Source organism: Methylobacterium sp. A52T (genome assembly GCF_053346095.1).
Genome location: NZ_JBKFBI010000019.1, coordinates 1 through 56979 on the forward strand (window position 1 = coordinate 1; position 56979 = coordinate 56979).

At 71.4% G+C, this 56979-nt stretch carries 48 protein-coding genes and 1 pseudogene (1 of these 49 only partly in view); 24 read left to right on the top strand and 25 right to left on the bottom strand.

Annotation, left to right across the window (positions count from 1 at the left end; translation table 11 throughout):
* Positions 1-313 (bottom strand): annotated as a pseudogene (locus tag ACLBYE_RS07095) (flagellar hook-length control protein FliK); the annotation flags it as partial.
* Positions 314-552: 239 nt separating this feature from the next.
* Here ACLBYE_RS07095 and mnmA point away from each other — a divergent pair.
* From mnmA to ACLBYE_RS07115, 4 genes are all read left to right on the top strand, one after another.
* Complete coding sequence (mnmA, locus tag ACLBYE_RS07100) at positions 553-1707, top strand: tRNA 2-thiouridine(34) synthase MnmA (RefSeq protein ID WP_447693615.1); 1155 nt, start codon at positions 553-555, stop codon at positions 1705-1707.
* A 25-nt stretch (positions 1708-1732) separates the two neighbouring features.
* Positions 1733-2386, top strand: coding sequence for a class I SAM-dependent methyltransferase (locus ACLBYE_RS07105; RefSeq protein WP_056531444.1), 654 nt, complete (start codon positions 1733-1735; stop codon positions 2384-2386).
* On the top strand, positions 2383-3186 hold the full coding sequence (locus ACLBYE_RS07110) for a TVP38/TMEM64 family protein (RefSeq protein WP_447693616.1): 804 nt from the start codon (positions 2383-2385) through the stop codon (positions 3184-3186). Before ACLBYE_RS07105 ends, ACLBYE_RS07110 begins: the two co-directional genes overlap by 4 nt.
* A 210-nt stretch (positions 3187-3396) precedes the next feature.
* Complete coding sequence (locus ACLBYE_RS07115; RefSeq protein ID WP_447693617.1) at positions 3397-4884, top strand: ATP-binding protein; 1488 nt, start codon at positions 3397-3399, stop codon at positions 4882-4884.
* Positions 4885-4919: 35 nt separating this feature from the next.
* On the opposite strand, the gene bioB is transcribed toward ACLBYE_RS07115, so the two are convergent.
* From bioB to ACLBYE_RS07130, 3 genes are all read right to left on the bottom strand, one after another.
* A complete protein-coding gene (gene bioB, locus ACLBYE_RS07120) occupies positions 4920-5933 on the bottom strand; it encodes a biotin synthase BioB (protein ID WP_020090825.1) in 1014 nt (337 codons plus the stop codon).
* A 31-nt stretch (positions 5934-5964) separates the two neighbouring features.
* Positions 5965-7080: a methyl-accepting chemotaxis protein gene (locus ACLBYE_RS07125; protein ID WP_447693618.1), complete on the bottom strand. Its 1116-nt coding sequence runs from the start codon at positions 7078-7080 to the stop codon at positions 5965-5967.
* Between the two features lie 219 nt (positions 7081-7299).
* Positions 7300-8184, bottom strand: a complete 885-nt coding sequence (locus ACLBYE_RS07130) for a fumarylacetoacetate hydrolase family protein (RefSeq protein ID WP_056531450.1) — start codon at positions 8182-8184, stop codon at positions 7300-7302.
* A 437-nt stretch (positions 8185-8621) separates the two neighbouring features.
* Here ACLBYE_RS07130 and ACLBYE_RS07135 point away from each other — a divergent pair, with 437 nt between their 5' ends.
* The gene (locus ACLBYE_RS07135; protein ID WP_447693619.1) at positions 8622-9911 is read left to right on the top strand and encodes an OmpP1/FadL family transporter; all 1290 of its coding nucleotides are present in this window, start codon (positions 8622-8624) and stop codon (positions 9909-9911) included.
* 182 nt (positions 9912-10093) lie between these two features.
* On the opposite strand, the gene ACLBYE_RS07140 is transcribed toward ACLBYE_RS07135, so the two are convergent.
* Positions 10094-11875, bottom strand: a complete 1782-nt coding sequence (locus ACLBYE_RS07140; RefSeq protein WP_447693651.1) for a PHA/PHB synthase family protein — start codon at positions 11873-11875, stop codon at positions 10094-10096.
* A gap of 216 nt (positions 11876-12091) precedes the next feature.
* Between ACLBYE_RS07140 and ACLBYE_RS07145 the strand changes: the two genes are divergently transcribed.
* From ACLBYE_RS07145 to ACLBYE_RS07160, 4 genes are all read left to right on the top strand, one after another.
* Positions 12092-12475 carry a hypothetical protein gene (locus ACLBYE_RS07145; RefSeq protein ID WP_447693620.1) on the top strand — a complete coding sequence of 128 codons (384 nt, stop codon included), beginning with the start codon at positions 12092-12094 and terminating at the stop codon, positions 12473-12475.
* A 111-nt stretch (positions 12476-12586) separates the two neighbouring features.
* Positions 12587-13804, top strand: coding sequence for an LL-diaminopimelate aminotransferase (locus tag ACLBYE_RS07150; RefSeq protein WP_026604561.1), 1218 nt, complete (start codon positions 12587-12589; stop codon positions 13802-13804).
* A 134-nt stretch (positions 13805-13938) separates the two neighbouring features.
* Positions 13939-14151, top strand: a complete 213-nt coding sequence (locus tag ACLBYE_RS07155) for a hypothetical protein (RefSeq protein ID WP_020090818.1) — start codon at positions 13939-13941, stop codon at positions 14149-14151.
* A gap of 112 nt (positions 14152-14263) precedes the next feature.
* Entirely contained in the window at positions 14264-14623 is a 360-nt protein-coding gene (locus ACLBYE_RS07160) for a hypothetical protein (RefSeq protein ID WP_447693621.1), read from the top strand.
* A gap of 21 nt (positions 14624-14644) precedes the next feature.
* Here the strand turns inward: ACLBYE_RS07160 and ACLBYE_RS07165 are convergent, their stop codons facing one another.
* Complete coding sequence (locus ACLBYE_RS07165) at positions 14645-14980, bottom strand: DUF3140 domain-containing protein (protein ID WP_447693622.1); 336 nt, start codon at positions 14978-14980, stop codon at positions 14645-14647.
* A gap of 211 nt (positions 14981-15191) precedes the next feature.
* Between ACLBYE_RS07165 and prfB the strand changes: the two genes are divergently transcribed.
* Positions 15192-16320, top strand: a protein-coding gene (gene prfB / locus ACLBYE_RS07170) for a peptide chain release factor 2 (protein WP_447693623.1) whose coding sequence is annotated in 2 segments (ribosomal slippage) — positions 15192-15260 and positions 15262-16320 — 1128 coding nt in all. Because the reading frame shifts where the segments join, the coding sequence is not laid out codon by codon here.
* Between the two features lie 184 nt (positions 16321-16504).
* Here prfB and ACLBYE_RS07175 read toward each other — a convergent pair.
* From ACLBYE_RS07175 to ACLBYE_RS07200, 6 genes are all read right to left on the bottom strand, one after another.
* Complete coding sequence (locus ACLBYE_RS07175) at positions 16505-18106, bottom strand: gamma-glutamyltransferase family protein (RefSeq protein ID WP_447693624.1); 1602 nt, start codon at positions 18104-18106, stop codon at positions 16505-16507.
* A gap of 261 nt (positions 18107-18367) precedes the next feature.
* A complete protein-coding gene (locus tag ACLBYE_RS07180; RefSeq protein ID WP_447693625.1) occupies positions 18368-19291 on the bottom strand; it encodes an ABC transporter ATP-binding protein in 924 nt (307 codons plus the stop codon).
* Positions 19288-20316 carry an ABC transporter ATP-binding protein gene (locus ACLBYE_RS07185; RefSeq protein WP_447693626.1) on the bottom strand — a complete coding sequence of 343 codons (1029 nt, stop codon included), beginning with the start codon at positions 20314-20316 and terminating at the stop codon, positions 19288-19290. The genes ACLBYE_RS07180 and ACLBYE_RS07185 overlap by 4 nt, the downstream gene beginning before the upstream one ends.
* On the bottom strand, positions 20313-21245 hold the full coding sequence (locus tag ACLBYE_RS07190; protein ID WP_447693627.1) for an ABC transporter permease: 933 nt from the start codon (positions 21243-21245) through the stop codon (positions 20313-20315). The genes ACLBYE_RS07185 and ACLBYE_RS07190 overlap by 4 nt, the downstream gene beginning before the upstream one ends.
* Positions 21242-22186, bottom strand: coding sequence for an ABC transporter permease (locus tag ACLBYE_RS07195; RefSeq protein WP_091676321.1), 945 nt, complete (start codon positions 22184-22186; stop codon positions 21242-21244). The genes ACLBYE_RS07190 and ACLBYE_RS07195 overlap by 4 nt, the downstream gene beginning before the upstream one ends.
* A gap of 13 nt (positions 22187-22199) precedes the next feature.
* Positions 22200-23687 (bottom strand): ABC transporter substrate-binding protein, encoded by a 1488-nt coding sequence (locus ACLBYE_RS07200; RefSeq protein ID WP_447693628.1) that lies wholly within the window; start codon positions 23685-23687, stop codon positions 22200-22202.
* Between the two features lie 371 nt (positions 23688-24058).
* Here ACLBYE_RS07200 and ACLBYE_RS07205 point away from each other — a divergent pair, with 371 nt between their 5' ends.
* The 8 genes from ACLBYE_RS07205 to tcuC all read left to right on the top strand — a co-directional run bounded on the left by ACLBYE_RS07205 (position 24059) and on the right by tcuC (position 34157).
* Entirely contained in the window at positions 24059-24619 is a 561-nt protein-coding gene (locus ACLBYE_RS07205) for a pilus assembly protein PilZ (protein WP_447693629.1), read from the top strand.
* A gap of 111 nt (positions 24620-24730) precedes the next feature.
* Positions 24731-25339 carry a HupE/UreJ family protein gene (locus ACLBYE_RS07210; RefSeq protein WP_447693630.1) on the top strand — a complete coding sequence of 203 codons (609 nt, stop codon included), beginning with the start codon at positions 24731-24733 and terminating at the stop codon, positions 25337-25339.
* 62 nt (positions 25340-25401) lie between these two features.
* A complete protein-coding gene (locus ACLBYE_RS07215; RefSeq protein WP_447693652.1) occupies positions 25402-25725 on the top strand; it encodes a winged helix-turn-helix domain-containing protein in 324 nt (107 codons plus the stop codon).
* 121 nt (positions 25726-25846) lie between these two features.
* A complete protein-coding gene (locus ACLBYE_RS07220) occupies positions 25847-26536 on the top strand; it encodes a metal ABC transporter permease (RefSeq protein ID WP_447693631.1) in 690 nt (229 codons plus the stop codon).
* A gap of 472 nt (positions 26537-27008) precedes the next feature.
* Positions 27009-28658, top strand: coding sequence for a porin (locus ACLBYE_RS07225; protein ID WP_447693632.1), 1650 nt, complete (start codon positions 27009-27011; stop codon positions 28656-28658).
* A gap of 874 nt (positions 28659-29532) precedes the next feature.
* Positions 29533-31128, top strand: a complete 1596-nt coding sequence (locus tag ACLBYE_RS07230) for a porin (protein ID WP_447693633.1) — start codon at positions 29533-29535, stop codon at positions 31126-31128.
* 308 nt (positions 31129-31436) lie between these two features.
* Positions 31437-32825, top strand: coding sequence for a 2-hydroxycarboxylate transporter family protein (locus ACLBYE_RS07235; protein WP_447693634.1), 1389 nt, complete (start codon positions 31437-31439; stop codon positions 32823-32825).
* Positions 32826-32849: 24 nt separating this feature from the next.
* Complete coding sequence (tcuC, locus tag ACLBYE_RS07240; protein ID WP_091979345.1) at positions 32850-34157, top strand: MFS transporter; 1308 nt, start codon at positions 32850-32852, stop codon at positions 34155-34157.
* Between the two features lie 14 nt (positions 34158-34171).
* On the opposite strand, the gene ACLBYE_RS07245 is transcribed toward tcuC, so the two are convergent.
* The gene (locus ACLBYE_RS07245; protein WP_447693635.1) at positions 34172-34825 is read right to left on the bottom strand and encodes a GntR family transcriptional regulator; all 654 of its coding nucleotides are present in this window, start codon (positions 34823-34825) and stop codon (positions 34172-34174) included.
* A 116-nt stretch (positions 34826-34941) separates the two neighbouring features.
* On the opposite strand from ACLBYE_RS07245, the gene tcuA reads away from it, so the two are divergent.
* Together tcuA and addB are read left to right on the top strand one after the other, a co-directional pair.
* On the top strand, positions 34942-36438 hold the full coding sequence (gene tcuA / locus ACLBYE_RS07250; protein WP_447693636.1) for an FAD-dependent tricarballylate dehydrogenase TcuA: 1497 nt from the start codon (positions 34942-34944) through the stop codon (positions 36436-36438).
* Positions 36439-36559: 121 nt separating this feature from the next.
* Positions 36560-39721 (top strand): double-strand break repair protein AddB, encoded by a 3162-nt coding sequence (gene addB, locus ACLBYE_RS07255; RefSeq protein ID WP_447693637.1) that lies wholly within the window; start codon positions 36560-36562, stop codon positions 39719-39721.
* Positions 39722-39872: 151 nt separating this feature from the next.
* On the opposite strand, the gene ACLBYE_RS07260 is transcribed toward addB, so the two are convergent.
* The 4 genes from ACLBYE_RS07260 to ACLBYE_RS07275 form a co-directional block, all read right to left on the bottom strand.
* The gene (locus tag ACLBYE_RS07260) at positions 39873-41102 is read right to left on the bottom strand and encodes an acyl-CoA dehydrogenase (protein WP_447693638.1); all 1230 of its coding nucleotides are present in this window, start codon (positions 41100-41102) and stop codon (positions 39873-39875) included.
* Between the two features lie 113 nt (positions 41103-41215).
* Positions 41216-42145 (bottom strand): AEC family transporter, encoded by a 930-nt coding sequence (locus ACLBYE_RS07265; RefSeq protein ID WP_447693639.1) that lies wholly within the window; start codon positions 42143-42145, stop codon positions 41216-41218.
* Between the two features lie 269 nt (positions 42146-42414).
* Complete coding sequence (locus ACLBYE_RS07270) at positions 42415-42894, bottom strand: hypothetical protein (RefSeq protein ID WP_056531494.1); 480 nt, start codon at positions 42892-42894, stop codon at positions 42415-42417.
* 106 nt (positions 42895-43000) lie between these two features.
* Positions 43001-44203, bottom strand: a complete 1203-nt coding sequence (locus ACLBYE_RS07275; RefSeq protein ID WP_447693640.1) for a trans-sulfuration enzyme family protein — start codon at positions 44201-44203, stop codon at positions 43001-43003.
* Between the two features lie 131 nt (positions 44204-44334).
* On the opposite strand from ACLBYE_RS07275, the gene ACLBYE_RS07280 reads away from it, so the two are divergent.
* Positions 44335-44853, top strand: a complete 519-nt coding sequence (locus ACLBYE_RS07280) for a TspO/MBR family protein (protein WP_447693641.1) — start codon at positions 44335-44337, stop codon at positions 44851-44853.
* A gap of 187 nt (positions 44854-45040) precedes the next feature.
* On the opposite strand, the gene ACLBYE_RS07285 is transcribed toward ACLBYE_RS07280, so the two are convergent.
* The 4 genes from ACLBYE_RS07285 to ACLBYE_RS07300 all read right to left on the bottom strand — a co-directional run bounded on the left by ACLBYE_RS07285 (position 45041) and on the right by ACLBYE_RS07300 (position 50799).
* Positions 45041-45568, bottom strand: a complete 528-nt coding sequence (locus ACLBYE_RS07285) for a phosphate-starvation-inducible PsiE family protein (RefSeq protein WP_447693642.1) — start codon at positions 45566-45568, stop codon at positions 45041-45043.
* A gap of 123 nt (positions 45569-45691) precedes the next feature.
* Positions 45692-46249, bottom strand: a complete 558-nt coding sequence (locus tag ACLBYE_RS07290; RefSeq protein WP_020090790.1) for a DUF4337 domain-containing protein — start codon at positions 46247-46249, stop codon at positions 45692-45694.
* 107 nt (positions 46250-46356) lie between these two features.
* Positions 46357-49494, bottom strand: a complete 3138-nt coding sequence (locus ACLBYE_RS07295) for an efflux RND transporter permease subunit (RefSeq protein WP_447693643.1) — start codon at positions 49492-49494, stop codon at positions 46357-46359.
* A gap of 21 nt (positions 49495-49515) precedes the next feature.
* Positions 49516-50799, bottom strand: coding sequence for an efflux RND transporter periplasmic adaptor subunit (locus ACLBYE_RS07300; RefSeq protein ID WP_447693644.1), 1284 nt, complete (start codon positions 50797-50799; stop codon positions 49516-49518).
* Between the two features lie 177 nt (positions 50800-50976).
* Between ACLBYE_RS07300 and ACLBYE_RS07305 the strand changes: the two genes are divergently transcribed.
* Positions 50977-51159 (top strand): hypothetical protein, encoded by a 183-nt coding sequence (locus tag ACLBYE_RS07305; protein ID WP_091676367.1) that lies wholly within the window; start codon positions 50977-50979, stop codon positions 51157-51159.
* 76 nt (positions 51160-51235) lie between these two features.
* Here ACLBYE_RS07305 and ACLBYE_RS07310 read toward each other — a convergent pair whose 3' ends face one another.
* From ACLBYE_RS07310 to ACLBYE_RS07320, 3 genes are all read right to left on the bottom strand, one after another.
* The gene (locus ACLBYE_RS07310) at positions 51236-52270 is read right to left on the bottom strand and encodes a glycosyltransferase (protein WP_447693645.1); all 1035 of its coding nucleotides are present in this window, start codon (positions 52268-52270) and stop codon (positions 51236-51238) included.
* Entirely contained in the window at positions 52267-53436 is a 1170-nt protein-coding gene (locus ACLBYE_RS07315; RefSeq protein WP_447693646.1) for a glycosyltransferase family 2 protein, read from the bottom strand. Before ACLBYE_RS07315 ends, ACLBYE_RS07310 begins: the two co-directional genes overlap by 4 nt.
* A 107-nt stretch (positions 53437-53543) precedes the next feature.
* Positions 53544-54638 (bottom strand): glycosyltransferase family 4 protein, encoded by a 1095-nt coding sequence (locus ACLBYE_RS07320; protein ID WP_447693647.1) that lies wholly within the window; start codon positions 54636-54638, stop codon positions 53544-53546.
* A gap of 330 nt (positions 54639-54968) precedes the next feature.
* Between ACLBYE_RS07320 and ACLBYE_RS07325 the strand changes: the two genes are divergently transcribed.
* Complete coding sequence (locus ACLBYE_RS07325) at positions 54969-55949, top strand: SPFH domain-containing protein (protein ID WP_056531508.1); 981 nt, start codon at positions 54969-54971, stop codon at positions 55947-55949.
* 5 nt (positions 55950-55954) lie between these two features.
* Positions 55955-56410, top strand: coding sequence for an NfeD family protein (locus tag ACLBYE_RS07330; protein ID WP_447693648.1), 456 nt, complete (start codon positions 55955-55957; stop codon positions 56408-56410).
* Positions 56411-56419: 9 nt separating this feature from the next.
* Here the strand turns inward: ACLBYE_RS07330 and ACLBYE_RS07335 are convergent, their stop codons facing one another.
* Positions 56420-56979 carry the 3' end of a phosphoenolpyruvate carboxylase gene (locus ACLBYE_RS07335; protein WP_447693649.1) on the bottom strand. Its footprint extends 2320 nt past the window's final position, so only the last 560 of its 2880 coding nucleotides appear in the window; its start codon lies beyond the right edge, outside the window; the stop codon is at positions 56420-56422.

Genomic DNA, 56979 nt, shown 5'->3' on the forward strand with positions numbered 1-56979 from the left:
CCCGGGTCTGGAGCGCCGCACCCCGGGCGCGGCCGCCGGCCAGCCGCGCGGCGTCGGCCTGATCGCGCAGGTCGGCCTGACGGGCGCGGGCCGAGTCGGCGACGTCGCGCTGATCGGCGGCGCGGGCCCGCGCCGTCGCGGCGTCGTCCCGGGCCTGGGCCGCGCTCAGGGCGGCGCCGAAGCGGTCCTGCGCGGAATTGCCGGCGCGGGCCGCCACGCCCGCGGCCTCCCAGCCCGAACGCTGCGCCTGCGCGCTCCGCGCGGACGGAATCCACGTGGTGACATCCAAACGATCCGCCGCGCCGCTCGCCATTCCGGACTCCTCTGGGCCGCTCAGCAGCAAGGCGCGCGCCACCGCGCCGGCCGGCTAAGTCTCTGAGAAAGCTCGTTCTCTGCTTGCAGCGTGCGGGTCGGACCTGATCGAAGCTGCCGCCCGCCCGGCAGGATCTGCCGAGTGTCCGATCCGGTCGCCCTGGAAAGCCGGGCGAAGTCCCGCTATAGACGGCCCGTGCAGCCAGGGAGCTTCCGGGCCGGCGGCTGCGGACCCTCGCGATGAACGCCCTCGATCTTCCCAAAGCCCCCCACGAGACGCGCGTCGTCGTCGCCATGTCGGGCGGCGTCGATTCCTCCGTGGTCGCGGGCCTGCTGAAGCGGCAGGGCTTCGACGTGGTCGGCGTCACGCTCCAGCTCTACGACCACGGCGCGGCGAGCCACCGCAAGGGCGCCTGCTGCGCCGGCCAGGACATCCACGACGCCCGGGCGGCGGCGGAGCATCTCGGCATCCCGCACTACGTCCTCGACTACGAGGATCGCTTCCGCGACGAAGTCATCGAGAAGTTCGCCGAGAGCTACCTCGCGGGCGAGACGCCGATCCCCTGCGTCGAGTGCAACCGCACGGTGAAGTTCCGCGACCTACTGGGCCTCGCACGCGACCTCGACGCCGACGCGCTCGCCACCGGCCACTACGTGGCCAGCCGGGCGCTCCCGGGCGGCGGCCGCGCGCTCCACCGCGCCCTCGATCCCGCCCGCGACCAGAGCTACTTCCTCTACGCGACCACGGCGGAGCAGCTGAACTTCCTGCGCTTCCCCCTGGGCGAGATGGAGAAGACCGAGACCCGCGCGCTCGCGAAGGATCTCGGCCTGTCGCTCGCCGAGAAGCCGGACAGCCAGGACATCTGCTTCGTACCGCAGGGCCGCTACAGCGACGTGATCGCGCGTCTGCGCCCCGACGCGGCCCGGCCCGGCGAGATCGTCGACCTCGCCGGCCACGTTCTCGGCCGGCACGACGGGATCGTGCACTACACGGTGGGCCAGCGGAAGGGCCTCGGCCTGTCCGGGCCGGAGCCGCTCTACGTGGTGCGCCTGGAGCCGGACTCGGCCCGGGTGGTGGTCGGGCCGCGCACGGCGCTGGCCACGACCCGGATCCGCCTCTCGGACCTGAACTGGCTCGGCGAGGGGCCGGTGGAGGCCGTGCGCGACCTGCCCGTGGCGGTCCGCGTGCGCTCGACCCGGCCGCCGCGCCCGGCGACCCTGACGGTCGGGCCGGACGGCGCGGCCGAGGTCGTGCTCGCCGAGCCCGAGGACGGCGTGTCGCCGGGCCAGGCCTGCGCGATCTACGCGGATGACGGCCCCCGGGCACGGGTCCTGGGCGGCGGCACCATCCGGCGTGTCGACGCGTTGTCGGCCCGGCCCCGCGAGGCCGCCTGATCTCAACCTCTGGAACCTTCGAACGATGCTGAGCGAGCCGCAGATGGCCGGGCCGAGCACGGCCCTGATGCGCAAGGCCTATGCCCGCTGGGCCCCCGTCTACGACGTGGTCTACGACAAGCTCACCGAGCCCGCGGCCCGCGCCGCCGTCGAGGCGGCGGCCGAGCACGGGCCGCGGATCCTGGAGGCCGGCGTCGGCACCGGGCTGGCGCTGGGCTACTATCCGAAGGCCAGCTTCGTCTGCGGCGTCGACCTCTCCGAGGACATGCTCAAGCGCGCTCGTGCCAAGGTCCGACGCCGGAACCTGGCCCACGTGAAGGGCCTCCAGGTGATGGACGTCTGCCACCTGGGCTACGCCGACGCGAGCTTCGACGCCGTCGTGGCCCAGTTCCTGATCACCCTGGTGCCCGACCCCGAGGCCGCGATGTCGGAGTTCCTGCGGGTGGTGCGCCCGGGCGGCGGCATCGTCCTCGCCAACCATTTCGGCCAGAGCGACGGCCCCCTGGCCCGGGTCGAGGAAGTCGTGGCGCCGCTCTGCACGAAGATCGGCTGGTCGTCGGACTTCAAGGCGACGCGGATCGAGGCCTGGGCGCGGCGCAACGGCGTCGAGGTCCTGGGGTTGAAGCCGACCTTCCCGGGCGGGTTCTTCAAGATCCTGCGGATGCGCAAGCCCGGGTGAGCGAGACCGGCAACGCCCCCGTCGCCGAAGGCCGCGTCGACAGCCGCGAGGGGCGCTGGAAGCGCCTGCGGCGCTGGCTCCCGCTGGCGCTGCTCCTGACGGTGTCGGCGGTGGTCCTGGTCTCGGGAGCCGCGCAGCTCCTCAGCCTCGACCGCCTGCTCGCCTCCCGCCTCTGGCTGCGCGGCTTCGTCGAGGCCGGCTATCTCCGCGCGCTGGTCGCGGCCTACTGCCTCTATGTCGGGGCCGTCGTCGTGTCGGTGCCGGCCACGCTGATCCTCACGATGGTCTGCGGCTTCCTGTTCGGCATCGTGCCGGGGGCGCTCACCGCGGTCTGTGCGGCCACGACCGGGGCGGCCATCGTGTTCGCCATCGGCCGCGGGCCGGGCGCCGACCTGCTGCGGCGCATGGGCGGCACGCGCCTCGCCGGGCTGGCCGAGGGCTTCCGGCGCGACGCCTTCGGCTACATCGCGGTGCTCCGCCTCCTGCCACTGTTCCCGTTCTGGGTGACCAACCTCGCGCCCGCCGCCTTCGGGGTGAAGATGCGGGTCTTCGTGTTCGCGACGTTCCTGGGGCTGCTACCGGGCGCCGTCGTGTACGCCACCACGGGCGCGGGCATCGAGGACGTCGTCGCCGCCCACGAGGCCGCCAGGGCCGCCTGCCTCGCGACGGGGGCGGGCGGCTGCGACCAGGCCCTGACCCTGCGCGCCCTGGTCACGCCCAAGATGGTTGCAGGTCTCGCGATGCTTGCCGTCTTCGCCCTGGTCAGCATGTTGCTGAGCCGCCGCGCCCGACGCGGCTGAGATGCGCCGCCGAGACGCGCGATCCGCCGCCGGCTGTGTTTTTCGGTGTCTGAGGGCGGGTGCAACCGCTTGGAGGGGGATATCGTATAGTGCTCGCCGCCGAGAGCCTGTATTCCCGCCTGCGAATCTGTGGCTTGCGAACATGTATCCCGCGAAGGCCGAACCCGGCTCGAGCTTTCTCAATCCTCTCTCCGCCGATCCTCATCCGCGATGCCGGCGCGGAGCGTGACCGGCGTGTCCCTCGAGTCCCATCAGGCCGCGGCACCGGCGACGCCGGCGCCCGCACCGGCCCGCGACGTCCCCGAGCGGCGCACCGCGCGCCTCGGCCTGTCCGGGCGCCTGTTCCTCGTCACCGTCGCGTTCGTGGTGGTGGCCGAGGTGCTGACCTACGTGCCGGCGGTCGCCAATTACCGGATCGAGTGGATGTCCGACCGCCTGGCGGCCGCGCAGGTCGCCGCTCTGGTCCTCGACGGGCGGACCGGCGAGCCGGTCTCCGAGCCGCTCGAGAGCCGGCTCCTGGCCGGCGTGAACGCCCGCGCCATCGCCGTCCGCGGCGGCGGCGCCCAGCGTCTGCTCGCCATCGAGCCCATGCCCGAGCAGGTCGCCGACACCGTCGACCTGCGCGACGTCACGGCCCTGTCGGCGATCCGGGGCGCGTGGCGCACCCTCGTGGCGCCGGTCCACGAGCCGATCCGCGTGGTCGGGGAGGGCGGCATCGGCTTCGACCGGGTCGAGATCCTGCTCGACGAGGCGCCGCTGCGCACCGCCATGATCGACTACGCGCTGCGCCTGCTGGTCTCCTCGCTGATCATCGCGGCGGCCGCCGCCGGTCTCGTCTTCGTGGTTCTGCAGGTGCTTATCGTGCGCCCCGTGCGGCGGCTCGCCACCAGCATCACGGCCTTCGCGGACGATCCGGAGGATGCCGGGCGGATCATCGCACCGTCCCGCCGCAGCGACGAGATCGGCCAAGCCGAGCGGGCACTCGGGCGGATGCAGCGCAGCCTCGCCGACCAGCTCCGGCAGAAGCGGCGACTCGCCGAACTGGGCTTGGCGGTCAGCAAGATCAGCCACGAGCTGCGCAACCTGCTGACCGGCGCGCAGCTCCTGGGCGACCGCTTGGAGGGGACCGAGGATCCGACCGTGCAGCGCGTGGCTCCCCGCCTCGTCGGGACGCTGGCCCGCGCGATCCGCTTCTGCGAGGCGACCCTCGCCTACGGACGCGTCTCCGAGCGGACGCCGCTCCTGACCAGCACGCCGCTGGCACCGATCTTCGCGGAGCTTCCGGATCTCGCCGCGCTGGCGGCGCATCCGGTCAGCGTCCAGGTCGCGGCGGGCGATCTCTCCGTGCAGGCCGATCCGGAGCAGCTCGGGCGGGCGCTGGCCAACCTCGTGCGCAACGCCGTGCAGGCGCTGGACGGGGCGGCCGTGCCGGAGGCCGCCGTGAGCGTGGTCGCCGCCCGCGCGGCACCGGGCCGGGTCACGATCCTGGTCGCCGATAACGGTCCCGGTCTCCCGGCGCGCGCGCGGGAGAACCTGTTCGCGCCGTTCCAGGGATCCATGCGGTCCGGTGGCACGGGCCTCGGGCTGCCGATCGCCGCCGAGCTGATCGGGATCAACGGCGGCACCCTCACCCTCGACGATTGCGAGGCCGAGGGGCTGAGCGGCGCGCGCTTCCGGATCGTGCTGCCGGAGGGCTGACGGGACCGGACCCGCGAGACGGTGCCCCGCTGCCGCTACTCGGCCGCGGCCCGGACGGGCTCCCCGACCCGGATGCCGAGATCGGCCAGCAGCGCCGCGTCGTCGTCCTGCCCGTTATTGGCGGTGGTGAGCAGCCGCTCGCCGTAGAAGATCGAGTTGGCGCCGGCGAGGAAGCACAGCACCTGGGCCTCGCGGGTGAGGCTCTTGCGGCCGGCGCTGAGCCGCACGCGGGAGCGCGGCATCACGATCCGCGCCGTGGCGCACATGCGCACGAGATCGAACGGGTCGACCGCCGGCTGGTCCTCCAGCGGGGTGCCGGGCACCGCCACGAGGGCGTTGATCGGCACGCTTTCCGGATGGGGGGCGTGGTTGGACAGAACCTGGAGCATCGCGGCGCGGTCGGTGACACCTTCGCCCATCCCGACGATGCCGCCGCAGCACACGCCGATCCCGGCCTCGCGGACGTTCGCGAGGGTCTGCAGGCGCTCGTCGTAGGTGCGGGTGGAGATGATGTCCTCGTAGAAATCCGGGCCGGTATCGAGGTTGTGGTTGTAGGAGGTCAGCCCGGCCTCGGCGAGGCGTCCGGCCTGCGAGGGCGTGAGCATGCCGAGCGTCACGCAGGCCTCCATGCCGAGGCCGCGCACGCCGCGCACCATGGCGAGCACGGCGTCGAATTCCGGGCCGTCCTTCGGCTGGCGCCACGCGGCGCCCATGCAGAAGCGCTGGGCGCCCGCGGCCTTGGCGGCGGCCGCCTCGGCCAGCACCGTCTCCACGGGCATCAGCCGCTCGCGCGCGACGCCCGCGCCCTTGTGATGGGCCGATTGCGGGCAATAGGCGCAATCCTCCGGGCAGCCGCCGGTCTTGATCGACAGGAGCGAGGCCCGCTGGATGTCGGCGGGGTCGTTGTGCCGGCGGTGCACCTGCGCGGCCCGGAACACGAGGTCCATCAGCGGCAGGTCATGGATCGCGCGGATCTCCGCCACGCTCCAGTCGTGGCGGATGTCGCCGAGGTCGGGCTGCTGGGAACCGGGGAGAGAAGTCGCGCTCATATGGTGTTTGAGCCGGATCGGCGGACAGAAATCAAGCGGGCCTCGCGCCCGAACTCCCGGCCGAGGGGGCGGTCTGGACGATCATGCCGTACCAGCCCAGCCCGCGGTAGGTCTCGTATCCCGGTGTCCGATGGAACGCCGTGACCGTACCCGAACGCGGATCCCGCACGACTCCGCTCGTCTCGCCGTCCATCCGGCAGGAGACCCGCTCGGTCAGGAGGCCGACCTGATCCGAGGCGGCCAGCACCCGGCCGCCGGCATCGACCAGCAGCGCGCGGGTGCGCCCCCGATCTTCCGGCGCGACCCGAATCCCCGAGACGATCGCGTGGGCCTGCGGTGCCCAGTCGAAGTGGATCGCCAGGACGCCGAGCGGGGCGCCGGTCGCCTGACCGCCCGCGCGCACGCTCGCCGCGTAGGTGGCGACCTGCGCGCCGCCCAGCGCATCCTCCTGCCGCACGTCGGCGCAGACGAAGGCGTCGCCGCTCTCCAGGGCGAGCGCCTCCCGGAACCACGCTTCGCCAGCGACGCTCCGGCCCTGCAGTCCGGGGTAGCGATCGGCGCGGCCGGTCGCGAGGATGCGGCCGTCCTGGCCGCAGATCCAGAGATCGAGATAGACCGTGTAGGCCGAGAGGATGATGCCGAGGCGGTCGCTCGCGAAGGCCGCCGCGGCCGGCCTTGGATCGGCCGCGCAGGCGAAGACGGCGGCGTCGGTCGCCCACCAGCGCACGTCGCAGGTCCGCTCGTAGAGGTTGCGATCGATCAGCTCGACCGCGTTGAGCGCGAGATCGACCAGCCGTTCTCCCTGGACGCGGCCCGCCATCGTCTCGACGGTGCGCTGCAGCTCGACGATCCGGCCGGACAGGTGAAGCTCCAACTCGCTGGCGATGACGTCCACGGACTCGCCGAGGGCGCGCACTTCCTGGGCGACGACCGCGAAGCCGAGTCCCTCATCTCCGGCCCGCGCGGCCTCGATGAGCGCGTTGAGGGCGAGGATCTTGGTCTGCGCCGTGATCCGCCGGATCCGGCCGGTCTTCTCCTGCGCCGCCTGCTTCACGGCATCGGCCAGGATCTCGATCGACCTGAGCGTCGGCGGCTCGGACTCCGATCCGGAGTTCCGGCTAATGGGAAAATCAGTTTTCGCAGTCATGCCGGGCCCGATCGACGAGGCGGGCATTTTACAGCTAGAATATAATACAGTCTTAACCGATCGAGGTCGGCGATATAACTTACAATACTAACTTCAATCCATAATTCAATCGAGGGTTATATAATGCCCCGTCGCTCGCGGGTGCCGGGCGATCATTGATATCGGTGAGGTCGCCTGGACGCGGGGCCGCCGCCCGGGCGCGGGCGGCGGCCCGGCCTGTCAGTGCGTCGGCTCGCCGGCCGAGACCTTGGCGGTCCAGTCGTCGAAGGCGATGACCTTCTGCCGCTGCTCGCCGAGCCGGTCGATGCGCAGAACCATCTCGTCGCCGGCCTTGAGGTAGCGCGGCGGCTTCATGCCGAGGCCGACGCCCGGCGGCGTGCCGGTGGTGATGACGTCGCCCGGCTCCAGCAGCATGAAGTGCGACGCGTAGGCGACGAGCTGGGGAACGTCGAAGATCATCGTGGCGGTCGAGCCGGTCTGACGGCGCTCGCCGTTCACGTCGAGGCTCATGGCGAGGTTCTTCAGGTCCGGAATCTCGTCGAGGGTCACCAGCCAGGGCCCGAGGGGGCCGAAGGTCGGCGCGCTCTTACCCTTGGTCCAAGTCGGACCGCGGTTCATCTGCCACTCGCGCTCGGAGACGTCGTTGCAGATGCAGGCACCCGCCACGTAGCTCAGCGCCTCGTTGGCGTGGACGTAGCTGGCGCGCCGCCCGATCACCACGGCGAGCTCCACCTCCCAGTCGGTGCTGTGCGACCCCTTGGGGATGATGACCGTGTCGTTCGGCCCGCACAGGCTGGACGGAGCCTTGTTGAAGATGATCGGCTCCGCGGGGATCGGTGAGCCGGTCTCTTCGGCGTGGTCGGCGAAGTTCAGGCCGATGGCGACGACGTTCCGGGTGCCGCCGACGCAGGGGCCGAGCCGCACGTCCGGGGGCAGCTTCGGCAGGGTCTCGGGATCCAGGGCGCGCAGCCGCGCCAGCGAGTCGGGCGCGAGGGCCGGCCCGGCGATGTCGCGCACGATGCCCGACAGGTCGCGCAGCCCCCCGCTGGCATCCACGAGGCCTGGCTTCTCGTCGCCGCTCGGGCCGTGCCGGAAGAGCTTCATGGTCGCACTCCTCATCCTTCCCTGAACCGGTCTGCGCCGGACGCCGGGACCATGGCCGGGCCTCGATCCGGGTGCAAGGCCGGCCGCGGCGATGGGGGCGTCCGCGGGGTGTCGCAGCCGGGCAACAGGGCGGCGGAAAAGTGCAGGGTCGGTGGTGTCCGGATTTATTGTTCCTGTCGCCGTGTCGGCGAGCCAGTTCGGATCAAGACTGAAAAGCGCTGCCGTTCATGTGCTTTCGCAGGTGAAGACGGCGTTTACCGAAGGTTATCTACTAATAATCCTCTTGCCGTCGAAAATGATCGAGGTCATTGCGGTTCTGCCCTCGAAACCGGCACCATGCACGCAAGGTCGCCGCATAACGGGTCTCGAACAATCGACGGCGCCCAGCAGAACGAGAAGGCTTGGGGGACGTGATGGGCGGGACGGTTCGCGCTGCGATGCTGGCGGCGACGGCGGTGATCCTCGGCGCCGGGCAGGCGCAGGCGGGGGCGTTCGGGATCCGGGAGCAGAGCACCGAGGCCCAGGGACTTGCCTTCGCGGGCGCCGCGTCGGGGTCGGGCGGCGTCTCGTCGATGTTCTGGAATCCCGCGACGATCACGATGAACCCGGGCTTCGTCGCGGAGCAGAACTTCACCTATATCGGCCTCTCCTCTGAGATCCGGCCCGCGCCGGGCACCAATCCGGGCTTCGCGCGGCTGGGCGGCTCGGGCGAGCTTGGCCAGGGCGCCGTCGTGCCGGCGGGCGCGACCTCGTACCAGCTGAACGACCGCCTGTGGCTCGGCCTCTCGACCGGCGCCCCGTTCGGTCTCGTCACCAAGCCGCGGGACGTGTGGGCCGGCGAGGTCTACGGGCGCTCGTCGCGGATCTTCTCGCTGGCGATCAACCCGGTCATCGGCTTCAAGGTCAACGAGTGGCTCTCGATCGCGGCCGGCCCGAACATCGAGTATTTCCGCCTGACCCTGCGGCAGGCGCTGCCGATCCCCGGCATCCTGCCGACCTCGTATCCGAGCTCCTTCCTCAAGGGTGAGTCCTGGGGCGCGGGCTTCACCGCCGGCGCCACGCTGACGCCCCGCGACGGGACCGTGCTGGGCATCGGCTACCGCTCCTCGGTGCACCACGACATCGACGGCTCGATCGGCGTCCCGCTCGTCGCCCTGGCGCCGCTGGCCGGACAGGTCCGCGCCAAGCTGAACACCCCCGACAAGCTGAGCGTCGGCCTGACCCAGGCGGTCTCGCCGGTGGCGCGGGTGAATCTCGGCTTCGAGTGGGACAACTGGTCGAGGCTCGGCACCATCGGCATCGTGTCGAAGACGATCGGCCTGCCGGTGAACAACCTGCCGCTCAACTACAAGGACGGGTTCACCTACGCGATCGGCGCCGAGTACGACGCGTCGCCGAACCTGACGCTGCGGACCGGTTTCGCCTACGAGACCTCGCCCATCGACTTCCGGAACCGCTCGGTGCGCCTGCCGGACGGCGACCGGTACAACGTCTCGGTCGGCGCGAGCTATCGCTGGAGCCAGCAGCTGACGCTGAACCTCGCCTACTCGCACTTCTTCCTGGACCGCTCGCGGATCCTCGCGGGCATCGGCCGCGACTACAACATCAGCAACATCGCCTTCGCGGGCGTGGTGGATTCCAGCGCCGACATCGTCTCGGTGGGCTTCCGCTACGTCTTCGGCGCGCCGCCAGCGCCCGCCCCGGCGCCGCTCGTGCGGAAGTACTGACAGCCGGCTCCGGTCGCGTGCTTCGCTGCCGCCGTCTTCGCGAGCGGAGTGAAGCGATCCAGGGCAGCGCCACGCCGACAGGTGTCGCGCTGCCCAGAGTCACGTCGATCCCCTCGTGATGTCAGGGCAGCTCCTCGATCGTCGCGGCCGATCACCCAATCGATCCGCGTGCGTCGCGCGTCTCAGGCGCGCATCCGCACGTAGGTCCCGGGCGCGGGGCCGAGCGATGGTAGCGCGTCGCCGCCCGGCTGCCGGGCCGGCACCCGCTCCGGGGCCTGCGCCTCGATCCACTGGAACCAGTAGGGCCACCACGAGCCCTTGGTCTCGACCGCGGCCCTGATCCACTCCTCGAGCGTCCCCTTCACGGGGCCGCCGGTCCAGTAGCCGTATTTCGGCTTGGACGGCGGGTTGATCACGCCCGCGATGTGGCCGGAGCCGGCGAGGACGAAATCGACCTTCCCGCCGAAGACCTTCGAGCCCTCGAAGACCGAAAGCGCCGGCGCGATGTGGTCCTCGCGGGTCGCGAGGTTGAAGATCGGCACCTGGACCTTCCTGAGGTCGAGGCGGACGTTGCCGAGCACCATCCGTCCCTGCGCCAGCGTGTTGTCGAGGTAGCAGTTGCGCAGGTAGAATGAGTGGTTGGCCGCCGGCATCCGGGTGGCGTCAGAGTTCCAGTACAGCAGATCGAAGGCCGAGGGTGCCTTGCCCTTGATGTAGTTGTTCACGACGTAGGGCCAGATCAGGTCGTTCGGCCGGAGCATGTTGAAGGCGTTCGCCATGCGGGCGCCCTCCAGATAGCCCTGCTCGGCCATGCGCGCCTCGACCTGGCGGATCTGCTCCTCGTCGGCGAAGACCTTCAGGTCGCCCGCATGAGTGAAGTCGACCTGCGTGGTGAGCAGCGTCGCGCTCTTGATCCGCCGGTTGCCGGTGGCCGCCTGCATGGCGAGCGTCACCGCGAGCAGCGTGCCGCCGACGCAGTAGCCCGCCGCCGTGACCTCGCTCTCACCGGTGGCGACGCCGATCGCGTCGATGGCCGCCTCGATCCCCTCGCGCATGTAGGACTCGAAGTCCTTCTCGGCGTGGCGGGAATCGGGATTGACCCAGGAGATGCAGAAGACCGTCAGGCCCTGGTCGACCATCCACTTCAGGAAGCTCTTCTGCGGATTGAGGTCGAGGATGTAGAACTTGTTGATCCAGGGCGGGACCATCAGGAACGGGCGACGCAGCACGGTCTCGGTGCTGGGCGCATACTGAATCAGCTCGATCAGGTCGTTGCGGAACACCACCTCACCGGGTGTGACCGCCATGTTGCGCCCGACCTCGAACCCGCTCGGGTCGGTCTGGCGCACGCGCAGCTGACCGCCGCCGGCCGCCAGATCCTCCTCGTACATCTTGAGGCCGCGGACGAGGTTGGCGCCGTTCTCCTGCAGGGTGTGGCGGATCAGCTCCGGGTTGGTCGGCAGGAAGTTCGAGGGCGACAGCATGCTGGTGACTTGGCGCAGGTAGAACTGCGCCTTGTGACGCGTGTGCGCGTCGAGCCCCTCGGCCTCGTCCACGAGGCTCTCGGCCCAGCGGGTGGCGAGCAGGTAGGCCTGCTTGAGGAAGTCGAAATACGGGTTGGTCGTCCACTCGGCGTGGGCGAAGCGCGCGTCCCGGGGCTCGGGCAGCGCCACCGGATCGGCGGGCTGGCCCTGCAGGCGCAGGTAGGTCGAGCCCCAGAGCGACAGGAAGGCCTGCGACAGGCGCGCCTGCGCCTCGGCGCTGCGGTTCGGATCGGCGAGCCAAGCCTCGGCCACCTGGCCGAGCACCTTCGCCGCCTCGTTCATCTCGCTGCCGGGTGCGGCCGCCTGGCCCTCGGGCCCGAGGAGGCGGGCGACGTTGCGCCCCATAGCCTCGACGAACTGACCGGCATTGCGGGAAATCGCCTCGAAATCCGGCATCGGGGCGACCGTGCCGTCCGGCATCGCGCCGTTCGAGACCGACTTCGGAGGGGCGGTCCGATCCGGCGCCTGCGGGCTCGTCAAACGTGCCTCCCTGTGCTTCATCTGTTGACCCGATGGCGCGGGCCTCGTTTCCGACAAAATAAGGAGCGAGCCAGAGTTTTCGCCAGCCCGGCTCAGGACGTCGCCGAAACATCCGGCCGATCTTTTCATACGCATGTGACGATGGATCGTGCCATTTTGAACCCCGCCGTCCGCCCGCATCGCGCCGGTCCGCTGCACCGCCTGACGCGCGCGGCTGGCCTGGGCGTGCTGGTCGGCGCGCTCGGGGCCTGCTCGGGCGACGTCGTCCGCTCGCTGGCCTCCGATGCAGGCTACGGGCCGCGGGTCGTCGCGGCCCCGGATTTCGTCACGGACACCCGCAGCAAGGCGCAGCCCGACTTCATGCCGGTCGGCGTCGACGCGCCGAAGCGGCCGGTCCGGGCCAAGTCGGTCACGGGCCAGAAGGCCCTGGAGGCGGAGCTGGAGGGTGCCCGCGGCCGCAATGAGGCCCGGGGACGGGCCGCCGAGAGCGTTGGGCGGGGCGCGGCCGCCACCATCAAGCCGGCTCCGGCGGCGCAGTAGCCGGCCCTTTTTCAGGGTCGGCGACGGCCCGCAACTCTGCTAGAGCACGTGGTTCGCCCGACCGGCCCGGACGAGAGACGCCGGATTCGGGACGCGCCGATGGACACGCCCATGACCGACTTCCACCGCATCAAGCGACTGCCGCCCTACGTCTTCGAGCAGGTCAACCGGATCAAGGCCGCCGCCCGCGCGCAGGGCGCCGACATCATCGATCTCGGCATGGGCAACCCGGATCTCGACGCCCCGAAGCACGTCATCGCCAAGCTGTGCGAGACGGCCGGGCGGCCGCGCACGGATCGCTACTCGGCCTCCAAGGGCATCGCCGGCCTGCGCAAGGCCCAGGCGGGCTATTACCAGCGGCGCTTCGGTGTGACCCTGAACCCCGACACCCAGGTGGTGGCGACCCTCGGGTCGAAGGAGGGGTTCGCCAACATGGCCCAGGCGATCACCGCGCCGGGCGACGTCGTGCTGGTGCCGAACCCGAGCTACCCGATTCACGCCTTCGGCTTCCTGATGGCCGGCGGCGTCATCCGCTCGGTGCCGGCCGAGCCGACCCCGGCGATGTTCCCCGCCCTGGAGCGGGCCATGCGCCACTCGATCCCGAAGCCGGTGGCGCTGGTCGTCTGCTACCCGTCGAACCCGACCGCCTACGTGGCGAGCCTCGACTTCTACCGCGACCTCGTGGCCTTCGCGAAGCAGCACGAGCTGATCCTGCTGTCGGATCTCGCCTACGCGGAAGTCTATTTCGACAACAACCCGCCGCCCTCGGTGCTGCAGGTGCCCGGCGCCATCGACTGCACGGTGGAGTTCACCTCGCTGTCGAAGACCTACTCGATGGCCGGCTGGCGGATGGGCTTCGCGGTGGGCAACGAGCGCCTGCTCGCGGCGCTTACCCGGGTGAAATCCTACCTCGATTACGGCGCCTTCACGCCGATCCAGGTCGCCGCGACGGCCGCCCTGAACGGCCCGGACGACTGCATCCACGAGATGCGCAGCATCTACAGGAAGCGTCGCGACGCGCTGGTGGAGTCCTTCGGCAAGGCCGGCTGGACCATCCCTTCGCCCGCCTCGTCGATGTTCGCCTGGGTGCCGATCCCAGAGCGGTACCGGGAACTGGGCAGCCTCGAATTCTCCAAGCTGCTCCTGGAGAAGTCCGACGTGGCGGTCGCGCCCGGCATCGGCTTCGGCGAGTTCGGTGACGAGTACGTCCGCATCGCGCTGGTGGAGAACGAGCAGCGCATCCGGCAGGCGGCGCGCAATATCCGCCGGTTCTTCGACGGAACCGACAAGACGCTGCACAACGTCCTGCCGATGGCCCGGACCGGCTAGACCGGCCCGCGCAAATTGTTGCCGCGGGGCGACAGACGCCGTCAAAGGTGTCGGCGCCCCGCGCCGGCGCTTGTCAGCGCGGGGCGCGATGGCCAGGGTCAGGTGCGGGGGTCTTCCCGCGTCCCGAGTCTCGCATGCGCCGCCTGAACCTCATCGCCGCCCTGCTGCTCGCCGCCGCGGCCTCGGCCTGCGCGCCGAACCCGATCATCGCCCGGGACCCGATCCCTGCGCCGGGGCCGGCGGACGTGTACGCGTGCGACTCGAAGCCGTTGCCGGTCAACGCCTTCACGACCGATTGCCGCCCCGTCCCGGCGAGCCCGCAGGTCGTGCTGCGCGCGCGGGGCTGAGCCCGCCCGGAATTTCGGTAACCGGTCGATTCGGACGGGCCGGACAAGCCGCCCGCGATCAGCTAGACTGTAGGCCAGATGCCGGCCCGCCCGGCCCCCGACGGAGCATCGCGTGAGCACCAAGACCCTGATCGCTGCCGGACTGCTCGCCCTCCTGGCGGGGCAGGGCGCCTCGGCCTCCGACGCCGCCTACCCGCAAGCGCCCTACCAGCCCCGCGCCTTCGTGTTCACCGCCCCGAACGGCCCGACGGTGCTGCAGACCGAGGGCTGCTGCCAGGTCGTCGTGCCGCCGGGCCGGCCCGATCTCGCCCAGCCCGCGGTGCCGGTGGCCGAGGTGATGAACGGCGGCGGCTTCGGCTACACCGGTTTCGACTACTACAACGACCAGATCACCGAGGGGCGGTTCGGCGCGCGCAAGCGGCCGCGGGAGTACGTGATCGCCCCGTCCTACATCGTGCCGCCGCGCTACTGAGCCGCCGGGCGTTCCGGGGCCTCAATCCTTCTGCGGATCGTGGCCCCAGTTCATCAGCGACATCCGCCAAGGAGAGTCGGGGTCCTTCCGGGCCGCACCGCCCTGCTTGAGATGGCGGTGGACGTAGCCCACGACCTTGCGCATGGCGGCGTAGTCGTCGTCGGTGAGATCCGCCTTCTTCTTGTCCTTGATGGCCAGGATGCGCCGGCCCATCTCATGGCCGGTCGATTCATCGCCGTCCTTCTTCTGGCCGACCTCCTGGCTGGCATCGCTGTCGAGGTGCTTCTTCAGCGCGGCCGGCGTCATGTTGACGGCCTCGTTGAAGTCCTTCCACGTCGCCGCGTGATCGTCCGCCATCCGCCTGTCTCCCGGGCCGTGTCGCTCGTCCCCGACAACGCGCCCGAGGCTCGCCGGCTCGCCGCCATCCCTGCGGTCGGGCGCCGCACGGGCGGCGGGCGACGTGGCGGGCGACGTGGCGGGGAAGCGTTTACAGGCCGGGTCCTGGGGGGTATCACCCCGACCCGACGAGCTTCCATTCTCTCCCCACACCCCATTCCCGAAAAGCCAGATGCGCGCCGAGATCGAGCAAGCCTCGGATGCCGCCAAGCAGTCTATAGGGCTGCTGAGGAGGCATCTTTGACTGGGATACAGTCGATAAACGCCTCGCGGAGCTGAACGCGGCTTCCGAGGACCCCGACCTCTGGAACGACGCCGAGGCCGCCCAGAAGGTCATGCGCGAGCGCCAGCAGCTCGACGAGGCCGTCACGGCGATCAAGAAGCTCGAGCGCGACCTCGAGGACGGCGCCACGCTGATCGAGCTCGGCGAGATGGAGGGTGACGAATCCTCGGTCCGCGAGGGCGAGGCGGCGATCCTCGCCGTCGAGAAGGAGGCCGCGAGCCGGCAGGTCGAGACGCTTCTGTCGGGCGAGGCCGACGGCTTCGACACCTATCTCGAGGTCCATGCCGGGGCCGGCGGCACCGAGAGCCAGGACTGGGCCAACATGCTCCAGCGCATGTATGCCCGCTGGGCCGAGCGCCGGAAATACAAGGTCGAGGTCGTCGAGATGACCGACGGCGAGGAGGCCGGGATCAAGGGCGCCACGCTCCTGATCAAGGGCCACAACGCCTACGGCTGGCTCAAGACCGAGTCCGGCGTGCACCGACTGGTCCGGATCTCGCCCTACGATTCCAGCGCCCGGCGGCACACCAGCTTCGCCAGCGTCTGGGTCTACCCGGTGATCGACGACCGGATCGAGATCGAGATCAAGGAATCCGACTGCCGGATCGACACCTACCGCTCGTCCGGCGCCGGCGGCCAGCACGTCAACACCACCGACTCGGCGGTGCGCATCACCCACAATCCCACCGGGATCGTGGTCGCGTGCCAGCAGGAGCGCTCCCAGCACAAGAACCGGGCGACCGCCTGGAACATGCTGCGCGCCCGCCTGTACGAGCTGGAGCTGAAGAAGCGCGAGGAGAAGGCCAACGCCGAGGCCGCCGCCAAGACGGATATCGGCTGGGGCCACCAGATCCGGTCCTACGTGCTGCAGCCGTACCAGCTGGTGAAGGACCTGCGCACCGGCACCCAGTCCACCGATCCGGACGAGGTGCTCGACGGCGACCTCGACCCGTTCATGGAGGCCTCGCTCGCGCAGCGGGTCTACGGCGGCGGTGAGGCGGTCGAGGATATCGACTGAGGCGGCGTGAGCTGCCTCCCCGTCATCACGCGCGCAGCGAAGTGACCCAGGGCGGCGCGCGATCGATCAGCGTGGCGCTAACCTGGATCGCTTCGCTCCGCTCGCAATGACGGCGGTGCTGACAGAGAGCGCCGTTGAGGCCGCCAAAGGATGAGCGCCGGCGGCGCCCATCTTCCCACGCCTCTCAATACCCCAGCGCAGCCCCGTCCTTGCGCGGGTCCGAGCCGGCCGCCAGCGTGCCGGCCTTCCGGTCGATCCAGATGACCTGCCCCCCGCCGAGCGGCAGCGGCGCGCGGATCGCCGGGTGGCCGCGCTCCTCGAGTCCCGCCATCACCGCATCGGAGACTCCGCCCTCCACCTCCAGGCTGCCGCCGTAGGCGAAGCTGCGCGGGGCATCGAGGGCTTCCTGCACGTCGAGGCCCCGGTCGAGGAGGCCGGTGAGCAGCTCGACATGGCCCATGGCCTGGTAGTGGCCGCCCATGACGCCGAACGGCGCGACCGCCTGCCCGTCCTTCATCAGCATGCCGGGGATGATCGTGTGCATCGGCCGCTTGCCCGGGCCGACGCTGTTCGGGTGGCCGCCCTCCGTGCGGAACGACAGGCCGCGGTTGTGCAGCAGCACGCCGCTCTCGGGCGCCAGGATGCCGGAGCCGAAGCCCTGGAAGATCGAGTTGATCAGCGACAGCGCGTTGCCGTCCCGGTCGACCACGCAGAGGTAGACCGTGTCCTTGTGGGCGCGGCCCTCGGCCATCTCGCGGGCGATCTCGGGATAGATCTCCGGCTCGCGGGCCCGGCCCATGTCGATCGCCCCGTGGGCGGCGGCCTTCCAGGCGTCGGAGAGCAGGTGCTCGACCGGCACGTTGGCGAGGGCCGCGTCGCCGAACAGGACGTCGCGGTGATGGTAGCCCTGCTTGCAGACCTCGGCGAAGAGGTGGAGCCGGTCGAGGTCGGAGAGCGCGCCGACGTCGTAGTGCGACAGCACGTTCAGCATCATCAGCGCCGCCAGACCCTGGCCGGCGGGCGGGCACTCGTAGACGTCGTAGCCGCGGTAGCGGGTCGAGACTGGCACGACCACGTCGGGCCGCGCGGCGGCGAAGTCGTCCAGCGTGTGCAGGCCGCCGAGGGCGTTCAGCCGGTTCACCATGTCCTCGGCGACCGGGCCCTCGTAGAAGGCGCGCGCGCCCGCCGCGGCGATCGCCCGGAGCGTCGCCGCGAGCTTCGGCAGGCGGACGACGCTGCCGATCGCCGGCACCGCTCCGCCGGGCAGGTAGGTCTCGGCGGCGTGGGGATCGGCGGCGACGCGCTCGGCGCCGCGCAGCCAGTCCCAGCCGACCCGCTGCTGGACGACGAACCCGTCCTCCGCGTAGCGGATCGCCGGCTGGAGCAGCTCGCCCAGCGACCGGGTGCCGTGCTCGCGCACCAGCAGGTCCCAGGCCGCGACCGCGCCCGGCACCGTCACGGCGTGGGGGGAGGTGGGCGTGATGCCGACGCCGTGCTCGGCGTACCAGTCGGGCGTCGCGGCGGCGGGCGCGCGGCCCGAGCCGTCGAGGGCGATGGGCGTGGTGGCGCCGGCGGGGGCGTAGAGCGCGAAGTAGTCGCCGCCGATCCCGGTCATCAGCGGGTCGACCACGCACTGCACGGCCACCGCCGCGATGCCGGCATCGACGGCATTGCCGCCCGCGCGCAGCACCTCGATGGCGGCGAGCGTCGAGAGCGGGTGCGAGGTCGCGACGGCGGCGTTGGCGGCGTAGACCGGGGAGCGGCCGGGGGCGGAGAAGTCTCTCACGGGATGTCCTGCTCTGCTGGGTGACTTAAAGAATCACCGCTCGATGCACATCGCCACCTCGGGATGAGGCGGTGACGGAAATGACGGCGCGGTTCCGTCCATGGCGGATGGCTTCGTCGCCTCGTCTTTGCGAGCGCAGCGAAGCAATCCAGTCGGCGCAACGCTGGGCAATCTCGCGCTGTCCTGGGTCACTTCGCTGCGCTCGTGATGACGGCGGAGGCCGGGCTGACCGGTTGTTCCGATCGAAGATCGCGTGGACGATCACGCGTGCCGCCCTCCCGGCAGCGCCACCCAGTGCCCCGGCGCCACCTCGCTGAGCGGCCCGTCGGGCGGCTGGTCGTGGCCGGCGAGGTCCCGCGCGGCGAGGCGGGCGCGCTCCTCGGCCGGGTGCGGCACCGGCACCGCGGCGAGCAGGCGGCGCGTGTAGGGGTGGCGCGGATCCTCGTAGAGGGCGTCCGCCTCGGCCAGCTCGACGATCCGCCCGCGCCAGAGCACCGCGACCCGGTGGCAGAGATAGCGCACCATCCGCAGGTCGTGGGAGATGAACAGGTAGGACAGGCCCATCTCGTCCTGAAGATCCTGCAGCAGGTTCACCACCTGCGCCTGGATCGAGACGTCGAGCGCCGCGATCGGCTCGTCGGCGACGATGAAGCTGGGCTTCAGGGCGATCGCCCGGGCGATGCAGATGCGCTGGCGCTGGCCGCCCGAGAACTGGTGCGGGTAGCGCCCCATGAACCGCGGATCGAGCCCGACCCGCTGGAACAGGGCGGCAACCGCCTCCCGCCGCTCCGGGCCGCGCATGTCCCGCCGATGCAGCTTGAACGCCTCCGCGACATACTCGCCGGCGCTCATCCGCGGGTTGAGGGCCGCGTAGGGATCCTGGAACACGGTCTGGATCCGCGCGCGCATCTTGCGCATGGCGCCCGCTGAGAGCTTGGCGAGGTCGGTGCCCTCGAAGGCGATCGTGCCCGAGGTCGGCGGGTTGAGCATGGTTACGGCCCGGCCGATGGTCGACTTGCCGGAGCCTGACTCGCCCACGAGGCCCAGGGTCTCGCCGGGGCGGATGTCGAAGCTCACGCCCTCGACGGCGCGGAACACCGCGCCCTTGCCGCCCCACCAGGAGCGGAGGGGATAGTGCTTGGACAGGTCGCGCACCGCGACGACCGGCTGCTGCGACGCGTTCATCGCGCGGCCTCCTCACCCAGGAGCTTCGGCAAATCGTACCAGGCGGCGACGAGGTGGCCCGGAGCGGCGCCGGGCGCCTGCGCCAGGGGCGGCATCTCGGCCCGGCAGCGCGGCGTCGCGTAGGCGTTGCGCGGCGCGAACGGGTCGCCCGGCGGGAGATGGCGCATGTCCGGCGGCGCGCCCTCGATCTGGTGGAGGCGCCGCCGCCCGGCGCGGCCGCCGGAGAGATCCGGCAGGGACCGCAGCAGGCCGAGCGTGTAGGCGTTGCGGGGATCGGCGAAGATGTCGTCGACCGGGCCGCGCTCCAGGATCCGGCCGGCATACATCACCTGCACGGTGTCGCTGATGCCCGCCACCACACCGAGATCGTGGGTGATCCAGATGATCGCCATGCCGAGCTCACGCTTCAGCTCCTGCACCAGGGAGACGATCTCGGCCTGGACGGTGACGTCGAGCGCCGTGGTCGCTTCGTCGGCGATCAGAAGCTTCGGCCGGCAGCTCAGGCCGATCGCGATCATCACGCGCTGGCGCTGACCCCCGGAGAACTCGTGCGGGTACTGGTCGAGGCGCCCGGCCGCGTTCGGGATGCGCACGAGGTCGAGCAGCTCCCGGGCCCGGGCGCGGGCCGCGCGGGCGTCGAGGCCGAGATGGATGCGCAGGGGCTCGACGATCTGCGCCGCCACGGTCATGCCGGGGTTGAGCGAGCTCATCGGGTCCTGGAACACGAAGCCGATCGCGCCGCCGCGGATCTTGCGCAGCTCCCGCTCCTTCAGGGCGAGGAGGTCGCGCCCCTCGAACAGCACCTGCCCGCCGGTGATGCGGCCGGGCGGGCGCGGGATCAGGCCCAGCATGGCCAGCACGTGCACGCTCTTGCCGGAGCCGGACTCGCCGACGATCCCCAGCGTCTCGCCCTCGTGCAGGGTGTAGGACACGCCGTTGACCGCGTGGACCGCGCCGCCGTCGGTGTCGAAGGCGACCGCGAGGTCGCGGACGTCGAGGAGGGGCTTCGTCATCGCGGCCGTCATGTGCGCTGCCTCGGATCGAGGGCGTCCCGCAGGCCGTCGCCGAACAGGTTGAAGGCGAGCACCGCGAGGAAGATCGACAGGCCGGGCCAGATCGCCATCCAGGGCGCCTCGTCCATGAAGTTCTTGGCGGTGTTGAGCATCGCCCCCCAGGACGGCTCGGGCGGCTGCTGACCGAGGCCGAGGAACGACAGGCTCGCCTCCGCGATGATGGCCGCCGCGATGGTCAGCGTCGCCTGCACGAGGATCGCCGGGACGATGTTGGGCAAGATGTGGACCCGGGCGATCCGCCAGGGCGGGTTGCCCACGGCGCGCGCGGCCTCGACGAACTCCTCCGCCGCCACGGCGCGCACCTGCGCCCGGGTCAGCCGGATGAAGGTCGAGGTCGCCGAGAGTCCGATCGCGATCATCGCGTTGACGAGGCTCGGGCCCAGGAAGGCGGCGAGCGCGATCGCCAGGATCAGGAACGGGATCGCCAGCAGCGCGTCGGTGAGCCGGGAGATCGCCCCGTCGATCCAGCCGCCCGCGTAGCCGGCGAGCAATCCCAGGGGCAGGCCGAGGGACACCGCCAGCGCCACCGAGACGAGGCCGGCGCCGAGCGAGGCCCGGGTGCCGAAGATGATCCGCGAGAGCACGTCGCGCCCGACCTCGTCGCCACCGAACGGGTGCGCGAGGCTCGGGGCGCCGCGGACGTTGCCCCAGTCGGTGGCGGTCGGGTCGTAGGGAGCGATCCAGGGGGCGAACACCGCCATCAGCACCAGCAGGCCGACGATGACGAGGCCCACGACCGCACTCCTCCGCGCGCGCAGGCGTCGCCAGAAGGCCGCGAGGGTGCCGGGCTCTCGGAGGATGGCGTGGTGGGCGGGGGCGCCGGACGGGGCAGCCTCCAGGCCGACCGCCTCGGCGCGGGCGATCTCGCTGCCGGTGCTCATGCCCGCCTCAGCTTCGGGTTCACGGCCGCCGCGAGCAGGTCGGCGGCGAGGTTCAGGGCGATGTAGGTGGCGGCCGTGCAGATCACGACGCCCTGCACGGTGGCGAAGTCCCGGTTGAACACCGCATCGACCATCAGCTTACCGAAGCCCGGCACGGAGAAGACCTGCTCGGTGAGCACGGCCCCCGACAGGAGCTGGCCGAATTCCAGCGCCCCCAGGGTAATGATCGGGATCGCGGCGTTGGGCAGGGCGTGCCGCAGGGTGACCCGCAGCGGCGAGACGCCCTTGGCGCGCGCGGTGCGGACGTAGTCGGAGCCGAGCACGCCCAGCATCGCCGCGCGGGTGTGGCGCATCATCACCGCCGCGATGGCGTTGCCGAGCACGAAGGCCGGCATCGCCATGGCGGCGAGGTTCTCCGACAGGCTCTCGAACGGCGAGACGTAGCCCGAGGCCGGCAGCCAGCCGAGCTCCACCGAGAACAGCAGGATCAGCAGGATCCCGAGCCAGAAATTCGGCACCGACAGGCCCCAGAGGGCCACGCCGTTGGCGATCGTGTCGGCGGCCTGCCCGCGCTTGACCGCCGAGAGCACGCCCATCGGCACGCCGATGGCCAGCGCCACCAGCATGGCGAGGCAGGCGAGTTCGAGCGTCACCGGCAGCTTCTCGACGATCAGTTCGGAGACCGGTTTCTGCAGCCGGATCGACTCGCCGAGATCGCCCCGCAGCACGCCGCCTGCCCAGTAGGCGTAGCGCACCGGCAGGGGCTCATCGAGGTGGTATTTTTCCCGGATGAACGCGATCACCTGCGGATCGCGCTCCTCGCCGGTGAGCGCCGTGGCGACGTCGCCCGGCAGCAATTGCTGCAGGGCGAAGATGATCATCGAGGCGAGGATCAGGGTCGGGACCGCCAGGGCGAGGCGTCGGGCCAGAAATCGGAGCATCAGGCGCGCAGCATCAGTTCAGCTTCAGCCCGGTGAAGCGCACGAGCCCGTCCGGGTAGGGCACGAAGCCCGTGATCTTCTGGCTGTAGGCCCAGAGCAGCTTGCGGTGCAGGATGTAGATGCCCGGCCGGTCCTTCAGGACCTGATCGGCCAGGGCCTTCCAGGCGGCCTTGCGCTTGGCCGGATCCACCGTCCCGCGCTCCGCCTGGAGGGCCGCGTCGGCTTCCGGGCTGCAGTACTTGGGATAGTTCAGCGCCGCCTTGCAGGCCAGGAAGCTGAACGTGTTGCCGTCCGGGTCCGAGCGGCCGCTCCAAGAATAGAGCTGCGCCTCGTAATTGCCCTTGTCGGCGGCATCGAGCGCGGTCGTGAAGTCCACGGCCTGGATCTTCACGTCGAAGCCGGCCTCCTTGGTCATCGCCTGGATCACCTGGCCGACCTGCGGCGACTCGCTGTTGGCGTAGACGGTCAGCGTGATCTGCGGGTTCGGCTTGCCGGCCTCGGCCAGCAGCGCCTTGGCCTTGGCGACGTCCCGCTTCGGGATCGGGTACTCGGCGACGTAGTTCGGATTCTTCGGGTTGACCCACTGGTTCCCGGCCAGAAACTCGCCGTTGTAGACCACCTGATTGATGGCGTTGCGGTCGATGGCCGCCTCGAACGCGGCGCGCACCTTCGGGTCGGAGACCGGCGAACCGGCCTTGTGGGGGTTGAACAGGATCTCCTGGAAGCCGAGTTCGTAGGTGGAGTCCAGCTTCAGCTTGGCATCGCGCTTCACCTGCGCCACGTCGGTGGGGGCGAGGCGCTCCAAGAGGTCGAGCTGACCCGCGCGGAGGTTGGTGAGCCGCACGGTGGCGTCGGGGATCGGCCGGAACTCGATCCGCTGGATGTGGATCGCGTCCTTGTTCCAGTAGTCGGGGAAGCGCTCGACCACGATCCGGTCCTGCGGCACCCGCTCGACGAACTTGTACGGACCGGCGCAGACGGGAGCGGAGGCGAACTTGTCGCCGAGCCGCTCGGCGGCCTTGGGCGAGACCATCATGCCGGCCCGGTCGGTGAACTGCGCCAGCAGCGGCGCGAACGGCTGCTTCAGGTTGATCCGGAAGGTCAGGTCGTCGACCACGTCCACGGAGTCGATCGGCGCGATCTCCGAGCGGCGCTGCGAGCCCGGCATCTTCATGTGCCGCTCGATCGAGAACTTGGCGGCGGCGGCGTCGAGCTTCTCGCCGTCGTGGAACAGCACGCCCGGGCGCAGGTGCATGGTCAGCGCCTTCTCGTCGGGCGACAGCTCCCAGGAGGTGGCGAGCTGCGGCACCGGCTTCAGGTCCGGACCGATATCCACGAGCTTGTCGCAGAGCGCGGCGAACACCATCCGGCTCGCGAAGGTCCGGGCGAGCGTCGGGTCGAGGGCGTCCGGATCCTCCATCATGCCGTAGCGCAGGGTCTGCGCGGCGGCGGGCCCGGTGAGGGTGAGCCCGGCGAGGAGACAGGCGGCGTAACGCAACATGAGACCGATCCGGGTGGAGGCGGGAGAAGCGGAACGGACCGGCCGGTCCGTTCCGGAGGCGGCCGGCAGTGTTGCGCGGCCGTTTGGCATGCACAATCCCAGGCAGCATCCATGCCATACAATCAGGATGCATCTTTTATTCAATCCGCGCCGCGACCCTCTGAGGCCGCCGTTTCGAGCCGGCCGGCGGCGTTCGATGACGGCGCGACCGCGCCCAGCGTAGAGATCGGCCTTCGACAGCTCCGTGAGCGCCTGATCTGAGGTGCGACTAAGATCGGGATAAATCCAATTTTACGCATTGCTTGAACAGGCCGGAAAAAACTTCGGCCCCAGAAGGTCGTCGATGTATTCTTTATGATGATGCGGGTGTGATGGTCCGGCGGCACATCGTCATGTTGCCCGCGTTGTGCTGGAACCAGCGGCGTCGCGATTTCTACGCCGTGACCGCCGACGTCTCGACCGAGGGCATCCGGTTCCGCTCCTCTTCGCTCCTGGCGCCGGGTGAGCCTCTCACCTGCAGCATCCGCCATATCGGCACGCTCGAGGCCCGCATTGCCCGCGTCGCCGGTCAGGAGTTCGTTGTCTGTGTCCGCGGTGGGCGCGCGACTCTGACTGACGTCGCCCGTCAATTCGTGACGCTGGCAAAGGCCCAGGACCTGCAACCCGAACCGATCCGCGCTCACCGTCGGATCGTGCCGAAGCAGAAGATCGTCCAGATCACCACCGCATCGGGCGAGGCCCTCCAGGGACACGTCCTCAACGTTTCGGCCTCCGGCGTCGCCCTGCTCGTCGATCACGCGCTGGAGATCGGGGCGATGATCCGCGTTGGGCGAAAGACCGCCACCGTGATGCGCCACTTCACCCACGGTGTCGGGGCCGCCTTCTCGGAGCCGTTCGCGCCGTCCGCGGTCCACGAGGCGATGTCGCTCTGAGGGCCGCCCGCGGATCCGGGCGCCGCCGCGGAGCGGCGATCATCGGCCACCCGCCCCTCGCAGCGGCGGCGGAAGGGCGCTACAACTTCGCGGTCCAGCGAAGGATCACCGATGAAGCGACCGCTCTCCGCCCGTTCCGCCACGTCCCTGGCGCTCCTGCCGGCCGCACTCGTCCTGCTGCCCCAGGCGGCCTTCGCCCATCCGGGGCACGGCACCGCGACGGGCGCGGAGGCGGGGTTCCTCCATCCTCTCCTGGGCACCGACCATGTTCTCGCGATGGTCGCGGTCGGCCTCCTCGCCAGCCTGCGCGGCGGACGGGCGCTCTGGGCGCTGCCCCTGTCGTTCCTGGCGCTGATGAGCGTGGGGGCGGGGCTGGGCATGGCCGGCGCGGTGCTGCCGCATGTCGAGCTCGGGATCGCGCTGTCCATCGTCGTGTTCGGCCTCGCCGCCATCGTCGGCCTGCGCGCGCCGGTGGCCCTACTGGCTGCCCTGGTCGGGGTCTTCGCGGTGTTCCACGGTTACGCCCACGGCGCCGAGATGCCCGAGACCGCCTCCGGCCTGTCCTTCGGCCTCGGGTTCCTCGCGGCCACCGCGCTCCTGCACGCCGCGGGGATCGGACTCGGCGCCGCGGCATCGCGGATCGGAGCGACGCGGGCCGCCCCGGCCCTCGGCGCCGGCCTCGCGGCGGCCGGTCTCGCGCTGCTGGCGCTCCCCGCCTGAGCGCCGTACCCGACCCGCTCCGGAGCCCCGCCCGGGCCGCGGGCGCGGCGCCCCGGCTGAGCATCCGCATCGATCTCGGGCCGGGGCACCGCCTCGGCCCCGGCAAGGTGCGGCTCCTGGAGATGATCGCCGAGCACGGCTCCATCGCGGGCGCCGGCCGGGCGCTGGGCATGTCGTACCGCCGGGCCTGGCTGCTGGTCGAGGCGATGAACACCGGCTTCGGCCGCCCCGTGGTCGAGGCGCAGACCGGTGGCCGGGCCGGCGGGGGCGCGCGCCTCTCGACCTTCGGCGCCGACGTGGTGCGGCGCTACCGGGCCGTCGAGGCGGCCGCGGAGGCGGCGGCCGCGCCGTTCCTGAGCTGCCTGGGACAGGCCGGGGACGCGTAACCGCGCCGGGCACGGGCGCGAACCCGGATGCGATGTCACAGGCCCTCATGGGCTGACGTCTCATCATCCCGCCCCACGTCCAGCCGGTCGCGACAATCCCGGCACCAGGAAGAGAACCCCCATGGCAAAACTCACGACGCTCGCCCTGATGAGCCTGCTGGCCGTCACCACCGGTGCGCAGGCGGCGCCGAAGGTCGAGCGCCTGCGCGGGACCGTCGAGGCGGTCGCGGGCGGCGGCTTCACGCTGAAGACACGGGACGGCGCGTCGGAGACCGTGGCGCTCGCCCCCGACGCCAAGGTTTCCTGGGTGGTCCCGTCGAGTCTCGACGCGATCAGGGATGGGGTCTTCATCGGCACGGCCACGAAGGGCGAGCCGCCGGTGGCCCTGGAGGTGGTGCTGTTTCCCGAGGCGATGCGCGGCACCGGCGAGGGACACTACGACTGGGACATGATCCCCGACCACACGGCGGGCGGGGCGCCGGTGCGGAGCGCCATGACCAACGGAACCGTGAAGGCGGACGTGCGCTCGACCGCTCCCGACGCGCCCCGCGTGAAGAGCGCGATGACCAATGGGACGGTCAAGGCGAGCCGCGGCGGGGCGGAGCGGACCCTCACGGTCGATTACGGTCAGGGCCAGTCGCTGCAGATCCTGGTGCCCCCGCAGGCGCCGGTCGTCAGCTTCGAGCCCGCCAGCGCCGCGGCCGTGGCGCCCGGCGCCAAGGTCTTCGTGATCGCCGCGCGCGGGGACGACGGCCGCATCACGGCGCGGCGCGTCGCCGTCGGAAAGGACGGGCTGACGCCGCCCATGTAAGGCCGCGCCATGTAAGGCCGCGCCATGTAAGGCCGCCCTGTGACGCCGCAGATGTGAGGCGGCCGCCCGACGCGTCCGCGCGCGGCGGGCGTCCGGCGCCGCGCCGGCGAATCGGCTAGGACGGCGTGAGCCGCCCGGTCCCGGGTCGGGGCCGGGCGAAAGGCTGCCCGTCGGCGCGGCAGCTCAGCCGCTCAGGACAGCATTCGTGCACATTCGGCGGACCGTTGCCGACTAAAGCGCCCCGAGAATGTTGCCAGGCCGCAACATCGCGCTGGAACTGCCAAGGCAGCCGCGAATCCTCGTTGCTCGCGGAAACCCGTTCGCACATGGTGATCGTGCACGGGGGCATCGCCAAGCGAGAGCCCGCAGGAGCCTGCCACCTAAGACGCGGGCCAAACCTACAGAACGTGCGGCTAGACCCGGATAACCGGGCAGGTCCGCATCATTGGGTCTCGAAGCTTTGGAGATGTCTATGAAGCTCTTGAAGAGCTCATTGCTCGGGTCTGCTGCTGCGTTCGCGGCGGTAGGCGCAGCCCACGCCGCCGACCTCCCGGTCAAGAAGGCGGTCCCGATCGAGTACGTTCGCGTCTGCGGCGCGTACGGCGCCGGCTTCTTCTACATCCCCGGCACCGACACCTGCCTGCGTCTCTCCGGCCGCGCCCGGTTCGAGGGCGGCTACATGACCAGCTACTCGCGTCAGGGTAGCAACGGCGACACGTCGGGCTACCAGGGCCGGATGCGCATCAACCTCGATGCCCGCACCCAGACCGCCTACGGCACGCTGCGCGCCTTCGTCCGCCTCGATGCCGGCTCCCGCACCGGCTATTCCGGCGTCGGCACCTCCGGCACCCAGCAGCGCATCGGTCAGGCCTTCCCGGGCCTCGGCATCGACCAGTTCGGCCGCGCCCAGCAGTTCGTGAACGTCGACAAGGCCTTCATTCAGTTCGCCGGCATGACCGCCGGTCGTGCCTCGTCGTTCTTCGACTTCTACGCCCACGACTTCGAGTTCGCCGGCGCCACGCTCGGCTCCGACATCGCCTCGACCAACCTGCTCGCCTACACGGCCACGCTCGGCAACGGCCTGTCCGCCACGATCTCGGCCGAAGATCCGGTCTTCCGCCGCAGCGTGATCTTCTCGCAGACCAACAACCCGGGCGGCGTGACGGTCAACGCCAACCTCGCCAACTTCGCGCAGTCTCAGTCGCCGGCCGAGGTGTTCATCGGCTACACCAACGGCGTGCCGACCCGGTACAGCTTCGTCGACGTGATCCAGCGCTCGCGCATGCCCGACGTCGTCGGCGCCCTGCGCCTCGACCAGGCCTGGGGCTCGGCTCAGGTCTCGGCCGCCGTCCACGAGCTGAACGTCGGCAACGTCGCGAACGGCGCCGGCACCGGCACCGGCTCGAACATCAGCATCCCGCACGCCAGCAACTCGTACGGCTGGGCGGTGCAGGGCGGCCTGAAGATCAACACGCCGTTCATCGCGCCGGGCGACGCCCTCTACCTGCAGGGCGCCTACGGCTCCGGTGCCCAGATGTACACCGGCTACTGCGCGTTCAGCGGCTGCTACTCGCAGAACCCGGCCACCATCCAGGGCCAGAAGTTCGCGCAGTACATCAACGACGCGACGCTCAACCCGTTCACGGGTCAGCTTGAGCAGTCGACGAGCTTCACCGCGACGGCCTCGTACCTGCACTACTGGTCGCCGGAGTGGCGCTCGGCCTTCTTCGGGTCGTACGGTGAGATGAGCTACGGCAGCGGCGCTCGTCTCGCCCAGGGCGCGGCCTTCGCGCTGGCGAACAACACCGGTGGCAACTCGTTCGGCGTGAACGGCGTCGGCGTGCCGGGCACCCGGTTCTACCAGCTCAGCGAGGCGCTGCGCGACACCTACCAGTTCGTGGCGGGCGGCAGCATCATCTGGTCGCCGGTGAAGGACCTCGATATCGGCGTCGAGGGCTTCTACACCCAGATCGGCGTCAAGAACGGCCGCGTGATCGACCGCGACAAGAGCCCGACGGCCTACGCCAACGTCGCCGGCATCAACAACGGCACCTTCGTGCCGCGGACCACGACGGCGGACAGCGTCTCCACCTTCCGCTTCCGCGTCCAGCGCGACTTCTAAGCCACTCCACCGGCGCCGGGGCCTCGGCCTCCGCGCCGGTCCCCGTGCTTCAGGAACCTCAAGGCTCGGCTTCGGCCGGGCCTTTTTCGTTCTGCCGGGTCGCTCTGGATCCGTAGCGCCTCCGGCTGCCAGCGCGCGGTCGGCCACGCGACCCGGTGCGTTCCGCGCCGCGATCCCGCCCGCTCCCGGCCGGTCCGTTGACCGACCCACGATCGGGTCCGGCGATGCGCCGCCCCGCGCGCAGGGCGCCGCCGATGCGCGCCATCGTTCGTTCGGATCTGCTGTCCGTGAGCGCGCCGCGTCCATCGAGCCGGGCCAACGCCGCCGCGCCGCGCGACACGGGCCATCCCGCAAATGAGCAGAGCCTCCGGCCGACGCGTCGGACGGGCAGGGCCCGCGCGTCGAATCGCTCGCCGGCGACTACGTGCCGTTCGCGGGGTGCCGAGGTGGTTCTAACTGCATCCGCCACGCCTGTCCGGTCAGAGACGGCCCGCGCGACAACTCCGGGTCGACTTCCGGGCCGTCGCCTCTCGATTGGTGCTGGTCGTTCGAACGAACCGGCTTTAGCACTATCTCATCCGTGCGGCTAATCTGATAATATATAGATATACTGAGTAATTATTTCTGTTCTTGCATTATTGGAAAACATTTTGTTGCAGTAGCGCAACGTTTATCTGCAGGATCGAAGGTAAATCTGAATCTTTGTTGCGCGCGGTCAGGTCGCTGCACATCGTCTTCGGGCAAATGGGCTTCAACATCGCCGTGGCGAGCGAGAACATGCCGATGATCTGCGAATAAATCGTGGATTATATTTGGTGTGTCCGGTTTTGATCATCCGTTTGCGAGAATTGAGCTTTAAATTCCGGAGACATCGATGACATTGCTGAGATCATCGCTTCTGGCGACTGCCGCCGCGTTCGCGACGATGGGCGCTGCGCACGCCGCCGACCTGCCGGTCAAGAAGGCTATCCCGGTCGAGTACGTCCGCGTCTGCGGCGCGTACGGCGCCGGCTTCTTCTACATCCCCGGCACCGACACCTGCCTGCGCATCTCGGGCCGCGCCCGGTACGAGGGCGGGTACATGACGGCGTCGACGCGGCAGGCCGGCACCAACGCCGGCGACAGCGCGGGCTATCAGGCGCGTCTGCGCATCAACCTCGATGCCCGCACCCAGACCGCCTACGGCACCCTGCGCGCCTTCGTGCGCCTCGATGCCGGATCCCGCACCGGCTACGCGCGCTCGGGGACGCAGGCGCGCATCGGGCAGGCCTACGACGCCACCGGCGTCGACCAGGCCGGGCATGCGCAGCAGTTCATGAACGTCGACAAAGCGTTCATCCAGTTCGCCGGCCTGACCGCCGGCCGCGCCGCGTCGTTCTTCGACTTCTACGCCCACGACTTCGAGATCTACGGCGCGACCGCGGGCTCGGACGTCTCCTCCACCAACCTGCTCGCCTACACGGTGACGGCCGGCGACGGACTGTCGGCCACGCTGTCGGTCGAGGACCCGGTCTTCCGGCGCAGCCCGATCTACGCGCCGGCCGGCACCGCGTCGCCGGTCAGCCCGGTCTTCGTCGGCTACTTCAGAGGCGCACCGGTCGGGGTCAGCGGCGTCGACAGCATCCAGCGCGAGCGGCTGCCCGATGTCGTCGGCGTCCTGCGCGTCGATCAGGGCTGGGGCTCGGCGCAGCTCTCCGCCGCGGTTCACGAGCTGAACGTCGGCAACATCGCGGCGACGCCCGCGGCGGGCGCCAATGTCAGCGTCGCGCACACCAAGAGCGTCGAGGGCTGGGCGGTGCAGGGCGGCCTGAAGATCAACGCCCCCTTCGTCGCGCCGGGGGACGCCCTCTATCTCCAGAGCGCCTACGCCGACGGTGCGCAGATGTATACGGGATACTGCGCCTTCACCGGCTGCTACACGCAGCTCAACAACGGCTTCCAGGGCCAGAAGATCTACCAGAGCTTCTCGGACGCGACGGTCAACCCCTTCACCGGACAGCTGCAGACATCGCAATCCTTCTCGGCGGTCGCGTCGTTCCTGCATTACTGGACGCCGGAATGGCGCTCGGCGGTCTTCGGTTCTTACGGAGAGCAGGACTTCTCCCGCAACGCGCGCCTCGCCCAGGGCGCGCTCTACAACGTCCTGAGCTTCAACGGCGCCGCCAATCTCGGCTCCAACGCGGTCGGCGCGCCCGGAACCCGCTTCTACCAGTTGAGCCAAGCGCTGCGCGACACCTACCAGTTCGTCGCGGGCGGCAGCATCATCTGGTCGCCCGTGCGCGACCTCGATATCGGCGTCGAGGCCTTCTACACCCAGATCGGCGTGAAGCACGGCCGCGCGATCGATTCCGACAAGAGCCCCACCGCCTACGCCAACGTCGCCGGCATCAACAGCGGCGCGTTCGTCCCGCGCACCGTGACGCAGGACTCGGTCTCGCAGGTCCGCTTCCGCGTCCAGCGCGACTTCTGATCGACGATTTCGGCGGCGGGGCCTCGGTCCCGTCGCCCGTCCCCGTCCGATGCCGTCGTGGCCCGGTCGGCCGCGTGGCCAATTCTCTGACCTGTGATTACGACCGAGACGGGATCTTAATCCCTGCCGACGGGACAGGTCGCGTCCTTTGTTCCCTGGATCGCGTTGCCGCCCTTCATCCGCGCTGATACGCCGGATGTCACTTTATCGCCGCCGATCGTGCGCGACCTAATGGATCGCGGCCCGGCGCGCGGTCGCGAGGGCGCGGCGAAGCGGCCCGCGAGCGGTCAGAGATCCGGGGGGACGCCATGACCAGCACCGTTTCACCGAGCCCGAGCCCGATTCCGTCGCCGGCGGAGGGCCGGGCCGAGGACGGGCGCGCGGCCCGGTTCTGGCCGGACGTCTGGTGGCGGCTGATCGACTTCAAGATCGGCATCATACCGCTCCCGATCTTCGTCGTGCTGGCGATCCTCCTCACCGTCCTGGTCCAGGAGGGCGAGATCAAGCCCGACGGGCCGACCATGATCGCCGTGCTGGTGATGGGCGGCTTCACCTGCGCGGAGATCGGCAAGCGGATCCCGATCCTGAAGAATATCGGCGCCGGGGCGATCTTCGCGACCTTCATCCCCTCGGCGCTGGTCTACTACGCCCTGGTGCCGCCGCAGATGGTCAAGGCGATCACCGATTTCACCAAGTTCACCAACTTCCTCTACATCTACATCGCCACGATCATCGTCGGCTCCATCCTCGGGATGGACCGCGAGGTCCTGATCAAGGGCTTCCTCAAGATCTTCGCGCCGCTCGCCCTCGGCTCGGTGGCGGCGGCCCTGGTCGGGACGCTGGTCGGCACGCTCCTCGGCCTCGGCCCCTACAAGACCTTCTTCTTCATCGTCGTGCCGATCATGGCGGGCGGCGTCGGCGAGGGGGCGATCCCGCTCTCCATCGGCTACGCGGCGATCCTGGGGATGCAGCAGGGCGTGGTCTTCGCCCAGGTGCTGCCGCCGGTGATGCTGGGCTCACTGACCGCGATCATCCTGTCGGGCACGCTCAACTCCGTCGGCAAGCGCTACCCGCACCTCACCGGCGAGGGCCGCCTCCAGCCCGATTCGGACGGGATCAAGTCGAGCGACGCCCAGGCCAAGGCCGAGGCGGCCAAGGGCCAGATTGATCCCGCCACGATCGGTGCGGCCGGGCTCACGGCGATCACCCTCTACCTGCTCGGCGTCATGGCCCACCACCTCGTCGGCCTGCCGGCGCCGGTGGCGATGCTGTTCCTCGCCGTCCTGGCGAAGCTCGCCAGCGCGGTGTCGCCGCATCTCCAGGCCGGCGGCTTCGTGGTCTACAAGTTCGTTCAGGTCTCGATGACCTACCCGCTGCTCTTCGCCATCGGCGTCGCGCTGACGCCCTGGCACGAGCTGATGGCGGCCTTCACTCTGGTGAACCTGATCACGATCGTGTCGACCGTCGTGACGCTGATGACGGTCGGCTTCTTCGTCGGCCGCTGGCTCGGCATGTACCCGATCGAGACCGCCATCGTGAACGCCTGCCACAGCGGCCAGGGCGGCACCGGCGACGTGGCGATCCTCACGGCGGCGAACCGCATGGCGCTGATGCCCTTCGCGCAGATCGCCACGCGCATCGGCGGCGCGCTGACGGTGACCGGCACGATCGTCGCCATGAAGTGGATCGGTGCCTAACGGGCACCCGGAAAGGACGTCGTCATGGCCGGTGATCCCGGGGCCGTCGGGGCCACGCTCAAGTCACGGATCGGCGCGATCCTCCGCTCGACGAGCGGCAACTTCCTGGAGATGTTCGACTTCTTCCTGTTCGGGTTCTACGCCACCTACATCGCGCGGGCGTTCTTCCCCTCGGGCAACGAGACCACCGAGCTGCTCCTGACCTTCGGCACCTTCTGGCTCGGGGCGCTGATGCGGCCGCTCGGAGCGATCGTGCTCGGCGCCTATATCGACCGGATCGGCCGCCGGAAGGGCCTGATCATCACCCTCGCCATCATGGCGAGCGGCACGGTGCTCATCGCCTTCTGCCCGAGCTACGACACGATCGGGGTCGCGGCCCCGCTGATCGTGCTGGCCGGGCGCCTGCTGCAGGGCTTCTCGGCGGGCGTCGAGATCGGTGGCGTCTCGATCTACCTGTTCGAGATCGCCACGCCGGGCCGGCGCGGCTTCTACACGTCGTTCCAGTCGGCGAGCCAACAGGTGGCGATCATGTTCGCCGCCCTGATCGGCTACGGGCTGAACGCGTTCCTGACCAAGCAGCAGCTCGGCGATTTCGGATGGCGCATCCCGTTCTTCATCGGCTGCCTGATCGTGCCGTTCATCTTCTTCATCCGGCGGTCGCTCCAGGAGACGCAGGAATTCGCCAAGCGGACCCGCCACCCGACCACCCGCGAGATCCTGACCACGGTGGCCGCCAACTGGCGGATCGTGCTGCTCGGCATGATGCTGACCACGATGACGACGGTGACGTTCTACATGATCACCGTCTACACCCCGACCTTCGGCAAGAACGTCCTCAAGCTCACCGAGACCGACAGCCTGATCGTGACGCTGTTCGTGGCGATCACCAACTTCGTCTGGCTGCCCGTGGGCGGGGCCCTGTCCGACGCCATCGGCCGCAAGCCGGTGCTCCTGACGATCTCGACCCTGTCGCTGCTGACCACCTACCCGGCGCTGCACTGGCTCGTCGCCGATCCGACCTTCGGCAAGATGCTCGCCGTCGAGCTGTGGTTCTCGTTCTTCTTCGGGGTCTACAACGGCGCGATGGTCGTCTCGCTCTCCGAGGTGGTGCCGGCGCATGTTCGCGCCAGCGGCTTCTCGCTGGCCTACAGCCTCGCCACCGCGCTGTTCGGCACGGCCACGCCGATGGTCTCGACCTTCCTGATCGAGAAGACCGGCGACCGGGCGGCGCCGAGCTACTGGCTGATGGCGGCAGCCGCCTGCGGCATCGTCGCGACGCTCGCCCTGTTCCGCGGCCGGCCCGGTCTGGAGCGCGTGCCGGCCCACGCCTGAGGGGCGGGGGGGCCTCAGCTCTCCTGCCAGATCCGGATCCGCGCCTTGAAGGCGGCGCGGATATGGGCCCGGGCCGCGGCCTCGGCGGCATCCCCGTCGTGGGCCCGGATCGCCGCCACGATCGCCGCGTGCTCGGCGAGCGATTCCGCGGCGCGGTCGGGCGCCGCCAGCGTGGTGGCGCCCGGGAGCAGCACCAGCGACAGGCGCATCGTCTCCAGCGTGCTCTGCAGGAAGCGGTTGCGCGCCGCCCCGTGGATCTGGCGGTGGAACAGCCGGTTGGTCCGTGCCAGCGCGGGCGCGTCGCCGAGCAGCGTCCGGTCCCGGGCGACCATCTCCTCCAGGATCTCGGTCTCGACCGTGCTGGCGTGGATCGCCGCGAGGCGCGCGGCCGTCCCCTCCAGCACCTCGCGCAGGTCGTAGAGCTCGCTGACTTGCCCGTAGTCGAGCTGCGCCACGCTGGCGCCCCGGTGCGGCTCGTGGGCGACGAGTCCCTGCGCCTCCAGCCGGCCGAGCGCCTCGCGGACCGGCGTGCGGCTGATCTGGAACCGCTCGGCGAGCTCCGCCTCGCGCAGGCGGCTGCCGGGGGCGAGCTCGCCCTCCTCGATCGCCCGCAGCAGCCGCTCGTAGGCGCCGGCACCGCTGGAGCGCTCCGCTTCGCTGGCCTTCATGTCCGGCTCTCCTCGGCTCGGCCATAGCGCGAAACCGTGGCGCCCGAAACGCTTGCGAGAAATTGCATGCAGACGTATACAATTCGCCGAGAGCAGTCGCAGGAGAGGAGGCAGGCATGCAGCGTCCGGACGATGCGCCGTGGGATGCGGTCGTGGTCGGCTCGGGCAACGCCGCCATGAGCGCCGGTCTCGCCGCCCTGGAGCGCGGCGCTTCGGTTCTGATGATTGAGAAGGCGGAGCGGGACCTCGCCGGCGGCAACACCGCCTACACGGCCGGGGCCATGCGCTTCGTCTACGCGGGCACCGACGACCTGATGCCGCTGCTGGTCGATCCCGAGGACCCGCGCCTGCCGCGGACCGATTTCGGTGCCTACACGGCGCAGAAATTCGAGGCGGACCTGCTCGGCTTCAACGACGGGCGGCCGCTCTCGCGCGAGCAGCGCATCCTGATCGACGAGAGCGGCGCGGCCCTGCGCTGGCTGGCGACGCAGGGGGTGAAGTTCGAGCCGATCTACTCCCGGCAATCGTTCGAGAAGGACGGGCGCTTCGTGTTCTGGGGCGGCCTGACGCTCGCGACCCACGACGAGGGCTTCGGTCTCGCCCGGGCCGAGCTGGAGGCCTTCACCCGGGCCGGCGGCGAGATCCGCTACGGCTGCCCGGCCCAGGGCCTGATCGTGGAGGATGGGCGCGTCGTCGGCGTGGAGACGCCGCAGGGTCCGGTCCGGGCGACGTCCGTGGTGCTGGCCTGCGGCGGCTTCGAGTCGAACGCCGCCCTCCGGACACGCTTCATCGGCGAGGGCTGGGACAAAGCCCGGGTGCGCGGCACGCCCCACAACCAGGGCGACGGGCTGCAGATGGCGCTCGACCTCGGCGCGAAGGCCCACGGCTTCTACGGCGGCTGCCACGCCACGCCGATGGACCTGCACACCCCCGATTACGGCAATCTCGAGTTGCCGCACGGCGAGCGCAAGCACTACCGGAAGATCTGCTACTTCCTGGGCCTCATGCTGAACGCGAACGGCGAGCGGTTCGTCGACGAGGGCAAGAATTTCCGCAACTACACCTACGCCCAGTTCGGCCGCTCGATCATGGAGCAGCCCGGCCACGTGGCGTGGCAGGTCTTCGACGCCAAGGTCGATCACCTGCTCTACAGCGAGTACCGGTTCCACGACGCGCACTTCGTCGAGGCCGACACCCTGGACGGGCTCCTCGACAAGCTCGAGGGCATCGACCGCGTGGCGGCGCGGCGGACCATCGCGGCGTTCAACGCCGCCGTGGACGAGAGCGTGCCCTTCGACCCGACCGTGAAGGACGGGCGCGGCACGAAGGGGCTCGCCCTGCCGAAGTCGAACTGGGCGCAGAGGATCGAGACCGGGCCGTTCAAGGCCTACCCAGTCACGGGCGGCATCACCTTCACCTACGGCGGCGTCGAGGTCGGCGACGACGGCGGCGTGAAGCGCGCGGACGGCGGCACGATCCCGGGCCTCTACGCCTGCGGCGAGATGGTCGGCGGCGTGTTCTTCAACGGCTATCCCGGCGGCTCGGGGCTGACCTCCGGCGTCGTGTTCGGCCGCCGCGCCGGCTACGGCGCCGCCGCGAGGGCGAAGGGCTGAGGTCAGCGGCGGAGCGCGACCGCGTTATTGCGCAGTGCGGGGGAGGGGGAGCCGCGCGATCGGTCCCCAGCGGCCCATCGTCCCCTGTCCGCCGCCCCGGCGCGGGCGTAGAAGCCCAGCCATGCCCGCCCGACAGGCCGTCTTCACCATCTCCCGCGGCGTCCCGTTCTTGCCGACGCTCGCCGAGGCGCTGCTCTCCGGCCGCCTCGTCGGGCCGGTGGCGGACGATCCGCTGGCGCTCGCCTCCGTCACGATCTACCTGCCGACCCGCCGCGCGGCCCGGGCGCTCGGCGCGATCCTGGCCGAGAGGCTCGGCCGGGACGCGCCCGGGCGGGCGACGCTGCTGCCGCGGATGATCCCCCTCGGCGAGGCCGACGAGGCCGAACTCGACCTCGCCGCCGAGCCGCTGCTGGAGGAGAACGCCGATCCTCTGAGCATCCCGATGCCGCCGCTGGAGCGCCGGCTGATCCTGGCCCGCCTCGTCCAGGCCTGGGCCAGGACCGTCGACCGGACCCTGCTGCCGCTGGACGCCGAGGTGCCGTTCCTGGTGCCGTCCTCCCCCGCCGACGCGGTCGGGCTCGCCGGCGATCTCGAGCGCCTGATGGACGCGCTCACCGTCGAGGGCTTGCCCTGGTCGGAGATCGGCGCCGCCGTCGAGGCCGAGTATTCCCGCTACTTCGGCCTGACCCTCGACTTCGTGAAGATCGCCGCGGAGAACTGGCCGAAGCTCCTGGCCGAGCGCGGCCTCGCCGATCCCGTCGCCCGCGCCCGCGGGCTCGTGCTCGCCGAGGAGCGGCGCCTGTCGCGCAGCGCGACGCGGGACCCGGTGATCGTCGCCGGCTCGCTGGGCTCCGTCCCCGCCACGGCCCGGCTCATCGCCGCCGTGGCCAAGCTGTCCCACGGTGCCGTGGTCCTGCCCGGGCTCGATCTCGACCTCGACGCGGCCGGCTGGGACGGCATCGACACCGGCGAGGGTTTCTCCCGCGTGATCGCCCACGGCCATCCGCAGGCGGTGCTGCACCGGCTGCTCGGACCGGAGAACCTCAACCTCGACCGCGCCGAGGTCGTCGCCCTCGGCGAGCCCCACCCCGGCCAAGCGGCGCGGGCCGCGCTCCTGTCGCAGGCCCTGCGGCCGGCCGACACCACCGACGCGTGGGCCGCCCTCGAGCCGGCCGCGCGCGACACCGTCGCCCGCCTCGGCCTCGAGGGGCTCGCGCTCGCCGAGGCGGCCGACGAGCGCGAGGAGGCGCTGGTCGCGGCGCTGGCGCTGCGCGAGACCCTGCAGACCCCCGGCGCGACCGCGGCGCTCATCACGCCCGACCGCGGGCTCGCCGGCCGCGTCGCCGTGGAACTGCTGCGCTGGGGTATCGTGGCCGAGGATTCCGCCGGGCTGTCCCTGGCCGTGAGCCCGGCCGGGCGGCTCGCCCGGCTCGCGGCGGAACTCGCCGCCGACCTCGCCCGCGATCAGGCCGACGCGATCCCCGCCCGGCTGATCGCGCTGCTCTCCCACCCGATGGTCCATCTCGGCCTGCCGCGTCCCGACGTGGTCCGGGGCGCGGCCGCCCTGGAGATCGGATTGCTGCGCGGCCCCGTCCCGGCCCCGGGCTTCGACGGCCTGCGCAAGGCCCTCGCCGCCGAGCGCGCCGGGCCGCCCGAGCACCGGCCCCGGGCCAAGCGCCGCCTGAAGGACGTCGACTGGGAGCTGGCCGCGAACCTCCTGGACCGGCTGGAGCTGGTGTTCCGGGATTTCCCGGGCCCGGACGGGGCTGGCGATTGCGACCTCGTCACCACCGCCACCGGGCACCGGGCGGCGTGCGACCGGCTGATCGCGGGGCCGGAGGACGCGCCCGAGGAGACGGACGGCTCCCTGTCCTGCCTGGATGCCCTGTTCGACGACCTGGAGATGGCCGAGCCCGGCCTGATGCCGGGACGGTTCGACGATTACGCCACCTTCTTCACGTCGCTCGCCCGGGAGCGCCTCGTCGCCTGCTCGGGCGAGGCGCCGCATCCGCGGCTGCGCATCCTCGGGTTGCTGGAGGCGCGCCTCCTGTCGGTGGACCGCGTGGTGCTCGGCGGGCTGGACGAGGGCGTCTGGCCGGTGCGCACGCTGACCGACTCGTTCCTCAACCGGCCGATGCGCGAGCGGGTCGGTCTCAACCCGCCCGAGCGGCGCATCGGGCAGATGGCCCACGACTTCGTGCAGGCGCTCGGCTGCCGCGACGCGGTGATCACCCGGGCTCTGAAGCGGGAGGGCGCGCCGACCGTGCCGTCGCGCCTGATCCAGCGCCTGCGCGCGCTCTCGGGCGACGCCCGCTGGGACAGCGTCCTCCACGCGGGGCGCCGGCTCGCGGGCCTCGCCGCGCGGCTCGACGCGGCGCCGCCGGAGCCGCGGCTGAAGCGCCCCGCGCCGAAGCCGGACCCGGCGCTGTTCCCGCGCTCGCTCAGCGTCACCGAGATCGAGACGCTGGTGCGCGATCCCTACAGCATCTTCGCCCGCCACGTGCTCGGGCTCGACCCGCTCGATCCGCTGGCGGCGGCGCCGGGCGTCGCCACCCGCGGCTCCCTGGTGCACGACGTCTTCGCGGAATTCGCCAGTCGCCATCCCAAGGACCTGCCGCCGGACTCCGCGGAGCGGCTGCTGAACTTCGCGGTGAACGCCTTCGGCGACATCGAGGCGGAGTACCCCAACCTCTACGCCGAGTGGTGGCCGCGCTACGAGCGCATGGCCTCGGCCTATCTCGACTGGGAGACCCAGCGCCGGCCCGGCCTGACCCGGGTCTACCCGGAGGTCTCCGGCCGCTGGGCGATCCCGATGGGGCGCGAGACCTTCACGCTGCGCGCCCGGGCCGACCGGATCGAGCTGCGGCCAGACGGCACCGCCTGCATCGTCGATTACAAGACCGGGACGCCGCCCTCGGGCAAGATGATCTTCTCCGGGTTCTCGCCGCAGCTCACCCTGGAGGCGGCGATGCTGATTCACGGCGCCTTCGCGGAACTGCCGGCCGTGAAGACGACGCCGGACCTGCTCTACGTCCACGCCTCCGGCGGGCGGAAGCCCTTCGTCCCGATCCCGGTGAAGCCGCCGCGGGGCGAGGAGCGCGGCGTGGAGGCGATCGTGGCCGAGCACGCCGCGCGGCTCCGGGGGCTGGTGGCCCGGTTCATGACCGGCGAGGCGGCCTACACGGCGCGGCCCTACCCGCAATATGCCAGCCGGTACGGCGCCTACGACCACCTCGCCCGGGTGCTCGAGTGGTCGCTCGCCGGGGACGAGGGCGGGGAGTGACCCCGCCCGCGCCCTCATCCGGAGGTGCCGAAGCGCAGCTCAGGCCTCGAGGAAGCCTCCGGATATCGCCGCGATCCCGGGGGACTTCTTCGAGGCGGCTGCGCCGCACCTGAGGATGAGGTGATCCGGTGGGAGGCGCGTCCTCCGCGCCTCAGAAGAACGCCTGCAGCCCCGTCTGGGCCCGGCCCAGGATCAGGGCGTGGACGTCGTGGGTGCCCTCGTAGGTGTTCACCGTCTCGAGGTTCTGGGCGTGGCGCATCACGTGGTACTCGCCCATGATGCCGTTGCCGCCGTGCATGTCCCGGGCGGTGCGGGCGATGTCCAGCGCCTTGCCGCAATTGTTGCGCTTGACCAGCGAGATCATCTCGGGCGCCATCCGGCCCTCGTCCATCAGCCGCCCGACCCGGAGCGAGGCCTGGAGGCCCAGCGCGATCTCGGTCTGCATGTCGGCGAGCTTCTTCTGGACGAGCTGGGTCTGCGCCAGGGGCCGGCCGAACTGCTTGCGCTCCAGCGTGTAGGTGCGGGCGCGGTGCCAGCAATCCTCGGCGGCGCCCATCGCGCCCCACGAGATGCCGTAGCGCGCCCGGTTGAGGCAGCCGAACGGCCCCTTCAGCCCGGAGACGTTCGGCAGCAGCGCGTCCTCGCCGACCTCGACGCCCTCCATGACGATCTCGCCGGTGGTGGAGGCGCGCAGGGACAGCTTGCCCTTCAGCGTCGGGGCGGACAGGCCCTTCATGCCCTTCTCGAGGACGAAGCCGCGGATCGCGCCCTCGTGGGCGTCGGACTTCGCCCAGACCACGAAGACGTCCGCGAAGGGCGCGTTCGAGATCCACATCTTGGCGCCCGAGATCCGGTAGCCGCCGTCGATCTTCTCGGCCTTGGTCTTCATGCCGGCCGGGTCCGAGCCGGCATCCGGCTCGGTGAGGCCGAAGCAGCCGATCCACTCGCCCGAGGCGAGCTTCGGCAGGAACTTCTCGCGCTGCTCCTCCGAGCCGTAGGCGTGGATCGGGTACATCACCAGGGAGGATTGCACGCTCATCATCGAGCGGTAGCCGGAATCCACCGCCTCGACCGCCCGCGCCACGAGCCCGTAGGCCACGTAGGAGGCGCCCGCGCAGCCGTACTCCTCGGGGAGGGTCACGCCGAGCAGGCCGAGCTCGCCCATCTTCCGGAACAGGCCGGGATCGGTCTTCTCGGAGGCGTAGGCTTCGACGATCCCGGGGAGAAGCTGCTCCTGCGCGAAGCTCTGGGCGACGTCGCGGATCGCCCGCTCGTCCTCGGTGAGCTGATCCTCCAGCAGGAAGGGATCCTCCCAGACGAAGCGGGCCGAGGCCGGGGCCGACGGGGAGGCGCTGCCCGGAGGGCGCATCGGAGCGTTCATCGAGATTCCTCGCCTGCAGGGTGGCGCGGGTCTTCGCGGCCCGCGCCCTTGACCCTACCCTAGACCCGCGCGCCGCCCGGTCCAACGCGCGCGGTGACGCCGGGGCGCCGCCGTCACGCCCGGCCGAGGAGCATGAGCCAGAGCAGCGTCGTGAGCGGCGCCAGCAGCGTCGAGACCAGGACCGAGGCCGCGACCATGCCGGTCTCGGTCCGGTAGCGCGCCGCCAGCAGGTAGGCGTTGATCCCCACCGGCATCGCGGCGAACAGGGTCGCGACGCCCGCGTAGGCGGCCGGCATCGCGAAGACGTGGAAGGCCAGGACCCAGACCGCCAGCGGGTGCAGGAGGTTCTTCAGGAGCGCGATCACGAGCGCGCCCTTGAGGTCGAACAGCACCCGGTAGCGCTTCAGGCCGGCGCCCAGCGCCACCAGGGCGCAGGTGGAGGCCGTGCCGGCGAAGGCGTCGATCAGCGACTGGACGATGCCGACCGGCGCGAGGCCCAGGGCCTTCATGGCCATGCCGATCAGGAGCGCCACGAAGATCGGGTTGCGCAGCAGCACCAGGGCGAGCCCGCGGATCCGCGCCAGGACCGGCAGGCCGGAATCGGACTCGATCAGGAAGGTGGCGCTGCCCATCATCAGGGGCAGGTGGACGGCCAGCAGCATGAACAGCGGGAAGGCGCCCTCCTCGCCGTAGGCCTGGAGGATCATCGGGACGCCCACGAACACCGTGTTCGACTGGCTCGCCGCGAATCCGTGGAGGATCGCGCCCCGGCGCTCGATCCCGGCCCGCCGCCGGGCGATCAGCGTGCCGACGGACCACGAGATCGCCGCGCCCCCGAAATACGCGACCCAGTAGGACCACGCGATGGTCCCGCTCATCCCGGGCTTGGTCAGCGTGGCGATGATCAGCGCCGGGACGGCGACGGCGAAGACGTATTCCGACAGCCCGTCGCTGACCTTGTCGGAGAGGAGCCCCGCGAGGGCGGCCGCCCAGCCGATCAGGACGATCCCGAAGATCGGGGCGATGATGGCGAGGGCGTTCACGGGGCCGGCGGGAGCGGGGTCTGGTGCGCGGGGGGAGGACCCGGCCCATAGCACGCCCGCGCGCCGCGTCGCGCCCCGTGGGAAGCTGTGCTGGCATGTCGGACGAGAGGGGGAGAATCACCGCGCCGCCGAGCGCGCCCGGGTCGCCGCGGCGGCGCTGGCCCTCATCGCCGGCACCCGGCAACGCGCCGGCCGGGAGAGCGTCGGAGAGCGTCGACTTCCCCTCCGTCACGACGGCCGACAGCGGCGCGTGACGGCGCCCGCGCCGCCTACTTGTTCTCCAGCACCTGGATCGGATCCGTGCGCTGGCTCGCGGGCGGTTCCTTGGTCAGGTTGGCGCCGCCCTCCCGCTGCACCTTGACGTCCTTCGGCGCACCCGGCCCGCCCACCGCGCGGCCGCCCTCGGCGCTCTGGGTCGGCACCGTGCCGGACGCCAGTTCCAGGCAGGTCACCATCTCGACGTAGGAGGGGAAGCCGCCCGCCTTGAACTGGTTCTGGCACTGGCTCTTCGCGGCCGGCGTGTAACTGCTCCAGTGGCGCTCGGCCTCCTTCTTGGCGTCGCGCTCGGAGCGGATGCAGCCGTCGTAATTCGCCTTGTCGCTGATGCTCGTGTTGGCGACCTGAGCCGAACGGCAGGTCCGCTCGACGTCGAGATCGGGCACCGCGTCGGCCCGGGCGGAGGCCGGCGCGAGCGCCAGGATGAGCAGCGCGAAGGTGCCGGGGACCATCGTGCGGGAACGGGTCGTCATGTCGTCAGACTCGCGATCTGTGGCGGTTCGCGCCGCCGGAACTGCCGGCACAACGCGCCAGGAGCCGGTTCGGCACCACGCGCCCGCGACGATCAGCCCGCGACGATCAGCCCGCGTGGGCGCCGTGCAGGGCCTGGTCGAGATCGCCGTGCAGGTCGTCCGGGTCCTCGATGCCGGTGGACAGGCGCAGCAGGTCCGGCGGGCAGGGGCTGCCCGGACCTTCCACCGAGGCGCGGTGCTCGATGAGGCTCTCGACGCCGCCGAGCGAGGTCGCCCGCTTCCAGAGCCGCACCCGCGCCGCCGTGGCGATGGCGCCGGCCTCGCCGCCGGCGACCCGGATCGACAGCATGAAGCCGAACCCGTCCCTCATCTGCCGGCGGGCGACCGCGTGGCCGGGATCGTCCGGGAGGCCCGGATAGAGGACGCGGGTCACGTGCGGGTGCCCGCTCAGGCGCCCGGCGAGGCGCAGGGCGCCCGTCGCCTGCGCGGCCGCCCGCAGGTGCAGGGTCCGGAGCGAGCGCATCAGCAGGTAGGCCTCGAACGGCCCCAGGATGCCGCCGCTACCGGCGCGGATCCCCCGGATCCGTTCCCAGAACGCGTCGGCCCGCGCGCCCGCCAGCACGCCCGCCACCACGTCGGAATGGCCGTTGAGGATCTTGGTGGCCGAGTGCATCACGATGTCGGCGCCGAGTTCCAGGGGCCGCGTGTGCACCGGCGAGGCGGCCGTGGAATCCACGGCCAGCCGCGCCCCCGCCGCGTGGGCGATCTCGGCCGCCGCGGCGATGTCGGTGACCGTCCAGAGCGGGTTGCCGGGGGTCTCGATCCAGACGAGCTTGGTCCGGCCGGGCTCGATCGCGGCGCGCAGGGCGTCCGCATCGTCCGTGTCCACGAAACTCAGTGTGAGGCCGCGCCGGGGCGCCTCCTCGCGCAGCCAGCGCTTGAGCGCCCAGTACATGACCGTGCCGGCGACCACGTGGTCGCCGGGCTCCAGCGCACCGAACACCGCGGTCGCCGCCGCCATCCCCGAGCCGAACAGCAGCGCGCCGGCGGCGGCGCCCTCCAGCATCGCCAGGACCGACTCCGCCTCGCGCACCGTGGCGTTGTCCGGCCGCGCGTAGCTGTAGCCGGAGCTGTAGCCGTTGTCGGGATCGCGGATGAAGGTGGTGGCGACGTGGAGCGGCATCACCACCGCCCGCGTCTCCGGCTCGATCCGCCCCATGGCCTGGGCGGCGAGGCTCCGGCGCGTGTATTCCGGCTCGGCGTCGCTCCGGGTATCCGACGGACCCTGCGGCGCGTAAGGCTGTGACATCTGGCGATTCTCGGCGGATGGAGACGGGCGCGTGCCACGGCGCGCGGGTGCCGGCAAGCCGCGCCACATGCCGCGCCACATGCCGGGCCACATGCCGCGCCTCAAGCCACGCCCCGTGGAGACAGACGATCATGACCGCCGCCACACAGGTCCCCGAGGGATCGCCCCTGCCGCGCTGGCTGCGCCTCGCCGCCGCGATCCTGCCCGTCGCGGCCACCGCCGCCGTCGGCTCGGTGTCGACCCAGGCGGAGATCCCAGGCTGGTACGCGAGCCTGAACAAGCCGGCCTTCAACCCGCCGAACTGGGTGTTCCCGGTCGCCTGGACGATCCTCTACACGATGATCGCGGTCTCGCTCTGGCGCCTGCTCGGCGCCATGCCGCGCACGGGGCCGAGCCGGCAGGGCTGGTGGCTCGCCCTGGCGGCGTTCCTGGTGCAGATCGCCCTCAACGCCGCCTGGACGCCGGTCTTCTTCTCCGCCCACGCGATCGGCGCCGGCCTGATCGTCGTCGCGATGCTGCTGGTGATGGTGCTCTGGACGATCCGGCTGACCTGGCGGTTCGACCGGCCCGCGGCGTGGCTCCTCGTCCCCTACGCGGCCTGGGTCGCCTTCGCGACGCTCCTCAACGCCGCGATCCTGCGGATGAACTGATTTCCGTTTCCGGTTCGGTTTCCCGCCGTCGTCGCGAGCGGAGCGACCCAGTGCGGCGGTACCTCGGTCGGCGTGGCGCAACCGGATCGCTTCGCTGCGCTCGCGAGGACGGTCAGGGCAATCCGGACGCCGTCAGGCGTAGGGATGAGTGCAAGTCCTTCGTGAACGCCGCGAAGGCGCGCGGCTCTCAGGACACGTGCTCGGGCTTCTCCTCGCCGGCCGGCTTGCCGTCGTCGCGGGCGCGGTGCAGCAGGAAGATCGCGAACACCATCGTGAGGATCAGCCCCGCCAGCACGCCGAGCTCGATCATCGAGGCCTGGAACAGCGCCTGCTTCTCCGGCGACCAGTCCTTGGCGTGCATGATCTCCGACGATTGCAGGGTGATCACCAGAACCCGCCGGATCGAGGCGATCAGCCCGACGATCAGGAACGGCTCGCAGGTCAGCGTCCCCGACCGCATCGAGACCCGGACCGTGTGCAGGATCTCGATCAGCATCAGCAGGAACAGCAGCCGGTCGATCACCTCGAGGATCTGCTGAGCGCCGCCGAGTGCCCGCATCGCCTCCCAGGTCATGCCGGCTGCCTCGATCAGCGCCACGAGGGCGGTGAGCGCCAGCAGGATGCCGAGCGCCGCGTAGATCGCGTGCTCGGTGTGCAGGAAGATCGCGCTGGCGACCTTCGTCAGGCGGCCCTGGTCTTCTGATTGGTCCGACATCATTCCCCCCTGGAATGCGCCGAGACGATCAGCTTCCGGACCGCGCGTCCAGTGCGGCGACGCTTGTCCTCGATCGATCGGGATCGGGGGTGGCGTTACGTCGCTGCCGGCGGCCGGGGCCGCTCAGTGGAAGAACGGCAGGGCGTGCGGCGCGAGGTAGCCGAAGCCGAGCAGCGCCGCCCCGGCGAGGCCCAGGAAGCCGCCGGCGAAGACCAGCAGGCTGATCCCGGTGATGACCTCGGCCGAGGCCAGCACGATGCCGATCTGGAAGGCCGCCGAGGCCAATTCGTAATGGTGGTAGCGCAGCAGCGCGAGGTCGCGCCGGCCCTCCGAGGCGCGGGCCTTCTCGGACAGCTCCTTGCGGCCCTCGCCGGTCGACGGCTCCGAATCCCAGCGCGCCAGCGTCTTCGACCACTCGGCGCGCTTGGCGGCGATGGCCTCCTGGTTCGGTCCCGGGGGCACCAGCGCCAGGGCCTCGTCGGCGGTCTTGAGCACCGTCGCGCGGATCGTGCGGGCCTGGAAATAGGCCCACTGGTTCGCGGCCTCGACGTTGGCGCCGATCGAATCCGTCTGGGACGCCTTGCCCAGTGTCTCGCTGAACGCGAGGAACAGCGCCAGCACCGAGATCAGCAGCGCCACGCGCTTGTTCGACCCCTCGACCGCCCCGTGACCACCCGACATCGTCTCGCTCGCCTCCGTTGATTCGGCGGGGCCGAGTCACAGCCCATCGCGGCGCGCGACGCAATCCGCGCCGCCGATCCGGCAAACGCTCTCCGCGCCGACCCGCTCTACTCCGCGGCGATCCGCGGCGGCGGCGGGTGCCCGTCATTGGCCGGATGGGCCGGATCGAAGACGGGGGCATCCTCCGGATCGTCGCGCTCCCCGATGAAGCGGCCGAACAGCCGCGTCAGCAGGCGGGACAGGTCGTCCATCAGCACGAAGATCGCCGGCACGAAGACGAGCGACAGCACCGTCGAGACGATCAGGCCGCCGATCACCGCCACCGCCATGGGCGAGCGGAACTCGCCGCCGATCCCGTAGGCCATCGCGGAGGGGACCATGCCGGCCGCCATGGCGATGGTGGTCATCACGATCGGCCGGGCGCGCTTGCGGCCGGCATCGACGATCGCGACGTTCCGGTCGACGCCGGCGCGGATCTGCTCGACGGCGAAGTCCACCAGCATGATGGCGTTCTTGGTCACGACGCCCATCAGCATCAGGATGCCGATCACCACCGGCATCGAGATCGGCATGTGGCAGATCAGCAGCGCCAGGATCGCGCCGCCGATGGAGAGCGGCAGCGAGAACAGGATCGTCAGCGGCTGCAGGAAGTTGCCGAACAGCAGGATCAGCACGCCGAAGACCATCATCAGGCCGGCGCCCATGGCCAGCGCGAAGCCCTCGAAGACCTCGCCCATCACCTCGGCGTCGCCGGTCTGGCTGATCGTGACGCCGGGCGGCAGGTTCTTGGCGGTCGGCAGGTTCATCACCTGGCCGATCAGCGCGGCGAGGGCGTCGGTGCCCTGCATGTCGCCCTCCAGGGCGACGCGCACGGCGCGGTCGTAGCGGTCGATGCCGGTCGGGCCCTGGCCGAGGCTGATGTCGGCCACGGTCGCGAGCGGGACGGCGGTCCCGCCCTTCACCGGCACCTTCAGGGTCTCGAGGTCGGAGAGCCGGCCGCGCACGCTCTCGGGGAGCTGCACGCGGATCGGGATCTGCCGGTCGGTGGCGTTGAACTTGGCGAGGTTCATGCCGATGTCGCCGATCGTCCCGACCCGCACGGTCTCGGCGATGGTGTCGGTGCTGACGCCGAGATCGGCCGCCACGGCGGGCTTCGGCCGGATCCGGACCTCCGTCCGGTCGAGGGGGGCCGTCGACATGACGTTGACGAGGTGCGGGACCTGCTGGGCCTCGCGCTGGAGCTTGGCCGCCGTCTCGGCCACCACGGCCTTGTCGGGGCCGGCGATGATCAGCGCGAGGTCGCGCTGGCCGCCCTCGCGCAGGGCCCAGAAGCGCAGGTCCGGCTCCTCCCGGAGGATCGCCGCGACCTCGGCGTCGATCTGCTTCTGGGTCTTGTCGCGGGCGTTCTTCGGCGTGAGGTTGATGGTGAGGCTCGCGAGGCGCACCTCCTTCTTGGCCGGCAGCTGACGGCCGCCGTCCACGAACACGCTCTTCACCTCGGGCAGCGCGCGGATCTTCTCCTCGATGCGGTCGGTGACCCGGACCGTGTCGGCGAGGCGGGCGCCCGGCGGCAGCTCCACCACGAACAGGGTGCGGGCCTGGTCCTCCGCCGGCAGGAAGCCCGCGGGTAGCAGGCCCGTGGAGGCGATGGAGCCGGCGAAGCACGCGAGGCCGAGCACCAGCGTGATGAACTTGTGCCGGACCGACCACGCCACGAGGCGGGTGTAGCCGCGCATGACGACGCCGTCCCGCTCGTGGTCCGGCCCGTGGTCGCGCAGGAAGTAGGCGGCGAGCAGCGGCGTGATCAGGCGCGCCACCAGCAGCGACATGAACACCGCGGCCGCGATGGTCAGGCCGAACTGCTTGAAGTACTGGCCGGCGATGCCGCCCATGAACGACACCGGCGAGAAGATCGCGATGATCGTCGCCGTGATGGCGATGACCGCGAGGCCGATCTCGTCCGCGGCCTCGAGCGACGCGCGGTAGGGCGACTTCCCCATCCGCATGTGCCGGACGATGTTCTCGATCTCCACGATCGCGTCGTCCACCAGGATGCCGGTGACGAGGGTGATCGCCAGCAGGCTGACGGCGTTGAGCGAGAAGCCCAGGGCGCTCATCACCCAGAAGGTCGGCAGCACCGAGAGCGGCAGCGCCACCGCGGCGATCAGGGTCGCGCGCCAGTCGCGCAGGAACAGCAGTACCACCACGACGGCGAGGAGGGCCCCCTCGATCAGGCCCATCATGGCCGAGTGGTAGTTGCCGATCGTGTTGACGACGCTGGTGTCGATCAGGTCGAACCGCACGTTGGGATTGGCCGCGTGGAGCGCCGCGATCTTCTTGGCGACGCCCACCGACACGTCGGCGTCGCTGGCGCCGCTGGCGCGGGAGATCGCGAAGGCGACCACCGGCTCGCCGTTGAAGCGCGCGAAGGTGCGGGGCTCCTCGGCGGTGTCCGACAGGGTCGCGAGCTCGTCGAGGCGGACCTTGCGGTTGCCCGGCACCACGATGGAGGTCTTGGCCAGCGTCTCGAGGCTCGCCGAGGCGGCCAGCGCCCGGATGGACTGCTCCTGGCCGCCGACCTCGGCCCGGCCGCCGGCCATGTCGGCCGAGGTCAGGCGCAGCTGCCGGTTCACGTCCGCGGCGGTGATGCCCAGCGCCAGCAGGCGGTCGGGCTTCAGGGTGACGCGGATCTCGCGGGCGACGCCGCCGAGGCGCTCGACGCCGCCGACGCCCTTCACGCTCTGGAGGCCCCGGGCGACGACGTCGTCCACGAACCACGACAGGTCCTCGGGCGTCATGGCGGGCGCGGAGGCGCCGTAGACCATGATCGGCAGGCCGGCGATCTCCACGCGCGAGACGATCGGCTCGTCGATCGTCCGCGGCAGGTTCTGGCGGATCTTGGCGATGGCGTCCTTGACGTCGTTGGTCGCCCGGTCCTGGTTCACCTCCAGGCGGAACTCGATCGTGGTGGTGGAGGTGCCCTCCGTGATCGTCGAGAGGATGTGCTTGACGCCCTTCACGCCGGCGACCGAATCCTCGACCCACTTGGTGACCTGGGTCTGAAGCTCCGCGGGCGCGGCGCCCGACTGGGTGATCGTCACCGAGACGATCGGGATGTCGATGTTGGGGAACCGGGTGATCGGCAGCGCGCGGAAGCTCACCAGCCCGAGGATCATCAGGACCAGGAACAGGACCACCGAGGGCAGGGGCCTGCGGATCGCCCAGGCGGAGACGTTGAGGCGCATGGCCGGATCCTTCGACTCGTCCTACCGCGGGGCCGCGTCGGCGATCGGCGTGCTGGTGGGCGCCGGCACGGGGCGCACCCGGTCGCCGTCGCGCAGGAAGCTCCCCGCGCGGGCCACGACGCTCTCGCCGGCCGCGACGCCGGAGCGGAGCTCGGTGAAGCCGTCGGCGGACAGGCCCGCGGCCACGGACCGCGCCTCGACGCGCCCGTCCTTCACCACGAGCACGCTGGCGCGGCCGTCGGCCGCGTAGAGCAGGCTGGAGACCGGCACGGCCACGCCGGTGCGGCGCGCGATCTCGACGTTGCCGCGCGCGAAGGCGCCGATGCGCAGGGCCGGATCGTCGCCGAGGCGGATGCGCACCTTGCCGAGCCGCGTCGCCCGGTCGACCTCCGGGTAGACCCGGCGCACCTTGCCGGCGAGGCGTCGGCCGTCGTCGAGGTCGAGGCTCGCCGGGTTGCCGACGTGGATGCGCGCCAGCGACGTCTCCGGCACCTCGCCCTCCAGCTCGATCTCGCCCCGGGCGATCAGCCGGAACAGCGGCTCGGCCGCCGCGGTGGCGGTGGCGCCGATCCGGGCGGTGCGACGGTTGACGATCCCGGCCTCGGGGGCGCGGATGTCGGTGCGGGCGCGCCGCAGCGCGATCTCGGCGCCGGCGGCCCGTGCCGTGGCGAGGTCGGCCTGCGCCGATTGCAGGCCGCCCTTCGCGGCGGCGAGGCGGCCCTCGGCCCCCTGCGCCGCCGAGACGCGCTGCTCCAGCACGGCCGCGGTGGCGTTGCCGGTCTTGGCGAGCGCCTGGGCGCGCTCGAGCGCCTGCTTGGCCTCCAGGTTGGCGGCCTCCGCCTGGACGATCTGGCTCTGGGCCTGGACGATCGCCGCCTCGGCCCGGGCGATCGCCGCGGCGTTCGACGCCTCCTGGGTGACGATCATCTCCAGCGACAGCTTGGCGAGGACCTGCCCCTTGGTGACGCGGTCGCCCTCCTCGACGAGGAGATCGGTGATGCGCAGCCCCTCGACCTCGGGGGAAACGAGGATCTCGTCCCGGGGGACCAGCGTGCCGGTGACGACGGCCCGCTCGACGATCTCGCGGGTCTCGGCGGGCACAACGGTGACCGCGGGCGCGATGGCGGCGGCGTCGGGAACGGCGGCGGTCTCGACGGCCCGGGCCGGCGCACCGGCGAGGATCGCGAGCCCGCACAGGAGCGTGAGGCGGGGCGCGCGCCAACGGACGGAGTTCACGACGGGGGCCTCGCAAGCGGCGCTGGACTGGTATTGCCCCTCCCTCGCCGGGCAGGTCGGCGTTTTCATGGCGAGCCACTCCACCGGAGTCCGAGCATAGCGCCATCCGGCCGGGCCGTCGCCGGGCCTCGCGCCGCAGGTGATCGGGGCGGCCGGAGCGCGGCCGTTCACGGCGCTCGACCTGCAACCAGCCATGAATAGCGACGTTAATAGGCCGATGGTCTTCTCGAGACCGGGGAGGGGTCGATGAGCATTTTCCAGATTAGGCAGAAGAAGAGTGGCGCGGTGCTCTGGACGGGAGCGGCCGACGACGAGCAGACGGCCCTCGACGCCATGGCGCGCGAGGCGGGCTATCGCGACTTCTCGTCCCTGCCGGACACGATCCGCGCCGACGGGATCGAGGCGGCGAAGCTCGACCTGATCTCCTGATCCCGCGCTGAGTTCCTCGCGCCGGAGCGGTCCCGCTTCGGCGCAGATGCCGTCGGAGCCTGCGCCGGCCGATCGCTCAGAGTTCTCGGACGAGGGCCTCGATCGTCGCGGCGCACTTCCGGATCGCGTCCGGGTTGTGGAGGCCGCAGATCACCGTGGGGTCGAGAGCGAGGCCCGCCGCGATCAGGCCCGGCCATGCCGCGGCCGGGGGCCAGCCGGGATGCACGATCGCGGCCCCGAGGCGGGCCAGCGCCTCGGCCTTCTCGGTCTGCTCGCCGTAGGCCCGCTCCTCCGGCAGGCAGACGAAGCGCTTCCCCTGCGCCGCGGCCAGGGCGACCACGCCGTCGCCACCGCCGCCCACCAGCAGAGCCGCCCGCGCGACCCGCGCCTCGACGTCCGGGACCCAGCCGTGCAGGTGCAGGTTGCCGGGGGCGGGGCCCGAGCCGGAGACCGGCCCCAGGACGTGCCACGGCCGGTCCGGAATCGCCCGCGCCGCCGCGGCGAGATCCGCGAGGTCGCCCCCAGCACCGCCGCGGCCGAACACCACCACGATCTCGCGTCCCGCCTCGGTCGGGGCCTGCGCCGGCGCGCCGAGGAAGCCCGCGTAGAGCGTCTTGGCCCGCACCCAGTCCGGCACGGCCGCGCCGTCGAGCGCCTGAGGGAAGGGGGCGAGCAGCCGCGTCGCGCCGCGGAAAGCCTCCAGATGCGGTCGGTCGGTCCGGGTCCCCGCGAGCCGCACCACCAGGGTCGGCACCGACAGGAGGCGCGCCAGGAGCGCCACCTCCACCGAGACATCGACCACGAGGAGCGCCGGGTCGGCCCGCTCCGCCCAGGCGGCGATGCGCGCCATCCGCGCGCGGACCCCCGGATGGTTGAGCGGCGCGTAGTGCAGGGCCTCGGGCCGCTCGGTCGCGCCGTCCCGGCCGTCGAAGGCCGCGTCGCCGAGGGGGCGGTCGTCGGGCAGGTCGACGGTGTCGAGGCCGGCGGTGTCGAACCCGGCGAGGGTCCCGAGGATCGTGCAGGGCCGGTCCAGGGCGTGGGCGACGGCCCGGGCCCGCTGGAGATGGCCGGCGCCCTGGTGATGGACGTACCAGCCGATGCCGCGGGTCACGCGGCGTCCCTCAGGGACGAGGCGAGGGCGTCGAGATCGGCGACCGCCTGGTCGAGGGCGCAGTCCCGCGCGGGCGGGCTGCGCGACTCGAGGATCCGGTCGGCCCGCTCCACGAAGGCGATGTCGTTCGGGCAGGCCCCGACGGCGGCGAGGTCGTCGGCGTCGAGACCGAGCCGCGCGCAGGCCGCGGCGCGGGCCGGCGGGTCGAGGTGGAAGGCCCGGCGCAGGGCCGCGCGGCGCAGGATCAGCGCCTGCCAGTGCGCGGCCTCCGGGAGCAGGTAGGCCTCCCCGTCGAGGACGCGGGTCCGGCGCAGCATCTCGGTGGCCATGCCGCCCGAGACCCGCCCCTGGTGGCGGGACGAGACCAGCACCTGCACGTCCGGGCAGTGGCGCAGGCGAGCGCCGTTGGCGCGCAGCAGCCCGACGAGGGCGTTGTCCTCGCCGCAGGGCAGCGCCGGCAGCCCGCCGACCGCCCGGTACAGGATCGCGGGCACGGCGAGGCTCGCGCCGGTATGGTCGCCGTGACGGGGAGCGGGATCGTAGGGCGGCGGGTCGAGCAGGTCCTCCAGGCGCCGGACACCGGACCAGTAGCGCTCGATCCGCGCGTGCAGGTCCGTCAGGGCGGGGTCCGGCGTGCCGTCGTCGTCGATCACCAGCCGGGCGCCCCCGCCGGCGGGGGGCGGCCCCGCGCGGGGGGGGGGGGCCGCCCCCCCCCCCCCCCCCCCCCCCCCCCCCCCCCCGGGCGGGGCGCCCCCCTCCAGGGCGCGGAGGTTGGCCGCCACCCACTCGGCCGGCAGGCGGGCATCCGCGTCGGTGGTGAGGAGGATGCCGTCCGACTCCCCGTCCGCCTCCAGCCAGTCGGCACCGGCATCGAGCGCCATGCGCCGCGCCGTGCCGACATGGGCGTCCGCGCCGCCGAGCTCGACCGCGATCAGCCGGAGGGTCAGGGTGGCGAGGATGCCCGAGGCCTCGACGTCGCGCACCGCCTGGACGGTCCCGTCCGTGCAGTTGTTGGCCAGCACCACGACGCGCAGGGGCGCCCGCGCCGAGACGCCGTTCTGCGCGGCCAGGGAGGCGAGCAGGCGCGGCAGGCGCTCGGCCTCGTTCCGGGCGGGGATGCAGACGACGCAGGGCGGTGGGGCCGGATGGTCGGCGTCGGTGGTCATGGCAGGTCTCCCGTGGCACCCTCGTGCGCCGCGGAGGTCGGGGGCGGCCCGTCATGCCGCCGGGCTCCGGGCTCGGGTGCGGATTGCGGCGCGCGGATCCGCGCCGTTCAGCCGCGTCCTCCGGCGACGCGCAGGGCCGGCCGCGCCCGCTCGGCGCAGCGCGCGATCACGGCGTCGTAGGCCTCCAGGTAGCGCCCGGTCATCGCGGCGGCGTCGTAGAGCGCCTCGGCGCGGTCGCGGCAGGCCCGGCGCGACAGGCCGGCGGCCTCCCGGATCGCCACCGAGAGGTCCTGCGGGTCGTCCGGGCGGGCGAGACGGCCGCAGGACGCGTCCAGGATGTCGGGCATGGCGCCGCGCCGGAAGGCGGCGACCGGCGTGCCGCAGGCGAGGGCCTCCGCCACGACGAGGCCGAAGGGCTCCTCCCAGCGGGGCGAGACGATCGCCACGCGGGCCCGGCCGAGATGGTGGGCGAGGTCCCGGTGGGAGAGATGGCCGAGATGCGTCAGGTCCGGCCCGAGACGCGGGGCGATCTCGGCGGCCCAGTAGCCGGGATTGAGCTTGGGACCCGCGAAGGTCAGCGGCAGCCCGGCGGCGCGGGCCGCGTCGATCGCGAGGTGCAGCCCCTTCTCGGGCACGATCCGGCCCGACCAGAAGGCGAAAGGCGTATCGTCGGCAGCGTGTGAGAACGCGAAGGTCGAGAGGTCCACGCCGTTGTCGACCACCTGGGCGCCGGGCACGAGATGCGCCCATTCCTGCGCCAGTGACGGGGAAACCGCCAGGAAGGCCATGTCGGGGTCGGCCTGGACGACGCCGCCGACCAGGGAGTCGAAGGGCGGCGTGTGCAGCACGGTGACCCAGGGCAGGCCGAGCCGGGCGCTCTCGCGCAGCGGCAGGGCGTGCAGCGAGTTGTTGTGGACGAGATCGAAGCCTCCGGCCGCGACCATCTCCATCATGCGCCGGTAGGCGTCCTCCTCCTCCCGGTCGATCGCCTCCTCCCGCTCCGGGTCGAGGAGCGCGTCCCCGGTCGGATCGCAGAGCATCACCGGGTCGAGCGCCGGGTCGGACCCGCGGCTCGCGAACAGGGTGACGTCGTGCCCGTGCCGCTTCAGCGCGACGGTCAGGAGATGCGTGTGCATCTCCAGGCCGCCGGCGTAGGGCTGGCCGATCGGGTATTTCAGATGTGCGAGGACAGCGATCTTCACGCGCGCACCGAGTCCGGTTGGGTGGGGATTTCTGCCGCCCGCAGCGGCGCGAAAGGACTTCTTTCCGCGGCGAGGGTGGCGGGGATCATGCCGAATATTTCTTCAACAAGCGTTGCGTTGACGGGGTCGGAGCGACGACGAACGCGACGCTTGCCGGCTTCCTAAGCGCGGCGGCCTGAACCATTGATGATCGACATCCGCGGGTGACCGTTCACGCCGCGGCGCGGCACGCCACCGGGCTGCCCCTCGGACCCGCGGTCGCGGAGCCCCGATCGGCCTGTTAGGCTGCGCGGCCGCGCCGGCCGTGGCGCCGTCAGGGGAGGGGTGTCGATGGGGCTTCCGTTGGGGCTGAGCGTGTTCGCCGTGGGCTTGGCGGTGCTGGCGATCATCACCCTGGCCGCGGGCGTGAAGATCGTGCCCCAGGGCCACGTCTACACGGTGGAGCGCTTCGGCCGCTACGCCCGCAGCCTCGACGCCGGCCTCGGCCTGATCACGCCCTTCGTCGAGCGGATCGGCCGCAAGGTCAACGTGATGGAGCAGGTCATCGACGTGCCGAGCCAGCAGGCCTTCACCCGCGACAATGCCGGCGTCACCATCGACGCGGTGGTGTTCTACCAAGTGCTCGACGCGGCGCGCGCCTCCTACGAGGTCTCGAGCCTCGACCTCGCGGCCACGACCCTGACCATGACCAACATCCGCACCGTGGTCGGCTCGATGGATCTCGACCAGCTCCTCGCCCACCGCGACGAGATCAACGAGCGCCTGCTCCGGGTGATGGACGCGGCGGCCTCGCCCTGGGGCGTCAAGATCAACCGGATCGAGATCAAGGACATCGTGCTCCCGGCCGACCTCGCCGGGGCGATGGCCCGGCAGATGAAGGCCGAGCGCGAGAAGCGCGCCTCGATCCTGGAGGCGGAGGGGCAGCGCGCCGCCGAGATCCTGCGGGCCGAGGGGCGCAAGCAATCGGCGATCCTGGAGGCGGAGGGCCGGCGCGAGGCCGCGTTCCGCGACGCGGAGGCGCGGGAGCGCTCGGCCGAGGCCGAGGCGGCGGCGACCGGGATGGTCAGCCGGGCGATCGCCGAGGGCGACATCGCGGCGGCGAACTTCCTCGTGGCCGAGAAGTACGTCGACGCGGTGCGGGCGATCGCCACCGCGCCGAACCAGCGGGTCGTGGTGGTACCGATCGAGGCGGCGGCCCTCGCCGGCACGCTCGGCGGCATCGGCGAGCTCACCCGCACGGTCTTCGGCGACGGCGCCGCCGCGCCCCGGCGCACCGGGACCCCGCCGAACGTCGCGGCGCCGCGGGCCTGACGCCGGTGACGCTCGATTCTCTCGCCGAAACCCTCGGGGCCCTCGGGGCGGCCTGGAGCTGGGTCATCGCCGGCCTCGTGCTCGCCGGTGCCGAGATCCTGCTGCCCGGCATGTTCCTGATCTGGCTCGGCCTCGCCGCCGTCGCGACCGGCCTCGCGGCCGCGGCGCTGCCCATGCCCTGGCAGGGCCAGACCCTGCTGTTCGCCGGTCTCGCCGTCGCCCTGGTGGCGCTCGCGGCGCGCCTCCAGCACCGCGGCCGGCGGGCCGGGCCGGAGCTGAACCGCGCCGACCGCGGGTTGATCGGGCGCGAGGGCGTGCTCGACGAGCCGATCGTGCGGGGCGCGGGCCGGATCCGCTTCGACGACACGCTGTGGCGGGTCGAGGGGCCCGACCTGCCGGCGGGCCGCCGGGTGCGCGTCACCGGGATCGGCGGCACGGTCCTGCGGGTGGAGGCGGCCTGAGGGCCGCGCCTACCCGAACGCCCCGACCTCGTGCTGGATCATGCCCGAGATCTCCCGCACCTGATCGAACATCCGGCGGATCGGCTGGAACAGGTTGGCGTGCTCCGCCTCGTAGGTGCCGACGTCGCGCGGGCCGGCCGGCTCGCCGAAATTGAGGCCGAGCGTCGGGTCCGGCGTCACCGGGAAGATCGCGTCGAGGAGCTTCAGGCAGCCGTCGATGTCCAGCCGCAGGAAGCGCTCCAGCAGCTGCTCGCGGGAGATGCCCGCCTGCGGCCGGAAGCCCGGGATGTGCACCGCCAGGAACCAGATCCGGTGGATCAGCGCGAGGCGCAGGGCGTGGAGCAGCGTCAGCCGGGCCGACATGGCGGGCAGGTCCGGGGCGGCCGCGCTCAGGGCGAGCCAGTCCCGGGTCAGGCGTCCGAACAGGTTCCGCAGCGCGGGGGCGAGGTCGAGGCGCTCCAGCGCTCCCGAGATCACCACCAGCTCGTCCCGGCGGAAATCCTTCTGGGTGCGCCGCGCCCGCTCCAGCCACACGGCCGGGTCGAGGGTGTCGATATAGGCCCGCAGCA

Bases quoted from the DNA above. Each gene is read 5' to 3' on its own strand.
- ACLBYE_RS07230 (WP_447693633.1), top strand. From the start codon at position 29,533: ATGACATTGCTGAGATCATCGCTTCTGGCGACTGCCGCCGCGTTCGCG.
- ACLBYE_RS07270 (WP_056531494.1), bottom strand. From the start codon at position 42,894: ATGACGACCCGTTCCCGCACGATGGTCCCCGGCACCTTCGCGCTGCTC.
- ACLBYE_RS07290 (WP_020090790.1), bottom strand. From the start codon at position 46,249: ATGTCGGGTGGTCACGGGGCGGTCGAGGGGTCGAACAAGCGCGTGGCG.
- ACLBYE_RS07235 (WP_447693634.1), top strand. From the start codon at position 31,437: ATGACCAGCACCGTTTCACCGAGCCCGAGCCCGATTCCGTCGCCGGCG.
- ACLBYE_RS07220 (WP_447693631.1), top strand. From the start codon at position 25,847: ATGGCAAAACTCACGACGCTCGCCCTGATGAGCCTGCTGGCCGTCACC.
- ACLBYE_RS07125 (WP_447693618.1), bottom strand. From the start codon at position 7,080: ATGACTGCGAAAACTGATTTTCCCATTAGCCGGAACTCCGGATCGGAG.
- ACLBYE_RS07300 (WP_447693644.1), bottom strand. From the start codon at position 50,799: ATGAAAACGCCGACCTGCCCGGCGAGGGAGGGGCAATACCAGTCCAGC.
- mnmA (WP_447693615.1), top strand. From the start codon at position 553: ATGAACGCCCTCGATCTTCCCAAAGCCCCCCACGAGACGCGCGTCGTC.
- ACLBYE_RS07190 (WP_447693627.1), bottom strand. From the start codon at position 21,245: ATGAGCACCGGCAGCGAGATCGCCCGCGCCGAGGCGGTCGGCCTGGAG.
- addB (WP_447693637.1), top strand. From the start codon at position 36,560: ATGCCCGCCCGACAGGCCGTCTTCACCATCTCCCGCGGCGTCCCGTTC.
- ACLBYE_RS07325 (WP_056531508.1), top strand. From the start codon at position 54,969: ATGGGGCTTCCGTTGGGGCTGAGCGTGTTCGCCGTGGGCTTGGCGGTG.
- ACLBYE_RS07260 (WP_447693638.1), bottom strand. From the start codon at position 41,102: ATGAACGCTCCGATGCGCCCTCCGGGCAGCGCCTCCCCGTCGGCCCCG.
- ACLBYE_RS07130 (WP_056531450.1), bottom strand. From the start codon at position 8,184: ATGAAGCTCTTCCGGCACGGCCCGAGCGGCGACGAGAAGCCAGGCCTC.
- ACLBYE_RS07105 (WP_056531444.1), top strand. From the start codon at position 1,733: ATGCTGAGCGAGCCGCAGATGGCCGGGCCGAGCACGGCCCTGATGCGC.
- ACLBYE_RS07275 (WP_447693640.1), bottom strand. From the start codon at position 44,203: ATGTCACAGCCTTACGCGCCGCAGGGTCCGTCGGATACCCGGAGCGAC.
- ACLBYE_RS07155 (WP_020090818.1), top strand. From the start codon at position 13,939: ATGCGCCGCCTGAACCTCATCGCCGCCCTGCTGCTCGCCGCCGCGGCC.
- ACLBYE_RS07295 (WP_447693643.1), bottom strand. From the start codon at position 49,494: ATGCGCCTCAACGTCTCCGCCTGGGCGATCCGCAGGCCCCTGCCCTCG.
- bioB (WP_020090825.1), bottom strand. From the start codon at position 5,933: ATGAGCGCGACTTCTCTCCCCGGTTCCCAGCAGCCCGACCTCGGCGAC.
- ACLBYE_RS07285 (WP_447693642.1), bottom strand. From the start codon at position 45,568: ATGTCGGACCAATCAGAAGACCAGGGCCGCCTGACGAAGGTCGCCAGC.
- ACLBYE_RS07115 (WP_447693617.1), top strand. From the start codon at position 3,397: ATGCCGGCGCGGAGCGTGACCGGCGTGTCCCTCGAGTCCCATCAGGCC.
- ACLBYE_RS07150 (WP_026604561.1), top strand. From the start codon at position 12,587: ATGACCGACTTCCACCGCATCAAGCGACTGCCGCCCTACGTCTTCGAG.
- ACLBYE_RS07225 (WP_447693632.1), top strand. From the start codon at position 27,009: ATGAAGCTCTTGAAGAGCTCATTGCTCGGGTCTGCTGCTGCGTTCGCG.
- tcuA (WP_447693636.1), top strand. From the start codon at position 34,942: ATGCAGCGTCCGGACGATGCGCCGTGGGATGCGGTCGTGGTCGGCTCG.
- ACLBYE_RS07205 (WP_447693629.1), top strand. From the start codon at position 24,059: ATGGTCCGGCGGCACATCGTCATGTTGCCCGCGTTGTGCTGGAACCAG.
- ACLBYE_RS07135 (WP_447693619.1), top strand. From the start codon at position 8,622: ATGCTGGCGGCGACGGCGGTGATCCTCGGCGCCGGGCAGGCGCAGGCG.
- ACLBYE_RS07315 (WP_447693646.1), bottom strand. From the start codon at position 53,436: ATGACCACCGACGCCGACCATCCGGCCCCACCGCCCTGCGTCGTCTGC.
- ACLBYE_RS07210 (WP_447693630.1), top strand. From the start codon at position 24,731: ATGAAGCGACCGCTCTCCGCCCGTTCCGCCACGTCCCTGGCGCTCCTG.
- ACLBYE_RS07195 (WP_091676321.1), bottom strand. From the start codon at position 22,186: ATGCTCCGATTTCTGGCCCGACGCCTCGCCCTGGCGGTCCCGACCCTG.
- tcuC (WP_091979345.1), top strand. From the start codon at position 32,850: ATGGCCGGTGATCCCGGGGCCGTCGGGGCCACGCTCAAGTCACGGATC.
- ACLBYE_RS07140 (WP_447693651.1), bottom strand. From the start codon at position 11,875: ATGCCGGACGGCACGGTCGCCCCGATGCCGGATTTCGAGGCGATTTCC.
- ACLBYE_RS07180 (WP_447693625.1), bottom strand. From the start codon at position 19,291: ATGAACGCGTCGCAGCAGCCGGTCGTCGCGGTGCGCGACCTGTCCAAG.
- ACLBYE_RS07245 (WP_447693635.1), bottom strand. From the start codon at position 34,825: ATGAAGGCCAGCGAAGCGGAGCGCTCCAGCGGTGCCGGCGCCTACGAG.
- ACLBYE_RS07200 (WP_447693628.1), bottom strand. From the start codon at position 23,687: ATGTTGCGTTACGCCGCCTGTCTCCTCGCCGGGCTCACCCTCACCGGG.
- ACLBYE_RS07185 (WP_447693626.1), bottom strand. From the start codon at position 20,316: ATGACGGCCGCGATGACGAAGCCCCTCCTCGACGTCCGCGACCTCGCG.
- ACLBYE_RS07305 (WP_091676367.1), top strand. From the start codon at position 50,977: ATGAGCATTTTCCAGATTAGGCAGAAGAAGAGTGGCGCGGTGCTCTGG.
- ACLBYE_RS07165 (WP_447693622.1), bottom strand. From the start codon at position 14,980: ATGGCGGACGATCACGCGGCGACGTGGAAGGACTTCAACGAGGCCGTC.
- ACLBYE_RS07280 (WP_447693641.1), top strand. From the start codon at position 44,335: ATGACCGCCGCCACACAGGTCCCCGAGGGATCGCCCCTGCCGCGCTGG.